57 protein-coding genes and 1 rRNA gene are annotated in these 56,767 nt (G+C 54.9%); 6 read left to right on the top strand and 52 right to left on the bottom strand.

All coding sequences use genetic code 11. The features are described 5' to 3' along the window. Positions 1 to 74: ribosomal RNA gene (locus AC3WQH_RS17440) — 16S ribosomal RNA — on the bottom strand; the annotation flags it as partial. 302 nt (positions 75 to 376) lie between these two features. Here AC3WQH_RS17440 and AC3WQH_RS17445 point away from each other — a divergent pair. Then, positions 377 to 1,036: an endonuclease/exonuclease/phosphatase family protein gene (locus tag AC3WQH_RS17445; RefSeq protein WP_007777617.1), complete on the top strand. Its 660-nt coding sequence runs from the start codon at positions 377 to 379 to the stop codon at positions 1,034 to 1,036. Here the strand turns inward: AC3WQH_RS17445 and AC3WQH_RS17450 are convergent. The 30 genes from AC3WQH_RS17450 to AC3WQH_RS17595 form a co-directional block, all read right to left on the bottom strand. Then, on the bottom strand, positions 1,011 to 2,495 hold the full coding sequence (locus AC3WQH_RS17450; RefSeq protein ID WP_007777614.1) for an alkaline phosphatase family protein: 1,485 nt from the start codon (positions 2,493 to 2,495) through the stop codon (positions 1,011 to 1,013). The genes AC3WQH_RS17445 and AC3WQH_RS17450 overlap by 26 nt on opposite strands. A gap of 254 nt (positions 2,496 to 2,749) precedes the next feature. Then, positions 2,750 to 4,249, bottom strand: a complete 1,500-nt coding sequence (locus tag AC3WQH_RS17455) for a S41 family peptidase (RefSeq protein WP_005833027.1) — start codon at positions 4,247 to 4,249, stop codon at positions 2,750 to 2,752. Continuing rightward, on the bottom strand, positions 4,246 to 6,246 hold the full coding sequence (locus AC3WQH_RS17460) for an S-layer homology domain-containing protein (RefSeq protein WP_005833029.1): 2,001 nt from the start codon (positions 6,244 to 6,246) through the stop codon (positions 4,246 to 4,248). Before AC3WQH_RS17460 ends, AC3WQH_RS17455 begins: the two co-directional genes overlap by 4 nt. Positions 6,247 to 6,304: 58 nt before the next feature. Continuing rightward, the gene (locus tag AC3WQH_RS17465; protein ID WP_005833031.1) at positions 6,305 to 7,420 is read right to left on the bottom strand and encodes a Nif3-like dinuclear metal center hexameric protein; all 1,116 of its coding nucleotides are present in this window, start codon (positions 7,418 to 7,420) and stop codon (positions 6,305 to 6,307) included. Next, positions 7,396 to 8,130, bottom strand: a complete 735-nt coding sequence (locus AC3WQH_RS17470; protein WP_035316720.1) for a tRNA (adenine(22)-N(1))-methyltransferase — start codon at positions 8,128 to 8,130, stop codon at positions 7,396 to 7,398. The genes AC3WQH_RS17465 and AC3WQH_RS17470 overlap by 25 nt, the downstream gene beginning before the upstream one ends. A gap of 141 nt (positions 8,131 to 8,271) precedes the next feature. Further along, on the bottom strand, positions 8,272 to 9,411 hold the full coding sequence (locus tag AC3WQH_RS17475; protein WP_005833035.1) for an acyl-CoA dehydrogenase: 1,140 nt from the start codon (positions 9,409 to 9,411) through the stop codon (positions 8,272 to 8,274). 139 nt (positions 9,412 to 9,550) lie between these two features. Beyond that, positions 9,551 to 9,715, bottom strand: coding sequence for a hypothetical protein (locus tag AC3WQH_RS17480; RefSeq protein ID WP_005833036.1), 165 nt, complete (start codon positions 9,713 to 9,715; stop codon positions 9,551 to 9,553). 68 nt (positions 9,716 to 9,783) lie between these two features. Then, a complete protein-coding gene (locus AC3WQH_RS17485; protein WP_005833038.1) occupies positions 9,784 to 10,716 on the bottom strand; it encodes a hypothetical protein in 933 nt (310 codons plus the stop codon). 91 nt (positions 10,717 to 10,807) lie between these two features. After that, a complete protein-coding gene (gene rpoD, locus AC3WQH_RS17490) occupies positions 10,808 to 11,935 on the bottom strand; it encodes an RNA polymerase sigma factor RpoD (protein ID WP_007777605.1) in 1,128 nt (375 codons plus the stop codon). 34 nt (positions 11,936 to 11,969) lie between these two features. Beyond that, positions 11,970 to 13,832: a DNA primase gene (dnaG, locus tag AC3WQH_RS17495; protein WP_492332179.1), complete on the bottom strand. Its 1,863-nt coding sequence runs from the start codon at positions 13,830 to 13,832 to the stop codon at positions 11,970 to 11,972. Between the two features lie 201 nt (positions 13,833 to 14,033). Further along, positions 14,034 to 14,870: a pyruvate, water dikinase regulatory protein gene (locus tag AC3WQH_RS17500; RefSeq protein ID WP_005833044.1), complete on the bottom strand. Its 837-nt coding sequence runs from the start codon at positions 14,868 to 14,870 to the stop codon at positions 14,034 to 14,036. Positions 14,871 to 14,881: 11 nt separating this feature from the next. Next, positions 14,882 to 15,526, bottom strand: a complete 645-nt coding sequence (gene ccpN, locus AC3WQH_RS17505) for a transcriptional regulator CcpN (protein ID WP_005833046.1) — start codon at positions 15,524 to 15,526, stop codon at positions 14,882 to 14,884. Positions 15,527 to 15,649: 123 nt separating this feature from the next. Next, entirely contained in the window at positions 15,650 to 17,719 is a 2,070-nt protein-coding gene (gene glyS / locus AC3WQH_RS17510; RefSeq protein WP_492332180.1) for a glycine--tRNA ligase subunit beta, read from the bottom strand. After that, on the bottom strand, positions 17,712 to 18,641 hold the full coding sequence (gene glyQ / locus AC3WQH_RS17515; RefSeq protein WP_005833048.1) for a glycine--tRNA ligase subunit alpha: 930 nt from the start codon (positions 18,639 to 18,641) through the stop codon (positions 17,712 to 17,714). Before glyQ ends, glyS begins: the two co-directional genes overlap by 8 nt. Positions 18,642 to 18,929: 288 nt before the next feature. After that, positions 18,930 to 19,703 (bottom strand): DNA repair protein RecO, encoded by a 774-nt coding sequence (gene recO / locus AC3WQH_RS17520; RefSeq protein ID WP_005833050.1) that lies wholly within the window; start codon positions 19,701 to 19,703, stop codon positions 18,930 to 18,932. Then, positions 19,694 to 19,849, bottom strand: coding sequence for a YqzL family protein (locus tag AC3WQH_RS17525; RefSeq protein WP_081414799.1), 156 nt, complete (start codon positions 19,847 to 19,849; stop codon positions 19,694 to 19,696). The genes recO and AC3WQH_RS17525 overlap by 10 nt, the downstream gene beginning before the upstream one ends. A gap of 119 nt (positions 19,850 to 19,968) precedes the next feature. After that, entirely contained in the window at positions 19,969 to 20,886 is a 918-nt protein-coding gene (gene era / locus AC3WQH_RS17530) for a GTPase Era (RefSeq protein ID WP_005833053.1), read from the bottom strand. Next, positions 20,879 to 21,277 (bottom strand): cytidine deaminase, encoded by a 399-nt coding sequence (gene cdd / locus AC3WQH_RS17535; protein ID WP_005833055.1) that lies wholly within the window; start codon positions 21,275 to 21,277, stop codon positions 20,879 to 20,881. The genes era and cdd overlap by 8 nt, the downstream gene beginning before the upstream one ends. Before the next feature lie 177 nt (positions 21,278 to 21,454). Beyond that, positions 21,455 to 21,826, bottom strand: a complete 372-nt coding sequence (locus tag AC3WQH_RS17540; protein WP_007777594.1) for a diacylglycerol kinase family protein — start codon at positions 21,824 to 21,826, stop codon at positions 21,455 to 21,457. Between the two features lie 9 nt (positions 21,827 to 21,835). Then, positions 21,836 to 22,315: an rRNA maturation RNase YbeY gene (ybeY, locus tag AC3WQH_RS17545; protein WP_005833060.1), complete on the bottom strand. Its 480-nt coding sequence runs from the start codon at positions 22,313 to 22,315 to the stop codon at positions 21,836 to 21,838. Between the two features lie 36 nt (positions 22,316 to 22,351). Then, a complete protein-coding gene (locus tag AC3WQH_RS17550; protein WP_309479383.1) occupies positions 22,352 to 23,323 on the bottom strand; it encodes a PhoH family protein in 972 nt (323 codons plus the stop codon). Between the two features lie 41 nt (positions 23,324 to 23,364). Next, a complete protein-coding gene (gene yqfD / locus AC3WQH_RS17555; RefSeq protein ID WP_007777588.1) occupies positions 23,365 to 24,573 on the bottom strand; it encodes a sporulation protein YqfD in 1,209 nt (402 codons plus the stop codon). A gap of 26 nt (positions 24,574 to 24,599) precedes the next feature. Further along, positions 24,600 to 24,896 carry a sporulation protein YqfC gene (gene yqfC / locus AC3WQH_RS17560; RefSeq protein ID WP_007777585.1) on the bottom strand — a complete coding sequence of 99 codons (297 nt, stop codon included), beginning with the start codon at positions 24,894 to 24,896 and terminating at the stop codon, positions 24,600 to 24,602. Between the two features lie 241 nt (positions 24,897 to 25,137). Further along, a complete protein-coding gene (locus AC3WQH_RS17565) occupies positions 25,138 to 25,344 on the bottom strand; it encodes a hypothetical protein (RefSeq protein WP_005833066.1) in 207 nt (68 codons plus the stop codon). Positions 25,345 to 25,574: 230 nt separating this feature from the next. Continuing rightward, positions 25,575 to 26,087 carry a hypothetical protein gene (locus AC3WQH_RS17570; protein ID WP_005833069.1) on the bottom strand — a complete coding sequence of 171 codons (513 nt, stop codon included), beginning with the start codon at positions 26,085 to 26,087 and terminating at the stop codon, positions 25,575 to 25,577. A gap of 11 nt (positions 26,088 to 26,098) precedes the next feature. Further along, positions 26,099 to 27,103, bottom strand: a complete 1,005-nt coding sequence (gene floA, locus AC3WQH_RS17575) for a flotillin-like protein FloA (RefSeq protein WP_005833071.1) — start codon at positions 27,101 to 27,103, stop codon at positions 26,099 to 26,101. A gap of 15 nt (positions 27,104 to 27,118) precedes the next feature. Beyond that, positions 27,119 to 28,453, bottom strand: a complete 1,335-nt coding sequence (locus AC3WQH_RS17580) for an NfeD family protein (RefSeq protein ID WP_007777576.1) — start codon at positions 28,451 to 28,453, stop codon at positions 27,119 to 27,121. 219 nt (positions 28,454 to 28,672) lie between these two features. After that, a complete protein-coding gene (locus AC3WQH_RS17585) occupies positions 28,673 to 29,119 on the bottom strand; it encodes a GatB/YqeY domain-containing protein (RefSeq protein ID WP_005833074.1) in 447 nt (148 codons plus the stop codon). Between the two features lie 17 nt (positions 29,120 to 29,136). Next, entirely contained in the window at positions 29,137 to 29,310 is a 174-nt protein-coding gene (gene rpsU / locus AC3WQH_RS17590; RefSeq protein WP_005833076.1) for a 30S ribosomal protein S21, read from the bottom strand. A 112-nt stretch (positions 29,311 to 29,422) separates the two neighbouring features. Next, on the bottom strand, positions 29,423 to 29,746 hold the full coding sequence (locus AC3WQH_RS17595) for a histidine triad nucleotide-binding protein (RefSeq protein WP_005833078.1): 324 nt from the start codon (positions 29,744 to 29,746) through the stop codon (positions 29,423 to 29,425). Positions 29,747 to 30,001: 255 nt separating this feature from the next. Here AC3WQH_RS17595 and AC3WQH_RS17600 point away from each other — a divergent pair, with 255 nt between their 5' ends. Then, on the top strand, positions 30,002 to 31,384 hold the full coding sequence (locus AC3WQH_RS17600) for a UDP-N-acetylmuramoyl-tripeptide--D-alanyl-D-alanine ligase (RefSeq protein ID WP_007777573.1): 1,383 nt from the start codon (positions 30,002 to 30,004) through the stop codon (positions 31,382 to 31,384). 192 nt (positions 31,385 to 31,576) lie between these two features. Here the strand turns inward: AC3WQH_RS17600 and AC3WQH_RS17605 are convergent, their stop codons facing one another. Further along, positions 31,577 to 32,704, bottom strand: coding sequence for a D-alanine--D-alanine ligase (locus tag AC3WQH_RS17605; protein ID WP_005833082.1), 1,128 nt, complete (start codon positions 32,702 to 32,704; stop codon positions 31,577 to 31,579). 234 nt (positions 32,705 to 32,938) lie between these two features. On the opposite strand from AC3WQH_RS17605, the gene AC3WQH_RS17610 reads away from it, so the two are divergent. Further along, complete coding sequence (locus tag AC3WQH_RS17610) at positions 32,939 to 33,433, top strand: hypothetical protein (protein ID WP_007777570.1); 495 nt, start codon at positions 32,939 to 32,941, stop codon at positions 33,431 to 33,433. Between the two features lie 116 nt (positions 33,434 to 33,549). Here the strand turns inward: AC3WQH_RS17610 and AC3WQH_RS17615 are convergent, their stop codons facing one another. Further along, positions 33,550 to 34,845 (bottom strand): class I SAM-dependent rRNA methyltransferase, encoded by a 1,296-nt coding sequence (locus AC3WQH_RS17615; protein ID WP_005833084.1) that lies wholly within the window; start codon positions 34,843 to 34,845, stop codon positions 33,550 to 33,552. 133 nt (positions 34,846 to 34,978) lie between these two features. On the opposite strand from AC3WQH_RS17615, the gene AC3WQH_RS17620 reads away from it, so the two are divergent. Next, positions 34,979 to 35,953, top strand: a complete 975-nt coding sequence (locus tag AC3WQH_RS17620) for a Na/Pi cotransporter family protein (RefSeq protein ID WP_007777562.1) — start codon at positions 34,979 to 34,981, stop codon at positions 35,951 to 35,953. Here AC3WQH_RS17620 and AC3WQH_RS17625 read toward each other — a convergent pair. The 13 genes from AC3WQH_RS17625 to lepA all read right to left on the bottom strand — a co-directional run bounded on the left by AC3WQH_RS17625 (position 35,934) and on the right by lepA (position 49,426). Continuing rightward, positions 35,934 to 36,599, bottom strand: a complete 666-nt coding sequence (locus AC3WQH_RS17625) for an LrgB family protein (protein WP_005833089.1) — start codon at positions 36,597 to 36,599, stop codon at positions 35,934 to 35,936. The two genes, AC3WQH_RS17620 and AC3WQH_RS17625, sit on opposite strands and share 20 nt — an antisense overlap. Further along, the gene (locus AC3WQH_RS17630; protein ID WP_005833091.1) at positions 36,592 to 36,990 is read right to left on the bottom strand and encodes a CidA/LrgA family protein; all 399 of its coding nucleotides are present in this window, start codon (positions 36,988 to 36,990) and stop codon (positions 36,592 to 36,594) included. The genes AC3WQH_RS17625 and AC3WQH_RS17630 overlap by 8 nt, the downstream gene beginning before the upstream one ends. Positions 36,991 to 37,102: 112 nt before the next feature. Further along, a complete protein-coding gene (gene deoC / locus AC3WQH_RS17635; RefSeq protein WP_005833092.1) occupies positions 37,103 to 37,768 on the bottom strand; it encodes a deoxyribose-phosphate aldolase in 666 nt (221 codons plus the stop codon). A gap of 3 nt (positions 37,769 to 37,771) precedes the next feature. Then, entirely contained in the window at positions 37,772 to 38,200 is a 429-nt protein-coding gene (locus AC3WQH_RS17640) for an NUDIX hydrolase (protein ID WP_005833094.1), read from the bottom strand. Continuing rightward, on the bottom strand, positions 38,197 to 39,555 hold the full coding sequence (gene mtaB, locus AC3WQH_RS17645; protein WP_005833096.1) for a tRNA (N(6)-L-threonylcarbamoyladenosine(37)-C(2))-methylthiotransferase MtaB: 1,359 nt from the start codon (positions 39,553 to 39,555) through the stop codon (positions 38,197 to 38,199). The genes AC3WQH_RS17640 and mtaB overlap by 4 nt, the downstream gene beginning before the upstream one ends. A 24-nt stretch (positions 39,556 to 39,579) precedes the next feature. Further along, the gene (locus AC3WQH_RS17650; RefSeq protein WP_005833098.1) at positions 39,580 to 40,338 is read right to left on the bottom strand and encodes a 16S rRNA (uracil(1498)-N(3))-methyltransferase; all 759 of its coding nucleotides are present in this window, start codon (positions 40,336 to 40,338) and stop codon (positions 39,580 to 39,582) included. An 18-nt stretch (positions 40,339 to 40,356) separates the two neighbouring features. After that, positions 40,357 to 41,298 carry a 50S ribosomal protein L11 methyltransferase gene (prmA, locus tag AC3WQH_RS17655; protein ID WP_005833100.1) on the bottom strand — a complete coding sequence of 314 codons (942 nt, stop codon included), beginning with the start codon at positions 41,296 to 41,298 and terminating at the stop codon, positions 40,357 to 40,359. Positions 41,299 to 41,369: 71 nt separating this feature from the next. Beyond that, positions 41,370 to 42,503: a molecular chaperone DnaJ gene (gene dnaJ, locus AC3WQH_RS17660; protein WP_005833102.1), complete on the bottom strand. Its 1,134-nt coding sequence runs from the start codon at positions 42,501 to 42,503 to the stop codon at positions 41,370 to 41,372. A gap of 155 nt (positions 42,504 to 42,658) precedes the next feature. Then, positions 42,659 to 44,488, bottom strand: a complete 1,830-nt coding sequence (gene dnaK / locus AC3WQH_RS17665; RefSeq protein ID WP_007777552.1) for a molecular chaperone DnaK — start codon at positions 44,486 to 44,488, stop codon at positions 42,659 to 42,661. Between the two features lie 51 nt (positions 44,489 to 44,539). After that, positions 44,540 to 45,082 (bottom strand): nucleotide exchange factor GrpE, encoded by a 543-nt coding sequence (gene grpE / locus AC3WQH_RS17670; RefSeq protein WP_007777550.1) that lies wholly within the window; start codon positions 45,080 to 45,082, stop codon positions 44,540 to 44,542. Between the two features lie 62 nt (positions 45,083 to 45,144). Beyond that, positions 45,145 to 46,170, bottom strand: coding sequence for a heat-inducible transcriptional repressor HrcA (gene hrcA / locus AC3WQH_RS17675; protein WP_005833107.1), 1,026 nt, complete (start codon positions 46,168 to 46,170; stop codon positions 45,145 to 45,147). 194 nt (positions 46,171 to 46,364) lie between these two features. Further along, entirely contained in the window at positions 46,365 to 47,507 is a 1,143-nt protein-coding gene (gene hemW, locus AC3WQH_RS17680; RefSeq protein WP_197186762.1) for a radical SAM family heme chaperone HemW, read from the bottom strand. Positions 47,508 to 47,608: 101 nt separating this feature from the next. Next, positions 47,609 to 49,426, bottom strand: coding sequence for a translation elongation factor 4 (gene lepA, locus AC3WQH_RS17685; protein WP_007777542.1), 1,818 nt, complete (start codon positions 49,424 to 49,426; stop codon positions 47,609 to 47,611). A 188-nt stretch (positions 49,427 to 49,614) separates the two neighbouring features. On the opposite strand from lepA, the gene AC3WQH_RS17690 reads away from it, so the two are divergent. After that, positions 49,615 to 50,091: an HIT family protein gene (locus AC3WQH_RS17690; RefSeq protein WP_026558442.1), complete on the top strand. Its 477-nt coding sequence runs from the start codon at positions 49,615 to 49,617 to the stop codon at positions 50,089 to 50,091. A gap of 6 nt (positions 50,092 to 50,097) precedes the next feature. Next, positions 50,098 to 50,964 (top strand): GNAT family N-acetyltransferase, encoded by an 867-nt coding sequence (locus tag AC3WQH_RS17695; RefSeq protein ID WP_290426311.1) that lies wholly within the window; start codon positions 50,098 to 50,100, stop codon positions 50,962 to 50,964. A 119-nt stretch (positions 50,965 to 51,083) separates the two neighbouring features. Here the strand turns inward: AC3WQH_RS17695 and AC3WQH_RS17700 are convergent, their stop codons facing one another. From AC3WQH_RS17700 to AC3WQH_RS17725, 6 genes are read right to left on the bottom strand one after another with little or no spacing between them, the layout of a single operon-like run. Further along, positions 51,084 to 52,067, bottom strand: coding sequence for a hypothetical protein (locus tag AC3WQH_RS17700; RefSeq protein ID WP_025844880.1), 984 nt, complete (start codon positions 52,065 to 52,067; stop codon positions 51,084 to 51,086). Beyond that, the gene (locus AC3WQH_RS17705) at positions 52,037 to 52,585 is read right to left on the bottom strand and encodes a sigma-70 family RNA polymerase sigma factor (RefSeq protein WP_005833118.1); all 549 of its coding nucleotides are present in this window, start codon (positions 52,583 to 52,585) and stop codon (positions 52,037 to 52,039) included. Before AC3WQH_RS17705 ends, AC3WQH_RS17700 begins: the two co-directional genes overlap by 31 nt. Positions 52,586 to 52,643: 58 nt before the next feature. Then, on the bottom strand, positions 52,644 to 53,654 hold the full coding sequence (locus tag AC3WQH_RS17710) for a methyltransferase domain-containing protein (protein WP_492332181.1): 1,011 nt from the start codon (positions 53,652 to 53,654) through the stop codon (positions 52,644 to 52,646). Beyond that, positions 53,651 to 54,457, bottom strand: coding sequence for an ABC transporter ATP-binding protein (locus tag AC3WQH_RS17715; RefSeq protein ID WP_492332182.1), 807 nt, complete (start codon positions 54,455 to 54,457; stop codon positions 53,651 to 53,653). Before AC3WQH_RS17715 ends, AC3WQH_RS17710 begins: the two co-directional genes overlap by 4 nt. Then, a complete protein-coding gene (locus AC3WQH_RS17720; RefSeq protein WP_005833124.1) occupies positions 54,454 to 55,491 on the bottom strand; it encodes a FecCD family ABC transporter permease in 1,038 nt (345 codons plus the stop codon). Before AC3WQH_RS17720 ends, AC3WQH_RS17715 begins: the two co-directional genes overlap by 4 nt. A 47-nt stretch (positions 55,492 to 55,538) precedes the next feature. Next, positions 55,539 to 56,573 (bottom strand): ABC transporter substrate-binding protein, encoded by a 1,035-nt coding sequence (locus AC3WQH_RS17725; protein ID WP_005833126.1) that lies wholly within the window; start codon positions 56,571 to 56,573, stop codon positions 55,539 to 55,541. Positions 56,574 to 56,767 lie beyond the last annotated feature (194 nt).

Genomic DNA, 56,767 nt, shown 5'->3' on the forward strand with positions numbered 1-56,767 from the left:
GGGACTCGCTCGACTTGCATGTATTAGGCACGCCGCCAGCGTTCGTCCTGAGCCAGGATCAAACTCTCCAATAAAGTAGAAAGTGAATCTGACATCAAGTAAAACACAAGCTTATTTTTCACAGATGATTCTATCCGGTTTTCAAGGTGCATCTTTTTCCATTTTCGCTTCAAGTAGAGGCGACGTTTTTTAATATAGCATAGGCTAAAATCAAATGCAACAGGAAATTATAAATAAGTTGATTAAAAAATGTTTTTCCTCTCTTCTTGAAAAAGGAGGGTTTTTCAATGTACCACAATCCCTCCGACTAGACCACTGGAAAGATCGTCCATACTAGAAAAAGAAAAGCCCAAGTCACACCGAAACGGGAGCCAGCATGCTGCGAGCAGTAAGTTACAACATTCACAGTGGCCGCGATCTCTGGTGGCGCAAACGTCTTGTCCAAATGGCTGACACACTGTCCTACTTGCAACCAGACATCGTAGGCTTGCAGGAAGTCCACCAAAACTCCAAATACGGCTATCAAGCGAGCTTTTTGGCAGAGCAATTGCAGTATCACCTCGCTTTTGCGCCATCAATCCCGCACGGCGACGGACACTACGGAAACGCGCTGCTCTCGAAATATCCGCTCGAAAACATCCAGACCGTCGCACTCCCTGCGAAGCGCGAGCAACGGACGCTGTTGCAGGCTGCTTTCCAGTGGAGCGGAAAAACCATCACCGCCTGGGTAACGCATTGCAGCTTGAATCAAACAAGCCGTACAGCGCAACTACAGTTCCTCTCCGAACTCCTTTCCCGCCATCAGGGCCCTGTTCTGCTCATGGGGGACTTCAACGCTGCCAACGTGTCCTTCGCCCCTGTCCTGCAAGACTGCGCTCTCGTCTGCGGACAGGAGAAGAAGCACACCCTCCCGGCCTTTCGCCGCCGTCTGGATTACGTGTTTGCCTCAAGCCATTGGGACATTCAGCAGTATGCCGTCTCTAACGTCACCTGGTCAGATCACGTGCCGATCATTGTGGATGCGCGCCTGAAATGACGCCCAGCTCGCGTAAAATAAAATCTTTGACGTCCACCAGCCGCGCCGGCAACGGAAACGATTGAGCCGCGCCCGCGATTACCAAAGGAATCAGCGAATCGCGTTTGTGCAAAGAACCGTGGCTTCCCCCTCCGAGATGGGTAGGTGCGCATTCTGACAAAAATTCGTACCCCGGCGCCGCAGTCAAAATGACAGCCGGACCTTGCTGCGCAAACGCCGCTCCGTACAGCCGGGAAAAAGCATCGGGGTACGTGTCAAAGGTCAGCGTCTCGCCATCGTACTGCACATCGAGCACGGACGGATCGCCAGCCATTCCCCACGAGCGTCCATAAGCGTCGGAATACTCCGCACCGCGCCAAAAACTCAGCTCCTGCTTTGAGCCCCCGCGGCGAACAATCATTTTCTCGCCATCCTTCCAGGCGATCAAGTCAATCCGTTTATCAACGCTGACCGCTTCGACAATCGCCGCCTGCTCTGTCCCGTTCACCGGATACAAAAAGGTCATCCGCTCATTGTTGCAAATGACTACCTCGACTTCGCTGGTCACTTCCTTCCCCAGCGCATGAATGGAAAACCCCTTCAGGAGAGCATCCAATGAAATATTGTGCTCTTCGCCTTCCCCGATTACCGTCTGGCCATGGTCCGAGATCAGGATGCAGACGTTTCGCTCCAGCATTTGCTCCCAGGAGGCGAAGCTGTCCAAAAAGCGCACGAGCTGCTTGTCTACATCGGCAAGGTGCTGGATAGCATTTTGCGGCGAAGCGTGGAGCTTGTGATCGTTTTCCGGGAGGTAGACCAAGGTAAAATGAGGTTGTTTGCCACTGCGAATGACTTCGATCAGGACGTCGATGGCGTACGTGTCGTTGATTCCGTAGCCTTCGAATACGGTCTGCGCCATATTCCACGTCACCGGACGGAATATGTCTGGCCGCACCAGCGTGCCTATGCTCATGATCGTCGGGCCGCTTACCGTCTCGCGAAGCTGAAAAGAGGTGATGGCGTCGAGCAGAGGCGGCATGTGCACCTTGTGCTGCTTATGGCCACGGTGGGCAATGACATTGATCGACCCCGACACGAGCTGGTGCTCTTCCAGCACCTCATGGATCGTCTTCACGTCTTTGCTAAGGTGGCGCTCGTTCAAGTCAAACAGCACGTTGGTTGCACATTGGGCAATGCCCAGCTTGCGCACCGGAACCGCGCCGTTAATGTAATTCACTATTTTTTTCTGCTCCGAATCGTACCAAACCAGTCCCGGAACTTTGTGCTGATCCGGGTACACGCCCGTTATCAGAGAGCAGTCGATCGAAGCCGTCATCGTCGGAAACACGGTCACGCAGTCCGGGATGTACTGGCTATGTTCCAGCAAAAAGCGCAAGCCCGGCGCTTTGTTTGCCGCAATGCAACGCTCCAGCACGTCCGGCATCATGGAGTCGATCAAAAAAAGAAGTACCTTTTTCATCGGTCTACCATCCTTCGTTCTTCATTAGTATCACCTGATAGTGTTCGGCTTCCAGCAGTCGACTATACTCCAAGCGAAAGAAAACTTCCCCCCTGGCTTTCCGCAAGCCCCGCTCGTATGCGAAAACGAAAGGCTTCGACCGTGTTTTTGGCGAAGCATCTTTGGAGGATAGCCCATGTCAAACAAAAAAGCCTCTGCCGGCACGTGGAATGGACAAATCCCACGGACAGCAGAGGCCTTCTCTTCTCTTTTCGTTAGGAAGTATAAGTCAGGACATGGAATCCATTTTTGCTTTGCACTTTCAAGGCAGAATGCTTATGCAAATAAGGCGAAAGCTCCACATACTCTTTTTCCCCGATCTCAGGATCTTTCAACAAGTGCGACAGGACAGCCGCCCTGATTTGCAATCCGTTGGTTCCTTGCTTGAAAAGCGGTTCCACGGTAGGAAACGGAATGCCGTTGATAACCGTATCGCCATCCTCATCGCTCAATTCCCACTGGCGAACATTCAGGGAGTGGAGAGCTTCGATCACTTGCGCCCCGTAATCCTCTACCAGTATGTCCGGCGTGAGTCCGATGTGATTGACGATCGTATGCTTGGGCGTGAAATACTCGTTCAGCGTCAGCTTCAACGCATCTCCCGCCGATAGCGGGATGACTTGCTGCGCGCTTCCTTTTCCGTACGTTTTAGTGCCGATCAGCTTGGCAATGCCGTGGTCGCGCAAGGCGCCAGACAAAAGCTCAGAGGCGGAGGCTGTTCCTCCATTCACCAAAATCCGCACCGGAACGTTGATATCCCGTCCGTTTCTCACCCATGTCTCCACTTCCACGCCATTGCGGTTCGTCGTGTACATGAGCAGGCCCTCTTCCATAAACAGGCTCGCGATGTCTCGCGCAGTCGCCAAATAGCCCCCGCCGTTGTCGCGCAAATCGAGCACAAGCCCGGTCAACGGTTTTGGTGAGCGAGCAAATTCCAGCAGCTTGTCGCGCATTTGCAAAGCGCCCTCGGAGCCAAATGTTTCGAGGCTGATGTAGCCAATGGACCCATCGGAAAAAAGCTGTCCTTCGGCTTCCGGAAGGGTCATCATCGCCCGTTTCAGCTTGACCTGAAGCTCGCGTTTTTCAGCGGGACGATAGACGGTCAGGACCGCTTCCGTTCCTTCCGCCCCTTTCAGGTAGGCGTACGACTCCTCGAAGCTTTTGCCCACAAGCGAAACCTCATTGACCTTTTGCAACTGGTCGCCGCGCTTGAGGACTGAGGCCGCAGCCGGGGAGCCGGGAACGATTTCGCGAATAATCAAATGATCGTTTTGCATCCGCAGACGAAAGCCGAACCCGACGAACTGATTCTCCACATCGGACTGGAACAGCCGCAGTTCGTCTGCTGTAAAAAAGACGCTGTGCGGATCATCGAGGGTCGAGAGCATGCCGTCGATCGCCCATACGTTCATCGAAGCCGCATCGAAGCCGCCTTTGCTTTGCCATTCCACAAGCCGCTGCTCCAGCTCGTCCCATGTGTCGTCCTCAGGAGAGACGGCAAGCTGCAGCTTTTTGCGTTCCTTTGCCTGCTCGCTGACCGCTTGCAGCGCGCCTTTTACCAACTGCGCCGCTTGCGGCTTGCTCAGATGACTTTCCATGACGTGATAAAACACTTCTTCTGTTTCCACGTACGGATTTTCTGCTGCCTGGACTGGCGCTTGCCATGCCGATACTGCCAACAGGGCAGCCGCTAGCCATTGACTAAACCGCTTCATGGAGTCACCCCTTTTCGCACTTCATCAGGAATTGATAGTTTCACGTTTGCGGCGTAATCGTACCGATCCGTACCGGAATACGCGACATATTCATCGCTGCTGTAAATCTCTTCATAGCGCCACGTATGCTTGACGACGCGATCGCTCGCCCGGTCAATGTAATACTTGTTCATGAACAGCGGCACGTGTTTGACTTTGCCGCGCTCAAGCATGAGCGAAGCGGATTTTTCTTCGAGAGCGGCACCGGGTATCCACTCCGTAATCACGTCAATCTCCCCGAACGACTGCTTGAAGTAGCGGGCATGCAAAGTTTTGGCACGTTCCGCTACCGGAAGGGCACTGACCCATTCATGCAAAAAGTCGAGCTTGTCCGTCTTGTGCTGCTCCCATTTTTGCGATTCGGAGTCGTAGGAGTATTGGATATGTTTGCGACCGTCTGTATAGGTAGACAGCTTGTCGGACACGAGCTTTTGCGGCGATTGGTAAAATCCGTTGAGCTTGCTGATCTGGCTGCGCTGGTCGATCTCCTGCGTGTACTTGAAGGTGAACCCGCTGAGCACAGCTTCGCCCTTGACCTGATAGGACTCCGTGCTGTCCAGGCGGCGCAGCGAATAGCCGAGGTCGCTCACAATCGCCGTTTGCTCCTGCAAGGAAGCCAGCTCCTGCTGCAAAAGCTTGCCGAGCTGCACCATCCGGGTGTCTGCGGGGTTCGGCTTGACCGTTGCCAGCAGCGCTGCCGCTTCTTCCAGCCGTCCATCCTGATGCAAATAGTAGCAGGCGTTGAGCAGTGCTTCCGGATTGGCGGCGGCAAACTGCTTGTAGCGGCTCAGCGCTTTTTCCGTCTGTCCGCTCCTGATTTCCAGAGCCCCCAGGTAGATGGCAAGCGCCTCCCATTCTTTTGAATCCGGTTTGACTTTTGCTTCATACGTGCTCAAACGGTCCAGCACCTTGGCGAATTGCTGCGGGTCGTTTGCCCCGAGCTGCAGCGCCAGGTCATATACATTGGCGCTCAACAGCCGTAGCGTATCCGGCGCGATGACCTTGTCGGCGAAATAAGCGTCGATAGCACTCATCGCTTCATCGAGGTTGGCGGAAATCTCCGTCTCCGGGTCCCAGCTCAAATAAAAATGCAGCCCGATCCGGTTGTCAAACGAGGTCCCCAACAGCTTGCGCAGCACCTGAAACGTCTGATCCGTGTCTTCGTGGTTGCGAATCGCGTCCACGGCCTCCACGTACGCCTTTTCCTCTGTTGTTGACCAAATCGTATACGTTGCAAAATAAGGGAAAAGCTCCTCAATCTCCGGAACCATCGGAAACTTTTGACCATCGTAGTCCAACAGCGGCAGGATCGTGTCCTGCACCAAATACGTAATCATGCGATCGGCTGCTGCCGCCGCCTCGCCCCGCTTCAGCTTGTCTGAGCGTTCGCCTTCCAGCCAGCCCCAAGCCTTGACTTCTTCCCACGCTTTTGCGCTGTCCGGCGACATCGTGAACATTTGCATGAGCTTTGCCGCTTCTTCGCGGGTGATCGGCTGGTTCGGGTTCATCGCCTCGCCGGGAAATACTTCCTGGATGGCATTCGGGCCGTACAGCCTGTCCAAAATGACTGACACGCGCAACGTCGGGTTGTACATCCACGTCAGCCGATCGACGTCTTTATAAGGAAGGTACGGCTCATCGAACCCTTCTCCTTTTGACCATTCGGCATGTTCGGATAAAAACGTCAGCGGATACAACTGATACTGCCCGCCGTTGTACAAGCGATCCATCAAGGCCACAAATTCGGCGCGGGTCATCTCCCGATTCGGGTAAAACATCGGCGCATCCGCACCCGCTGCAAACAGCCCTGCCTGTACACCGCGAATAATGGATGCTTTCGCCCAATGCGTGCCAATGTCTTTGTAAGGCAGAAAGCCCCCAGCCGCTGAAGCGACGCCGGGGGTGAGCAGAGCAGCGACAAGCAGTCCGCTAGATAGCGTTCGAATTAGTTTTTGCACACAAAATCCTCCTACACTTCAACTGGACGGCAACCGTTCTTTTTTGCCGACATGTTCCTTACACAAATTGAAACGGATCCGTGTGCACAGCAGAGGCGATGACTTCGGTTTCGTAGCCGTTTGCTTTCAACTGCTCCAGCAAGTATTCCGCCAGTTTTTGTTTCATGATCTTTTCGATATTGTGGCCCGCGTCAATGATGGAAAGCCCGTCGGCCTGCGCATCGTGTGCAGTATGGTAGCCGATGTCTCCCGTCAGGAACACATCTGCGCCTTTGAAAATCGCCTTGGAAGCGAACGAGCTGCCATCTCCGCCGACGACCGCTACTTTTTTGACCGTGGCATCCAGATCGCCTACCACGCGAAGCCCTTGCAGCGAAAAGCGCTCCTTGACCAGCTCAGCCATTTCCCGCAGCGTCATGGGAGCAGGCAAGTAGCCAATGCGCCCGATTCCGTAAGCCTGGCCGGACTGTTCCAGGCTGATGATATCGTAGGCAACTTCTTCGTACGGATGAGCCGCGAGCATCGCTTTCAGCACCGCCGTTTGCTTGGAAGCCGGAATCACCATTTCGATGCGAACTTCCTCGACCGTCTCCAGCTTGCCTTGCGAACCGATATGCGGGTTGGTGCCTGCGCCCGGCAAAAAGGTTCCGGTTCCCTCCACCTGGAAGGAGCAGTGACTGTAGTTGCCGACATGCCCGGCACCCGCCTCAGACATGGCCTGGAAAACAGCGTCCTTGTGCGTGGCCGGTACGAAGACGACGAGCTTTTTCCACGCTTCTCGCTGCAGCACATCCAGCACGTCCACATCGACCAGCCCGATCGCTTCTGCCAGCCAGTCGTTCATGCCGCCCACCGCGACATCCAGATTCGTATGTGCCGTATAGACGGCAATGTCGTGCTTTATCAGCTTTTCAAAAACCCGTCCTGCTGCCAGATCGGTCCGCAAATGCTTGAGCGGGCGATAAATGACGGCGTGGTGTGCGACGATCAGGTCGACGCCTTCGGCAATCGCCTCGTCGACCACCGGTTCGAGCACGTCGAGTGCGACCATCACTTTTTTCACTTTCTTTTGCAGCGTCCCGACATGAAGGCCGATTTTGTCGCCTTCCATCGCCAAAGCCTTTGGCGCCAAACGCTCTACGTGCTGGATTACGGTTTGTCCGTGCGCAAGCATGCTATCACCTCATTGATCCATTTCACTTCTCGTTCGATTTCCGCAATTCGCTGGGCAACTTCCGGCTTGTCCGAGCGCTGCAACTGGAGCAGGACCTTTTGCCATTTTTCAGCTTCGCTACTCCATTTTTCCAGGAGAATTTCTGATTTTTCTTCCCAGAGGAACGGACCGATCCTCAGGAGATCTTCTTGCGGACGATCTTTGTTTTCATAAGGAACAGTGGGAACGCCTCGTTCGGCCACCAAAATTTCGTAAATAATGCCGTCTTCCTTCAAAATGGTTTCGGCTACGAGCTGCCAGCCCTGATTCAACAGCCAGCGGCGCACCGCCTCTTCCCCGACATTCGGTTGCAGGATCAGGCGCTGTACGCCTTCCAGCTTGGACAGTCCCGCCTCCAAAATGGAGACGATCAACTGTCCGCCCATTCCGGCGATGCAGACGACGTCGGCTTCGCCCGGTTCCAGCACGGCCAGTCCGTTTCCTTTTCTGACGGACGCGCGGTCTTTCACCTGCAAAGTATGTATTTGCTTTTTCGCTGCCTGAAAAGGTCCTTCGTTCAGCTCGCCGGCAATGACGAAAGAGGCGATTCCTTTCACAAGCAAATAAGAAGCCAACAACGCATGATCCGACCCGATGTCGGCGACGCGGGCTCCTTCTGGACAGTAGCGGGCAATCGTTTGCAGCCGCTTGGAAATCGTTAATGATGTCATCTTTGTTTTCACCTTCCGTTGCCTCTATTCTACCCTATTTGGCAGCAATTGCGAAATGCAAATTACGTGACAACGCCCGCGCAAAGAACGACAAAATCCCCGCTGATCTGGCAGCGAGGATTCCAAATGTTCCAAAATTTGTTAGCAGCCGATTTCCCTGGCGATGACATTGCGCAAAATTTCCGAGGTGCCCTCGCCGATTTCCAAAAGACGCGCATCGCGGAAAAAGCGTTCCACCTGGTATTCGCGCATGTAGCCGTATCCGCCGTGGATTTGAATGGCCTGGTGGGTAGCGGACATGGCGACTTCCGAAGCGTACAGCTTCGCCATCGCGGCTTCTTTCGTAAATTTGCGCCCGTGGTCTTTGAGCCAGGCTGCCTTGTACACCATCGTCCGAGCCAGATCAATCTGCATGGCCATGTCAGCCAGCTTGTGCTGAATCGCCTGGAACTGACTCAAGGAATTGCCGAAAGCCGTGCGCTGCTTGGCGTATTGCAAGGCCTTGTCGTAAGCGGCCTGTGCGATTCCGACCGCCATCGCCCCGATGCCGATGCGCCCGCCATCGAGCGTAATGAGAAACTGCTTGAAGCCTTCGCCGCGTTTTCCGAGCATGTTTTCTTCCGGCACCCGGACATTTTCCAGCACCAGCTCTGTCGTATTGGAGCTGTGCAAGCCGAGCTTTTCGTAATTGGCCAGCACGGTAAAGCCCGGCGCATCGGTCGGGACGATAAAGGCGGAGATCCCTCTCGATCCTTTGTCTTTGTCCGTCACGGCGGTCAGGGCCAGAAACGACGCGTAAGAAGCGTTCGTAATAAAACATTTGGAGCCGTTGATGAGCCACTCCGAATCGGACAAGACGGCTGTCGTCTTCGTCCCGCCTGCATCCGAGCCGGCGTTTGGCTCCGTCAGGCCGAATGCCCCAAAGCTTTCACCGGAACAGATTTTGCTCAAATATTTTCGCTTTTGCTCTTCCGTGCCAAAAAGGTGCAGCGGAGCGCCGCCGAGCGAAATGTGCGCCGAATACGTAATGCCCGTCGAGCCGCAAGCACGGCTAAGCTCCTCGACAACGATGGCGAAGCTCGTGGAGTCAGATCCGCCGCCGCCGTACTCTTCCGGAAACGGCAAGCCCATCAGGTTCAGTTCGCTCATCTGCTTGAATATTTCGACAGGAAATTGCTTGGTGCGGTCACGTTCATCTGCGCCAGGTGCCACGACTTCATCGGCAAACTCCCGCATCATTTTTTTGAGCATTTGCTGCTCTACCGTCAGATCAAAATTCATCTTTTGCTACCCCCTTGAAAACGCTTTAGTAGTGAATGGGCAAGACTTGTACCGTTATGACTGAGCGTTTGTTCAGAATACTCCTTCCATTATACACCATGAAAGGCTTGTTTGTGTGATTTCCGCAAAAAAAACACGCCTAACGTTGGCGTGCTCCCACGAGGATCGCTCCCAAAAAGGCCAGAGCGCCCAGTATGTACCCGATGCTGTATGTTTTGACTCCCATAAGCTGTGCAGCCGTCTCTCCACCCAAAAAGACGACAGCCAGCAAGATTCCGATCAATACTTTCCACTTGCTCTCCATTTCCCTCACCTCTTTTTCTCTCTCCCCTCATTGTAGCAAATCGGACAGGCGAAAAAAATGGGGCTGCCTTACAGTCTGAGCCATGTGTACCAGTAGCCGCGCGTAAAGAAAAACAGCGCCGAGGCTAAAAACACCTTGATGAACAGCAGCAACTGGATCATGTCTCTTTTCGCTTCGGCAATATACAGCGCCTGAATCTCCGCGCCAAAAAAGGAGATGAGCCCGCACACTGCGAAAACCCCTGCCCACTTCGGGTTGCCGTTGTTCATTAAAAAGCCGAGTCCCGTCAAAAGGCAAGCGAGAGGCACCCAGTACAGCTCCGATTTCCACCACGTGTAGTCCTCCCCTACTCGCTGCACAGTCGCAAATCCGTACAGGAGCGCCAGGCCGAGCATCCCGCAATAAAGCAAGTAGGCGTAGCCAAACAGGAAAGCACTTACGCACAATAGCACGCAAATGAAGCCCAAATACAAGAGGACCAGCGGCATGGAACCGTTCAGCTTTTGAATGCAATATATTCCACCCGCAATTAACAGAATAAAGGAAATCATGAGAAACAAATGCGTCAATGGCGGGGCTTGGCGGCGAAAGCCGAGTCCTAGAATATAGAAAATGAGAGCGAAACAGGCAAAGATGGCAATTTGCATTGGGGTCGTAAAACGGTTAAAATGAAAAGCAAGTAAGATCAAACCAGCAATAACAAAGGCGCCAAGGAGCCAGGTCATCACCATTTTTCCCGTAATCGGAGCTACTTGTCTGGTTGCGTAGGCATAAGCGGTGGATGGTGACGAGTTGCCTGTCGCAACCCCTGCTCCCGTTCCCAACGTCGCATCCGTTCTCTTCTTTTCTCCCCTGCCCGCGGATGCCGTAGAACTCGTACTCGGCCGATCCCCTTCTGTGTACAGGTTTAACAGGAAAATGCAGTAATGTTCAGGCAGCAGGTGATTGCGCCGCCAGTTTTCAATTTCGGCTATGATGGTTCGCTTGCGCTGGTCGTCCAACGCGGCCCCTCCTTACTCGTGAAAGAAAATGATGGTGGAAAACGAAAAGCCTACGTCGGCTAAAACGTAGGCCTCATACTCCTTATATCGGCTATTCCAGGAAATCTTTTAAGCGTTTGCTTCGGCTTGGATGACGAAGTTTTCGCAGCGCTTTTGCTTCGATCTGACGAATGCGCTCGCGCGTTACGCCGAACACTTTGCCAACTTCTTCCAACGTGCGCGTGCGACCGTCGTCGAGGCCAAAACGCAGGCGAAGAACGTTTTCTTCCCGATCAGTCAAGGTGTCCAGAACGTCTTCGAGCTGCTCTTTCAACAGCTCATACGCCGCTGCATCCGAAGGCTCCAGCGCGTCCTGGTCCTCGATGAAATCGCCCAAGTGAGAGTCGTCTTCTTCCCCGATTGGCGTCTCCAAAGAAACAGGCTCTTGAGCAATCTTCATGATTTCTCGAACCTTTTCCGGGGTCAAATCCATTTTTTCCGCGATTTCCTCTGGCATCGGCTCGCGTCCTAGCTCCTGGAGAAGCTGCCTGGAAACGCGTATCAGCTTGTTGATCGTTTCCACCATATGCACCGGAATCCGAATGGTCCGCGCCTGGTCCGCAATTGCACGGGTAATGGCCTGGCGAATCCACCATGTCGCGTACGTACTGAACTTGTAGCCTTTGCGGTAGTCAAACTTTTCCACCGCTTTAATCAGACCCATGTTCCCTTCTTGAATCAGGTCGAGGAACAGCATGCCGCGGCCTACATAGCGCTTGGCAATCGAAACAACCAGTCGCAGGTTGGCCTCAGCCAGTCTTCTTTTCGCTTCCTCGTCACCCTGTTCAATGCGCTGCGCCAATTTAATCTCCTCTTCAGCGGAGAGCAGAGGAACACGACCAATTTCTTTCAAGTACATCCGTACAGGGTCATTGATCTTAATTCCAGGCGGAACGGAGAGATCGTCAAAGTCGAATTCTTCGTTGTCCTCGTCCTTCATAATCATTTCGTCGACTTCATCGTCGTCGTCGTTCTCGTTGTTGTTGATCTCGATACCTTGATCGCCCAGGTATTCGAAAAACTCATCCATCTGATCCGAATCCTGCTCGAAACCTGCCAGGCGATCCGTAATTTCCTTGTACGACAAAACGCCGCGTTTCTTGCCTAATTCGACCAACTGCTCCTTCACTTGTTCGATGGACATTGCTTCCATGTCAGAAGTGATATTTTGCTTGTTCATCTACTTTCCCTCCTTCCCCGGGAATGATCTGAAGCTACCCTTCTTTTAAAGCATTTTCCAATTCAAGAATCTTCATCCCTGTTAAGGCAGCTTGAATTTCCAGTTGTTTGCGCGCATCCTCGCTGTCCGCTGCGGCCGCTTGGAGGTGTAAGCTCCGCTGCTCTTCGCGCAATCGTTCCAACTCGGCACGCTTCGGGTAGTTATTCACTTGTTTGATGTAGTCACCGATCTCTAAATCAGATACGTCTTCCTTGCACTCCATCATGGCCAATCCCGAGGCTAATTGCTTTAACAAATCGTCTTGCACGTAATGTATGAACCCTCCAGGGTCTTCCGGGTTTCCCTCTGCGTAGTAGGCGTACAGGTAGGCAGCCAGCGCGTCGTGTTCGTCCACTTGAAAGTGGGCGCTGCATTCCTCCTGGACGCGGGCGGCTATTTCTTGATTCCGCATCATGTAGTACAGCAGCATGCGCTCAGCCGTATGGTAAGCGGGCGGCAGTGTTTTCGCGAGCGTAACTTTGCCATTATTTATACTATTATTCCATGCTAGCGACACTTTATCCCTTTGCCGTTCACTTTTTTGCTGTTTGTAAACGCGCTTGGCCTCCCACTTGAGATCGCTGAGCGTCAGGGAGTATTCATCCGCCAATTGCCGCAAATACATATCCCGTTCGACCGGGCTTTCCAGCTCGTTGATGATTTCAACGGCCTTGGCAATCAAGCGGGCCTTGTCCGTCTCATCATTTATTACGATCTGGCTGCGTAAATGTTTCAAGCGAAAAGCCGTAACCGGCATCGCCTGCAGCAAAACCTGCTGAGAAAAGGCTTCAGCTCCGTACTGGCGGATGTAATCATCGGGGTCGACTCCCTGCGGCAAAGGAGCTACCCGAACGATGAGACCAGCCTGCTGCAGTATGTGGATCGCCTTGCTTGTCGCCTCCTGACCGGCAGCGTCTCCGTCATAGCAAAGCACAACCGAATCGACATTGCGCCGAATCATTCTGGCCTGCTGCTCCGTCAGGGCGGTGCCCAGCGTGGCGATTCCTTGGGGAAAACCCGCCTGCCATGCCGAGATGACATCGACATATCCTTCAAACAACAGTGCCTGCTTCCTCTTTCTAATATATGGACGGGCACGGTGAAGGTTGAACAGGGTAGCGCTTTTGTTAAACAAAAGGCTTTCCGGGCTGTTTAAATACTTGGGTTGAGACTTCGGCTTTGAGCCGTCCAACAGGCGGCCGCCGAATCCGATGACATTTCCCTGGGTGTCGTGGATGGGGAACATGATCCGTCCCCGAAAGCGATCGAATACTTTTCCTCCATCGCTTTTCGCCAAGAGTCCGGCCTCCACCATCAACTCCTGGGAAAACTCCCGCTTTTTTAAAAACTGCGTCACAAAATCCCAGGAATCGGGCGCAAAGCCGATCTGAAACTCGGCAATCGTCTGCATAGACACTCCGCGCCGTTCGAGGTACTTCATCGCCTCCACGCCATATGGCGTCTCCGTCAGCACGTAGTGGTACAGCTTTGACACAAGCTGATGCGCTTCCTGCATGGCTTGCTTGGCGCGTTTTTCAGGAGATTCCTCTACTTGCTGTGTCTTGGGCATCTCGATCCCGGCACGCTCCGCCAATTTGTGCAGTGCCTCTGGGAACGTCAGTTGCTCCAGTTTCATTAAAAAGGAAAAGACATCCCCACCTGCCCCGCAGCCAAAGCAATGGAAAAACTGTCGCTCTGCATTCACATTGAAGGAAGGGCTCTTTTCAGAGTGAAACGGACATAGACCGAGAAAGGCACGACCGCTTTTTCTCAGTTGAACGTACTCTCCTACAACGTCTACGATGTCGACAGCGGCACGCACTTGATTCACAAATTCATCTGAAGTGGGACCTGTCATGTCTTTCCACCTTTTTAGGAGAATCGCACGATGAGATTATTTAGTTCGTCAAAATTCGTCAAATTCCTTCTTTGTCTCGAACTTCTTTTCTTCTTTTCTACTTTTCCACATTTCCGCAAGCAATAAACGCTGTTGCGCTCCATGTATGAAAAGCTTTCGCTACTCGTTTTCTACAAAAGTCGCCAAATTCCTTCTTTTGGCCTATTTCCTTTCGTTGCGGAGGTTGTTTTTGCGAATCATCTCCAAAATGATGTTGGCCGTTTCCTCCACAGCCTTGTTCGACACGTCGATCACCTTACAGCCCAGACGGTCGATAATCCGCTTGGAGTAGGCCAGCTCTTCCGCAATCCGGTCGAGATTGGCGTAGTTGGCTTGCGCCGTCAATCCGAGCGCTTTCAGTCGCTCGGTGCGGATGCCGTTCAACTGCTCCGGATTAATGGTCAACCCGACACACCGTTCTGGCGGGAGCTGGAACAGCTCTTCCGGCGGCTCCACCTCCGGAACGAGGGGAACATTCGCCACTTTCAGGCGCTTGTTCGCCAAGTACATGGAGAGCGGTGTCTTGGAGGTGCGCGATACCCCGATCAAAACGACGTCCGCGCGCAAAAGCCCGCGCGGGTCGCGGCCGTCGTCGTATTTGACGGCGAACTCGATCGCGTCCACCTTGCGGAAGTACTCCTCGTCCAGTCGACGCACAAGCCCTGGCTTGCCTGTCGGCGGCTCCTTGAGCATGCCCTGTAGCGTGTGCATGAGCGGGCCCATCACATCAATCGCAGGAATGCCGTGCAGGGCCGCTTGCTGGGTAATGTACGCGTTCAGCTCCGGGATTACCAGAGTAAAGACGATCATCGCTTTCGATTCCTTGGCGGAAGCGATGATTTCGTCGATGGATTCCTTGTCTTCTATGTAGGGATACTTTTGCACATCAAACAAAAAACGGTCAAATTGGCTGGCTCCAGCGCGAACGACCAGCTCGGCCGTTTCGCCGATGGAGTCTGAGACCACGTAGATGAGCTGTCCTTGTTGGTTACCTTGCATCCATTCTCCTCCTACACTTTCGGCTCGCTGCCCAGTTCTACAAATGCTTTGGCGATCGTCGTCTTCGTAACCCGTCCCATCAACTCCATCTGCTTCGGATCTTCGTCACTGGGTCGCACGACAGGCAAGGAATCGATCTGGAAATCAATCAGCTTTTTCGCTGCCGCGTACAAGGTTTCCTCTGGCCCGCAGGTGATGATGTTCGGCATCCGCGACATGATGATGCTGACTGGCACATCCTCCAGCGTCTTGTTGCCGAGGGAAGCGCGCAAAAGGTCCTTGCGTGAGATGACGCCAGCTAAATACCCTTTTTGGTTGACAACGAACAACGTCCCGACATCCTCCAGAAAGAGGGTCACGATGGCATCGTAAGCGGAGGCGGACTCGGAAACTACGATTGGCACTGCCTTGTAGTCATTGACAATAAGCTTGTGAAGCCGTTCACTAATGACGGAGCTTGCAGGTCGGCCGGCATAAAAATACCCGACCCGAGGTCTGGCTTCTAAATATCCTGACATCGTGAGGATGGAAAGATCAGGGCGCAACGTAGCGCGAGTCAGATTGAGACGCTCCGCGATATGCTCCCCTGTAATCGGTCCGTCATCCTTCACTATCTGTAAGATCTGCTCTTGACGCTTGGTAAGCTCGATGACCAATCACCCCGGTTCTGTCTTTACCTCTTCCTAGTATTACTCTATTCGACCGGATATTCCTTCTTTCGCGCGGAAAAAAGGTGCCCCCGTCTCATTTTAAGACGGAGGCACCAGCCTATTTGTTTTTTACGCAAACACAATTTTTGCAAAGTCGGCGTAGCCGTTCAAAAGACGGGAGATGCGAAGCAGCAAGCCCAGGCGATTGGCGCGAACCGCCTGATCTTCCGCCATGACCATCACCTTGTCGAAAAAGCCTTGAATCGGCTCGCGCAGCGTGGAGAGCGTCGCCAAAATTTTCTCCTGATCGGCGAGTCCCTGCACTTCGCTTTCGACGGACTGGTAAGACTGATACAGGTTGCGCTCGGCTTCTTCGGCAAACAGCGCTTCGTCCACGCTGTCCGCTTCCGCTTTTTGCGCCAGGTTGTTCACCCGGTTAAACTGCTCGACGATCAGCTTGAAGTCTTCGGCCGAGACAGTCGCCATCAATGCCTTCGCTTTTGCCAGCACTTCAGGCACCCGCGTCAAATCTGCGCTCAGCACGGCATCCACCACATCGTAGCGGACTCCGTTTTCCTGCAGGACGTTTTTCAGGCGCAGAGCGAAGAAGTCGACCAAGTCCTTTTTCACTTCTTCCACGGTACGTTTGCTTACGCCCTGTGCCGCATAGCCTTCCAGCGCCGCATCCCACAGTTCGTCCAAAGACAGTTGCCAGTTGCGTTCCAGCAAAATGGCGACGATTCCCGCCGCCATCCGGCGCAGGCCGTACGGGTCTTGGGAGCCTGTCGGCACGATGCCGATGGAGAAGCAGCCGACGATCGTGTCGAGCTTGTCAGCCATGCTCGCGATCGCGCCTTGGGCAGAGGCAGGCATGAGGTCCCCGGCAAAGCGCGGCAAGTAGTGCTCGAACACGCCGCGCGCCACGAGGTCGGACTCGCCTGCCTTGCGGGCGTAATCTTCACCCATGATGCCTTGCAGCTCAGGAAACTCGCCGACCATGTTCGTCACGAGGTCAAACTTGGCGATTTCGGCGATGCGGTCTACTTGCTTGGCTTCTTCGGCAGTGACGCCGAGCTTGCTTGCGATCAGCCCTGCCGTTTTGCGAACGCGGCGCACCTTGTCGCCGATCGTTCCCAGCTCTTCATGGAACACGATCGTCTCCAGGCGCTTCAGGCAGCTTTCGATGGACAGCTTCTGGTCCTCTACATAGAAGAAGCGGGCGTCAGAGAGACGGGCACGCAACACTTTTTCGTTTCCTTTTGCGACGTTCTCCAGCGCGCGGCTGTCGCCGTTGCGCACGGTGACAAAGTGGTTGAGCAGTTGGCCCCGTGCGTTTTCCACCGGGAAGTAGCGCTGATGCTCGCGCATGGAGGTGACCAGTACCTCGCGCGGAATCGTCAAAAACTGTTCTTCAAACGTGCCGTAGAGTACGGTCGGATACTCCACGAGGTGCACGACTTCATCGAGCAGCCCCTCATCCATCGGAATCGTCCAGCCATGCTCCTGCTCCAAACGGCGGATTTGCTCCACGATCAACGCCCGGCGCTCTTCCGGATTGACAATGACGTGCTGCTCGGCCAGCTTGCTCACGTACTCGCCCGGGTTGTTCAACGTCACTTCTGTGCCCAGGAAGCGATGGCCGCGGGAGATGCGACTGCTTTTGACGCCTGCGATTTCCAGGTCAATCAGCTCTTCGCCAAACAGGGCAACGAGCCAGCGAATCGGACGAACGTATTTCAAATCTCTTGCGCCCCAGCGCATGTTTTTCGGGAAGCTCATGCCCGCGATCACATCGGCGAGCTGCGGCAAAATTTCCGTCGTCGCCTTGCCTGCCTCCGCTTTTCTCGCATGTACATACTCCACGCCGTTTACTTCCTTGAAGTACAGGTCGTTCGGGTCGACGTTGTTGCTGCGCGCAAAGCCGAGCGCTGCCTTGGTCCAGTTGCCCGCTTCGTCCTGGGCGATTTTTTTGGCCGGACCTTTCGCTTCATCGTTGCGATCCGGCTGCTTTTCCGCAAGGCCGTGGATCAGCAAGGCAAAGCGGCGCGGCGTTTCCAGCGCCGTAATCTGGTCAAATGGCACGCGTTCTGCCGTCAGCCATTTTTCCACTTTTTCCTTGAATTGCGATGCTGCCAGTGCCACAAACCGCGCTGGCATTTCTTCCAGACCAACTTCTACGAGCAAATCGCGTTTACTCATTTGTATCCTCTCCCTTCACCTGTGCCGTCTGTTCCTCTTGTCCGCCTGCTTTTTTCAGCAGCGGGAAGCCGAGACGCTCGCGCTCCGCGTAGTACGTTTGCGCTACTTCACGCGACAGATTGCGGACGCGGGCGATATAGCCTGTACGCTCGGTCACGCTGATCGCGCCGCGGGCGTCCAACAGATTGAACGTGTGCGAGCATTTCAGCACATAGTCGTACGCCGGGTAGACGAGACGCTCCTTCATCAGTCGTTTTGCCTCTGCTTCGTACGTGTTGTAGAGGGTAAACAGCATGTCTGTGTCAGACAGCTCGAACGTGTATTTGGAGTGTTCGTACTCCGGCTGCAGGAACACGTCTCCATACGTGAAGCCGTTGCACCATTCCAGGTCGAACACGTTTTCTTTTTCCTGAATGTAGGAAGCCAGCCGCTCCAAGCCGTACGTCAGCTCGACCGCTACCGGCTTGCACTCCAGGCCGCCCACTTGCTGGAAGTAGGTGAACTGGGTGATTTCCATGCCGTCCAGCCAAACTTCCCAGCCGAGCCCCCACGCGCCCAGACCCGGGTGCTCCCAGTTGTCCTCCACGAAGCGGATGTCGTGCTCCAGCGGCTCGATGCCGAGCTCACGCAGACTTTCCAGATACAGCTCCTGGATGTTGTCCGGCGACGGCTTCATGATGACCTGGAACTGGTGGTGCTGGTACAGGCGGTTCGGGTTTTCGCCGTAGCGGCCATCCGCCGGGCGACGGGAAGGCTCCACATAAGCGACATTCCACGGCTCAGGGCCGATGGAGCGCAAAAATGTCATCGGGTTGAGTGTCCCCGCCCCTTTTTCCACGTCGTACGGCTGCACGATCAGGCAATTTTGCTTCGCCCAAAAGTTTTGCAGCGTCAAAATGATGTCTTGAAATGTCATTTTCATGCTTTTTCCTCCTCCAAAAATAAAAACCTCCCGCCGCTACACTGTCGAAACACAACAGTGTAGGGACGAGAGGATTCTCGCGGTTCCACCCTACTTGGCGAAAAAGTTCTTCGCCCACCTTGTCAAGATCAAATTGCTCCGGAACGCCCTTCATCAGCATGGTGACCGGGCTTGCACCGTCCCCGGTTCGCTACTGGCACACAGTGGCCGACTACTCTTTTCCTTCATGGCAACATTTCGATATGTAAGTTTGCTACCTATCATAACGAAAAGAAAATCGGATGTCAATCAGTCACTGTCCGGCTGCGCCATCCTTTCCATTCGCTCAAGCTGTTCCAGAAAGGCGCGACTTTTCAGCCGCAGATCGAGGTGCTCATCCATGAAGCTGCGGATGACATGCTTGAGCTGGCTGCGCGTCGCCGGCTTCACCTCGATATCGCCGAGCCGCTCCAAATCAAAGACCTGGAACAGCCGCAAAAGCTTCCAGGTAGAGGGCGTAACCGCCAAAGCATACGGATCAAAAGGCTGACAGGACGGACACAACAGTCCCCCCTGCGACACGCTGATCGCGTACGGCTCCCGCTGCTGTCCGCAGTTCGCGCAAGCTGACAACTGCGGGGAGATTCCGGCCACGCTCAACATCTTCATCTCGAAAATGCGGCAAAGAATTTCCGGGTCCACCCCTTCATCCAAGTAGCGAAACGTCTGAAGGAGCAACTGGAACAAAAAAGGATTCGGCTCCCTCTCGTGTGTCAATCGATCCAAAAGCTCCGCTATGTAAGCGGCATAAGCCGTCGCCGTGAGGCCCTGCCGCATATCCCGAAACGAATCCAGTATGTCCCCCTGTGACAAATCAGGCATTCCTGCTCCGGGTCCTGCTTTGCACAGAAAGTAGCCGTGCGAAAACAACTGGGAGACGGCGGCAAGACGGCTCTTGGTCTTTTTTGCACCGCGCGCCATCACGCCAAGCTTGCCGTTCTCCCGGGTAAACAACGTCACCACTTTGCTGGACTCGCCGTAGTCCACGCTGCGAATGACAATCCCTTCCCACTTTACAAGCATGCCTGCGAGTCACCCAATTCTTCCTGGGCGAGATCAAGCAGCGCGTCTTCCGAGGAGCCGTCTGCCTGATGGTGATCGCGGTAGAGAAGGTAAGCATGGATGTCACCGGTTGAAGCGAAAACTCTCCAAGAAAAGTCACGAAGCATGGAGCATCATCCTTTCCTGTATCGGGTCTCTCCACTTCCTTCTTAGAATCACCTGCGCCCGTTATTCTATGCCTTGGAAAAATTAACACGAATGAAAACGAAGGACACTGACCCGGCTGTTATTCCTCGTCAAAAAAGCCGAAGTTACGCAACATGCGCTCCTGGTTGCGCCAGTCCTTTTTCACCTTGATCCACAGCTCCAAAAACACTTGATCGCCCATCAAACGCTCGATGTCCTTACGCGCCCGTCGGCCGATCTCTTTGAGCATCTGGCCTTTTTGCCCGATCAAAATGCCGCGCTGCGAATCGCGCTCGACGTAGATCGCAGCGTAAATGTACAGCGTTTTCCCGTTTTCGCCGCGCTTCATTTCTTCCACGACGACGGCGATCGAGTGCGGCACTTCCTCGCGTGTCAGGTGCAGCACTTTTTCCCGAATCAGCTCCGCTACGACAAAGCGCTCCGGGTGATCGGTCACCTGGTCGGCCGGGTAGAACATCGGGCCTTCTTCCATTTCGCCCATGATCGCTTCGGTCAACGAACTGGTGTTGTTGCCCTGAAGCGCCGAGATCGGAACGATCTGCTTGAAATCGTACAGCTTGCGGTAGTCGTCGATGATCGGCAGCAAAGCTTCCGGATGCACCTTGTCGATTTTGTTGATGACCAAAAATACCGGGGTCTTGACTTGCTTCAGCCGCTCGATGATGTAGTCGTCACCTGCGCCGCGCTTTTCGGTCGCGTCGACGACAAACAGCACGAGATCGACTTCGTTCAGCGTGTTTTCCGCAACCGAAACCATGTAGTTACCGAGCTTGGATTGCGGCTTGTGAATGCCCGGCGTATCGAGGAAGATGATCTGCCCGTCTTCCGTCGTATGCACGGCGGTAATTTTGTTGCGCGTCGTTTGCGGCTTGTTCGACATGATCGCGATCTTGTGGCCGACGATGTGGTTCAAGAGCGTCGATTTGCCCACGTTCGGTCTGCCGACAATCGAGACGAACCCTGATTTGAATGACTTTTTGGTCTTGCGGTTATCCACGTAAATCCTCCTTGGAAAATGCCCCTGGCAACAGGGCAGATACTGTCGTTTCCTCCACGTCCCCTTTGAGGTTGGTCAAATACACCGGCATGTCCTGCGGGCACAGCTCGGCGATCACCTGACGGCAAGCGCCGCACGGAGACACCGGCCCTGGCGTATCTGCTGCCACCGCCAGCGCCTTGTAGGTGCGATCCCGCTCGGAAAACGCCTTGAACAGGGCGGTACGCTCCGCGCAGTTGCACAGCGAGTACGCCGCATTTTCGATATTGCCGCCGAGGTATACGTTGCCGCTCTCGCACAACAGCGCCGCTCCTACCTGAAACTTGGAGTACGGCACGTACGCCAGCTCCCTTGCTTCGATGGCTTTCGCCAGTAACGCTTGTTTATCCATTCTCATCATTCCTCTTATACGTAGTCTCTACCACGATTTTTCGCGAACCGGAAAAAACGCGCCTGCCCCCTGACGAAGAGACGCCAAGAGACCAGACTTCATGGCCTCCCAAAAAGGCTCGTCCGGTCAGTCGTCTATTCGGGGCCTGTCAAACGTCTGGCTGGGACATGCCGCAGGCTAGCCCGCTATTTTTTGCAGCAAAGGCGGCCCGAAGACAGCCATGCCGATAATGACAGACAAAATCGCCGCCACCAGCACAGCCCCTGCGCACGCGTCTTTGGCGATTTTCGCTTTTTCGTGCCAGTCTGGAGAGGCGAGGTCGACGACTGCCTCTACAGCCGTATTCGCCAGCTCCAGCGAAAAGACAAGGCCGATAGAAAAAAAGACCAGCAAAACATCGCTGCGCGGGATGTGCAGCCACCAGGCCGCCGCCAGTACGATTACAGCAGCGGCTACGTGGATTTGCATGTTTCGCTGTGTCTTTACGGTGTGCCCGATTCCTTGCAAGGCGTAGCCGAAGCTTTTCGCCATTCTCCGGAATTCCTTCAACGTGATCTCCTACCTCGTCAAGCCGATTTGCTCCAATACTTTTTCTTGACGGGAAAACATTTCTTTCTCCTCTTCCGGCGTACCGTGATCGTAGCCGAGCAGATGGAGAAAGCCATGCACAGCGAGAAAGCCCAGCTCTCTTTCGAAGGAGTGGCCGTAATCCTCAGCTTGCTCACGCGCTTTTTGCACGGAGATGATAATGTCTCCAAGCATATTTGGAACTTCGTCCGCTTCGCTCTCGTCGAAGAAGATTTCCATTTCGCCCTCACCCGGTTCGTTCATGGCGAAAGACAAAACGTCTGTCGGACGATCCACACCGCGATAGTCGCGGTTCAGCTCGTGAATCCGCTCGTTGGTGACCAGCGTAACGACTACTTCTCCCTGTACGTCCTCCAGCTTTGCGCATGCTTCGAGACAGTCGGTCAGCAGTTTTTGCAGGCTTTCATCAAGCGGTTCGATTTCTTCATGGAGGATTTCTACAGATAGCACAGATGAACAATCTCCTTTTTTTGCAAACGCGATTTATCAATAGCCGTGATCGGCTTCTTCCTTGGCATAGGCCGCGATAATTTTTTGCACCAGGCTGTGTCGCACGACATCCCCTTCTTGGAAATGGATGAAGGCTACGTCCGGTATCCGTTTCAAAATCCGCTCCGCTTCGCGCAGTCCGGACTTTTTGCCTTTGGGCAGGTCAACCTGTGTCACGTCACCCGTAATCACCATTTTGGACCCGAACCCAAGCCTGGTCAAAAACATTTTCATTTGCTCGGGAGTGGTGTTTTGCGCCTCGTCCAAAATGACGAACGAGTCTTCTAGAGTACGACCGCGCATGTACGCCAGCGGAGCGACTTCAATCAGTCCGCGCTCCATCATCTTGGCCACCTGCTCGGTGCCAAGCATGTCATACAAGGCGTCATAGAGCGGACGCAAATACGGGTCTACCTTTTCCTGCAGATCGCCAGGCAAAAATCCAAGGCTCTCTCCCGCTTCCACAGCCGGTCTGGTAAGAACGATCCGTTTGACACGTCCATTTTTCAACGCGGTCACTGCCGTAACCACCGCCAAATACGTTTTTCCCGTTCCGGCAGGCCCGATTCCGAAGACGATGTCGTGCTTCTTGATCGCCGACAAATAGTGCCGCTGGCCGAGCGTTTTGGCCCGGATCACCTTTCCGCGCTGGGTGCGTGCCACTTCCTCATCATAAACATCCAGCAGTTGCGCTGCTTCTCCCCGGCCGACGAGCATCATCGCATACGAAATGTCGCGCTCGGACAGTGCAATTCCTCTGCGGATTAGCTGCAGCAAAATGCCAATCAGCTCCGTCAGCTTATCCACTTCCGGCTTGTCGCCGCTAATGACCAGTTCGCCTTCGCGGGTCATGATTCGGGCAGGACTTTTTTCCTCGATCAGCTTTAGGTACGCGTCGTGCGGTCCAAACAACAACAAGGCCTCAGATGCGTCTGAAAACGGGATTCTTACCTCATCTTGTACGTGCAACAGGCTTCCATCTCCTTGCAACGGTTATCAGCAATATGACGTCACGGATTGCCATTGTTCACGGGTGCCTGGGGGATGATCGGCTGTTCAACGGCAATTTCTTCAATGACGGAAAAATGAATGCTTACGTAAACTTTACCATTCTCTGCGGTGACGTGCAAAACTTTTTCGTCCTGAATAAACGCATCTTTACCAGCTTTTTGCAAAATGTCTGCTCTGGCGAATTTTTTCGCTATCTCCGTCGCCTCTTCTGCGCTCAATTGCTTCGTAATCGGCTCGATTTGCGTGTACGTGACCGTTTTCCAGCCGATCGGCGACGTGTACCCGGCGTAAGAGGGGACGTACCGTTTTTCTTCGGTCTGGGCGTCGGCAAACCCTTCCTTGTTGAACGGCCACACCTGGATCGCGTACGGCCCCACCAGCAAGTACTGCTGCTCCTGGCGCTCTCCGGTCAAGCGGTAGAGCGTTTGCTTCAGCGGCACCGAGGTGTTGCTGACATACCAGACCTCCCCTTGCACCTTGCCGCGCGCCGAAACAGCCTGCTGGCGCTCTTCGTTGCCGATAATGCCCGAGATAAGCACCTGGCCTTTTTCGACGAGCTGGTTGTTCGTCACCTGGCTTTTGCCCACTTCGGGGAGAATTTTGTGGATGACCGCGCGCTTTTTCGCCACGAGATGGCGCGGCCCCGTCGCTAGCGGCTTGACAGGCGCTTCCTTCTCCACCACTTGCAGCCTGACCTTCGTGCCCTGGATGTCGATGCCGACCCAGGCCGCTTCCGGCAGCAGGCTCAACAGCTCTTTTTGCAAAAGCAGCGGTTCCTTTAGTTTGACCTTCCAGGCCCCTTCTTTAATCCCGATCTGATCGGCGGCTTTAATCACCCGCGCCGGATCAATATGCTTGGTTCCGGTCACCTCGACGCTCCAGACAAACGAGGAGAGCATGTACAATCCGATAAAAAACAAAACCGCGCCAATAGCCAGTCCCGCGCGCCTGCGCACGCGCAAGAGCCAAAAAGGCAGGCCGTCCCTGTTTTCCACATGGCTGCGACAGCCTGTCTCCTTCAACAGCGGCCGCAGGCGAAAATAGTCGCGAATCAGTATATCGCAGCGGCTCACCTCCGAACCGACCCTGCGAATATTCCAGATTCGGATGCCATCCCGTACGGCCATATTCAGCAAACGCTCAAAACGCTTACCCCGTACGGTGATGGTGATGTGTCCATCTACCCATTCCTTGAGTCCGTTTCGCATATGTGCCGTCTCCACCTTTCTTTGTGCTACGAGCCCTGCGGCCCCGTCTCCAAAAATTTGACCCCGCCAATTCTTCCTTCGAGTAGCACTTCTTCCGGCAAAATCGCTCTTATGACAAGCTGTTCGCCTGAGACAATCATCTGCCCGTTTGTCAACAGCAAGCGCAGCTCATGTTCGCTGAAATGCAGAACACCGCGATGATTCTCTATGTACATTTGCAAGTGACCGATCATCGTAATGCGCGGGACTTCCAGGACCACATCTTGCGGCAGATCCAACACACCTCCGGCCAACTGGCGCAGACGGCGGCTCCAACGCTTCATGGATAAGCCCCCCTTCTACTGGCGCACGCGCCTTGTTTTCTACAACGGGTCATGCCAAAATCGCTTCCGGGCATCTGGTGCAATATCATTCTTACCTATGCGTATGCGAGCGAACTGTGCGGCATTCATACGAAAACCTGCGCTTTCGCATTTCCAAAGAGGGGGCAGATTTTTTTGCGAAAAGGGGCGTGGACAACCAAAAAAAGACCTCCGTCACTCGGGAGTCCCAAGTGCCAGAGGCCTATCGCTGCTGTTCTTTCTCAAGGAAGGCGGACAACTGTCGTTCGCTTCGTGTAAGCACCTTCCATTTTTTCAAGACGCGCTTTACTTTTTCCGCGGAGCACCCGCAAGCAATGGCCGTTTCGTAGATGGATTTCTTTTCAAAAATGGCAAGCCGAATCACTTTTTGGCGAAAGCGCCCCATTTGCTCAAAGATTTGCTGATTCATTGCTTGTCCACTACCCCTTATCTTTATTGGAACAAATTTCTATACTTTCAGGATAGTCAACCGCCTTGATGGACACAAGCCCAAGTTTTCGACAAACGCAATTAGAAAACTTGGCTGCGCCAATGGCTTGGCGCAGCCTTAGTTGCCCTTATACTGGATAAGAATCTTAGAAATTTTTATCTGTACAAAAAAACAGGCGAACATGACGTTCACCTGTTTTCGCTTGGCCGCTACTTGGCCGATTTGCGAGAGCGCTCGGCGAAGTATGGCGCTTTGGAGCGCGGCTCGCCGAAAATCAGCGCCCACTTCATGCCTTCACGCGGATCGACGGTGCTGGCAGGCTGCGGCTTCGCTCGCTGTGGAGCCGACTGTGCCGCCGCCGCGGACAGGCGAATCGCGGAGCCTGTCGAAGCGCGTACAGGTTCCGAAAATGCCCATTCCTGCTCCACTCCGACGCCTTCCATCGATTCTGTGTCTCGGTCCATCGGCTCGTATTTGGCGGAGGCTCGCACCGTTTTCCGCTCCTCCGTCACAGCAGGCTCTTGCCTAGCCCATGGCGTCTCGACAGGCGTAAGGGGGCGGTTCGGTCTCCCTTGCGACATCTTCTTCCCTTTGCCATTTCCTTTGCCGCCCAATCCAAGCAGCTTGTAGCCGATGTAGCCCAAAATGATAAACCAGTACTTTCCAATCAGAGGCAGAAGCCAGCCAAACAAGTCAAAGAGGAGATCCAAGAGATCGTCCATGGCGATCGCCCTTACTCTTTCTTGTCAGGCGAGGCAGGGTCCTGTTTGTCTCCTGGATGCCCGAACGATTGACGCATTTGCGTATCGGCTGCAATGTTTTGCAGGTTGTAGTAATCCATGACGCCCATTTTGCCGCTGGTCAGCGCTTCTGCCAAAGCAAGTGGAACCTGTGCCTCTGCCTCTACTACTTTCGCTTTCATTTCCTGTACGCGAGCGATCATTTCCTGCTCTTGGGCAACCGCCATCGCGCGGCGCTCCTCCGCTTTTGCCTGGGCGATGCGCTTGTCGGCTTCGGCCTGGTCGGTTTGCAGTTGCGCCCCGATGTTTTTGCCTACATCGACGTCCGCGATATCAATGGAGAGAATTTCGAATGCCGTTCCTGCATCCAGACCTTTGTTCAGTACGGTTTTGGAGATGAGGTCCGGATTTTCCAATACGTCCTTGTGGCTCGCGGACGAACCGATTGTCGAAACAATCCCTTCCCCGACGCGGGCGATGATCGTTTCTTCCCCCGCACCACCGACCAGACGGTCAATGTTGGCGCGTACCGTTACTTTTGCTTTTGTGCGCAGCTCGATACCGTCTTTGGCCATGGCTGCTACGACTGGCGTTTCGATAACTTTCGGGTTCACGCTCATTTGTACCGCTTCCAAGACGTCGCGCCCTGCCAGGTCAATCGCTGCGGCGCGCTCAAAGCCGAGCGGAATATCTGCGCGCTGCGCGGCTACCAATGCGTCCACGACACGGTCTACGTTACCGCCTGCCAAGTAGTGGCTCTCCAACTGGTTTGTATCCAACTGCAAGCCAGCTTTGCGCGCCTTGATGAGCGGATTTACGATGCGCGACGGAACGACGCGGCGAAGGCGCATGGCGACGAGCGTAATAATCCCGATGTTCACGCCCGAGGCGAGCGCGGAAATCCAGAGCATCACGGGAACAAACGAGAAGAAAATCGAGAGAGCTACGATGGCGACCGCCACCATAAATATGAGAGGTATCAATCCACTTTCCAACATGTGCAGTTCACTCCTTTATTCTTGTTCGGCTACGACGACGCGCGTGCCTTCCACTTGCACGACGACAATCGCCGTTCCGGCGTCGATAAAGCCTCCGGCCGAAACCGCATCGACGCGTTTTCCATCCACTTTCACGACACCAGCCGGACGCAAAGGCGTCAGGGCAACACCTGTTTTCCCTGCGAGGTCACGCTGGTCCTTCGGCGCCACATATCCTTCCTCGTTGCGCTGCGCGTCGCCGAGAACGAATTTGCCAAGCAGACCTTTGACGCCGTACCGTTTGATGAGCAGAAATGCCACCAGAGCCGTGACGATTGCCGCGAGCCCCAGCGAGGCGAGCCCTTGCTGCGTGTCGTAGGCAGCCATCACCAGGCCGGTCACGATGCTGATAAACCCGATCGCTCCGACGATACCGCCTGGCAGGAATATTTCCAAGATCATGAGTAAAATTCCGATGACAAACAGACCGATGTGCAGCCAGTTTGCAAAGCCTGCCACATAATGACCGAAGAAATACAGGCCGAAGGAAACCAAAGAGATCGTACCCGCGACCCCAAAGCCGGGTGCAAACAGCTCAACCACAATTCCTACCAGGCCGATGACCAACAGCAGGCTCATGACGTACGGGCTGGTCACCCAGCGCGCGACCTTTTCCCCGCCTGTCGGCTCGATCACCTGAAGGGAATCGCCCGGAACACCAAGGCTGGCCAGCAGCTCTTCCTTGCCGGAAACGACGCGGTCCGCGTAGCCCAACGTTTTGGCTTGCTGGGCGTCGAGCGAGAGCACCGTTCCTTTCGGCTTCAAGCCGGGAAACTCCGTATCCATTTCGACCATGGCCCGCGCCACATCAGGGTTGCGATTGTTCAAGCTGGCGGCCGCCGACATTTTTTTGCTCCATCCGGAGATGAACTTGATATCGGCTGCGTTGCCTGCCAGGTCAATCGGAGTCGCCGCCCCCATGCTGCTGCCTGGCGTCATAATGATTTCATTGGCATTCAAAGCGATGTAGGTACCCGCTGAAAAAGCTTGATTGTCAATGTAGGCAATGGTATGCATGGGAGATTGGCGGATGAGCTGCCCAATCTGGTCGGCAGCATCCACTTCGCCACCTGGCGTATTAATATGCAAGATGACAAGGTCTGCCTGCTGCTCCTGCGCGTCCGCGAAAGCTCTCTCCAAGAAGCTCTCCAGGCCGCGCTCAATCGTGTTGTCTACCGGAATCCAGACGGCTTTTTGATAAGACTGTGCAAACGTCCCTGGCGCTGCCAAAAACATCGAAAGCCCCATCATCAGGCAGAGAAACGAAAAGAGCAATCGCACACGGCGTAAAGCTGGCCTTGTTGCAGTCATTGCATTTACCTCCTTCCTCGTATCAGCTTCAACTTATGCCCAATAAGGTATACGAAGGAGAGGGAAGATTGTTTCAGATTTTTGTCAATAAGATGACCGCTCAAGCACCTTGACACGCCGCAAGCCGTATGTACCGCAAATTCCTCTGGGGGAAAAGAAAAAACCCAGCCATCATCTGGCTGAGTTTTCTCGTTCGTATCTATATGAGGTGTTGCTTGTCTACGATGGTAGTTCCTCAGATACAATCTTTTGCACGAGGGTTCCGTCTGCTCTGCCTTTCACTTTCGGCATGATTGCCCCCATCACTTTGCCCATCTCTTTTTTGGAGGCGGCATTTGTGGCGGCAATTGCTTCCCGAACGATATCGCGAATTTCGTCTTCGCTGAGCTGAGCGGGCAAGTAAGCGGAGAGCACGTCGATCTCTTCGCGCGATTTTAAGGCAAGTTCCTCACGGCCTGCCTTCTCGAATTCGTGGAGGGATTCACGGCGTTGTTTTAACTCACGAGTCAAGATGGTCAGCACTTCGTCTTCAGACAAAGTTCTGCCTTTGTTAATCTCTTCATTCTTTAAAGCGGCTTTCACCATGCGAATAACAGAGAGTTTTAGAGCAGCTTTGTCTTTCATTGCTTGCTTCATATCTTGATCGAGTCGCTCCATTACACTCATGATGGGCCCTCCGTCCATTAATACTTACGTTTGCGAGCTGCTTCGGATTTCTTTTTGCGCCTAATGCTAGGCTTCTCAAAGTGACGACGTTTACGCAGTTCCGCCATCACCCCGGATTTGGCGCTCTCACGCTTGAAGCGGCGAAGTGCGCTATCCAAAGACTCGTTTTTCTTGACTCGAATTTCTGCCATTTGTCTTCCCTCCCTCCGCTAAAACCGTGGGACGCCTGAATCGTGGTACGAACAGACTGTCACACTTCATTATAGGATAGATGACTAATGAAGGTCAACCTTTAGTTCATTTTTATTCGTGAAATCCTGACAAGAGGTGGTAATGAATGTGGAAAACTTCTTGTCCGCCTTCTTTTCCGCAGTTATTTACCAGGCGAAAACCGGACAGCTCCAGCTTTTTCGCCAACGTCTGCGCCACCCGGTGAATGTGGCCGATCAGCGGCAAATCTTCCTCCGTCACATCCATCAGTGTCGGAATCGGCTTGCGCGGGATAATCAGCAGATGGACGCGCGCCTTTGGTGCGATGTCATGAATGACGATGACCTGTTCGTCTTCGTATTCCACGCGGGCTGGAATTTCGCCCTCCATAATCCGGGTAAAAATGCTCTTCTCCATTTTGGCAACCCCTTTCAGCTATGTATATGGCTTCGACGATTTCAAGGCACAGACAGTATCATGATAGCGGACGGCACGCGGCAAATGCAACGGCCAGTCCCGCACTTTTGTCTTGCGGCCTTCCCGGGCGCGTGGTAGCATGACTTCGAGGATTCACGAGTTCGTGAACAACACGACTTCGCAGCTTCACGTTCGCGTTGTCGGCTTCCCGGTGGAGATAGATCCATGGATCAATAGAAAAAGGAGTTCGTGCACATGAAACCAATTGCACTGGAACAGGCCACAATCAATGCAGAAGGACTCTTGCTGGCAGGCTCCCCGCATCTTGTCTTGTCATCCGTTCACTTTGACACCCGCCAACTGAAAGCGGGTTCTTTATTCGTGGCGCTGACTGGCGGCGTTCGGGACGGCCACGACTTTTTGCTGCAAGCAGCCGAGCAAGGAGCAGTCGCGGCGCTCGTATCCAATCAGGAAAAAATTCCTGCGGGCTTGCCCGATGAGTTCGGGCTGATTCTCGTCAACGACACGTTGCGCGGTTTTCAAAAGCTGGCAGCCGCCTATCGGAAAGACTTTTCGATCCCGCATATCGCGATTACGGGCAGCATCGGGAAAACGACGGTGAAGGACATCGTAGCCCACGTACTCGAAGCGCGCTCCCCTGTCTACAAGACATATAAAAACTTGAACAATCATTTAGGCGTGCCGCTTTCCTTGCTACAAATGGAGCCGGAACATCAGGCCGCCGTCCTGGAGCTGGGGATGAACCACGCCGGGGAAATCGACTTGCTCGCCAGCCTGGTCAAGCCGCAAATCAGCGTGATTACGTACATTGGCGAATCGCATCTGGAGTTTTTCGGCACGCGGGAAAAAATTGCGCTCGCCAAGGCAGAGCTGCTGCCGCATACAGCCCCGGACGGCCTCGTCCTGCTGAACAAGGATTCGGAGTACTTGCCGCGCATTGCCCACCTGTATTCCGGCGAGATCATGTACTACTCGGTCAAGGAGCCTTGTGACCTGTGGGCAGAGCAAATCGAGCCGACCGACAGCGGGACGCAGTTTGACGTCTGCTTCGCTTCTGGGGAGCGCTTTTCCGCCTTCCTCCCGCTGCACGGCAAGCATAGCGTGCTGAACGCCCTGCCAGCTGTCGCCATCGCTAGACGCCTTGGCATGAGCGCCGAGCAGATCGTCGAAGCATTGTCGACTGTCAAGCTGTCCGCCATGCGCTTTGAGCAGGTGCCCTCCAGGCACGGCGCGCTGTACATCAGCGACGCCTACAACGCCAGCCCGTCGTCGATGGAAGCTGCTGCGCGCACGTTTGCCGAGCTGTTTTTCGCCCGCAAAAAAGTGCTCGTGCTCGGCGACATGTACGAGATGGGCCCGCAAAGCGCACAGATGCACGCGGGGGTCGGCCAAGCGCTCACAGACATTGCGGACCGCATCGAGCTGCTCGTCACCGTCGGCGAAGACAGCCGCCACCTGCACGATGCCTACGGCGGCCACAAGCTGCATGTTGCCACGAAGGCCGAGGCGCTTTCCGCTCTTTTGCCGCTGCGCGACGAGCGCCACGCCTTTTTGTTCAAAGCGTCAAAAGGCATGGAGCTGTGGACGCTGCTCTCCGATCTGGAAAATCGCGATTAAAAAACAGCGCCTCTCGTCCTGTACGGGAGGCGCTGTTTCATGTGCGGCAGCGGCTATGGCTCCTGCGGCTCGCAGCGTGCCGGGGGCGTGCTCGGGTCAAGAGCCCGGTGTGCCTGCTGTTCGCTTTTGGCTTTTTGCGGGCGGCGTGGCGAAAAAGAAAAAGGCGCTATTTGCTAGCACCTTTCCTTTTGCCTATTCCAACCCTTCCGCTTCGACGATGTTGCGCTGCTTGTCAGCGTGGCGCTCGAGCGCGAGCTGCACCAGGCGGTCAATCAGCTCGCTGTAGCTGACACCCGCTGCCTGAAACAGCATCGGGTACATGCTGAACGGCGTGAAGCCTGGCATCGTGTTCACTTCGTTGATGTACAGTTTGTCATTTTTCTCGTCCCAGAAAAAGTCGACGCGGGAGAGCCCGGAACCATCCAGCGCCTGGAACGCTTTTTTCGCAATGTCGGCGATCCCGTCTGCGACATGCTCGGGAATGACGGCAGGAATGGACAACTCTGTGCCCGCTCCCTTGTACTTGGCTTCGTAATCGTAAAATTCCTTGGCGGCGATGATCTCGCCCACCACAGACGTCACAAGCTCCTCGTTGCCGAGTACGCCAATTTCCAGCTCCCGCGCCTGGACAAACTCTTCCACGATCAGTCTGCGGTCAAAACGGGCAGCCAGATTGAGCGCTTGCACCAGCTCCGCACGGTTTTTCGCCTTGCTGATCCCGACGCTAGAGCCCATGTTCGCTGGCTTGACAAAGCACGGATAGCCGAGTTTGCGCTCGATGTTTTCCGCGACTTCCTCGGGGTTTTTCTCCCATTGCGAGCGCAAAAGACCGACGTACTTGACCTGCGGCAAACCTACTTGGGCGAAGACGGTTTTCATCATCCATTTGTCCATGCCGACCGCGGAGGCCATGACGCCCGTGCCGACATAAGGCAGGTTGGCAAGCTCGAGCATCCCCTGAATCGTGCCGTCCTCGCCGTTTGGGCCGTGGACGACCGGAAAGATCACATCTACCTGCTGGCCGATGGAAAACAACGATGCCGGCTTGCTCGCCGGGATGAGTTCCTGTCCCGATCCGGTTGCCTGGTTGATCGCCTGGTCGCCTGTCGTCAAGCGCAGCGCGTCGATTTTTTCCGGCAGTTGGCCTGCCAGCGCCTCTCCTTTTACCCAGGAGCCGTCCAATTGCACGTAAATTGGCGTTACCTCGTATTTATTCGCATCCACAGCCTTCATGATCGACAAGGCCGTCCGCAAAGAAACCTCGTGCTCCGAGGATTTTCCCCCATAAATAATTCCCAGACGGATTTTTTCTGTTCCCATCCGTGCCATGCTCCTTTCCTCTGTGGCAGGCAAAGAGTCTACCTTAGTTTCATCTCTCTCCTATGCTATGCACGCGCCCAGCATCTGCACTTTGTACCGTGCAAAAGCTCGTCATTTAGCATACACAAACCGACCGACAAATACAAGAGAAGCAAGTATCACCCACCGCGAAACTTCGTCATATCATGGGAAGTAAAAACCCTGTCATGGAGCTATTTTGCTGGAGGGATGTCCATGAGAGACTACTTGCTTTACTGTACGTATTGCTCCACGTACACGCTGCTGCACAGCTATGACAAAGACAACGGCGCCTTTTTGGGGGAGTACTCGCTCCTTCACAACGACTACACGCGGGACAGCATCGTCCTGAACAAATTTTTGCTCGCTCACCTCGGTCACACCATCCGGCCGATTCCCTCCCAGACGGATGACTATCGGCAAATTATTTGCAACGCCTCCCATTTTCTCGAGGATGACATCGACAAATATGTGGAGGAAAGCCAGCAACGGGCGAAGTTCCGGGAGCGGAACCGCAAGAGCGAGCGCGAAATCGGCCAGGTCCAGCTCTACCTCATCGAGCATTTGCTGACCCACGAGCTGCAAACATTAAGCCAGGCCCGCGCCGCTACCCCCGCCGAAGGACAAGTCTTGCTCGGAAAAGAGCTCGGCTTCAAAAAAGCTCTCGACCTCGTCCGGCAGGTGAAAAACGACAAGCAGTTTGCGCAATAAGCCTGGCAGGCTGGCGAAATCGGCGCGCGGATGTCAGCCAGCTAGCGCGAGCAGCGACCCCATTCCACGTGAACGCAAAAACAGCGCCAGATACGCTTCGGCGCTGTTTTCTTTTTCTACTTGCGATCGCGCACTTCAAAAATGGCGAACTTCAAGTAATGCGCTTCGTCGGCCCCGCTGATTTGCGGGTGGTCTTTCCCGGCTCCGCGCCACTCGATCAGCCGCAAGATTTTTTTCGCATCGACGGCCGCTTCCTGGATCGTTTCCAAAAACAGCTCCGGCGACATATGGTACGAGCAGGAGGCAGTGACCAAAAAACCGCCCGGACGGACGAGCTTCATCCCGTTCAGGTTGATATCCTTGTAACCGCGGCAGGCGCCTTTGACTGCGCCACGCGACTTGGCGAAAGCTGGCGGATCGAGAATGACCACGTCCCAGCTTTTGCCCGCCTCCACGTTTTCCCGCAAATAGTCAAACGCATTGGCTACGACAAACTCGACGCGGTGCAAAAAGCCGTTCAAGGTGATGTTGCGCTTCGCCGTTTCGATGGCGTGCTCGGAGATGTCGAGCGCCGTCACTTTTTTCGCCCCGTGCTTGCAGGCGTTCAGCGTGAACGAGCCTGTATGCGTGAAGCACTCCAGCACCTCTGCCCCGTCCCAGAACGGATTTTTGACTACTTTTCCCCGCTTGTCGACGGGCATGAGCTTTTGCTCGCCATCTGTTTCTACCTGCTGTAGTGTAATGCCGTGCTTTTCGCCCCAACCTTTCATCAATGGCGCGATCGAAGCGCGGTTTTCCCGCTGGTCGTAGAAAAATCCGGTTTTTTGCCCCTCGACGATATCCACATAGTACTTCAGACCGTTTTCCTCGATCAATACTTCACGCGGACATTCTCCGTACAGAACGCCTTTTCCTTCCGCCAGCCCTTCCAGCTTGCGCACAGGCACGTCGTTGCGCAAATAGATGCCCGTCGGCGCAAACACTTCCACGAGCGCATCGGAAATCCAGTCGATCCGCTTTTCCATGCCCAGCGAAAGAACTTGTACGACCAGCGTATCCTCGTAGCGGTCCACGATCAGCCCAGGCAAAAAATCGGCCTCGCCGTAAATGACGCGGCAGGCGCGAGGGTTGTCCACAAATCTGTCGCGAAACTGTGCAGCTTGTCTGATTTTGCGCAAGAAAAACGCATAGTCGATCGCTTCGTTCGGGTCGTAGCTCAAAATGCGCACGATCATTTGCGATGCTGGGTTGATGTAGCCTTTTGCCAAAAAGTGTCCTTTGTGGTTCGTCACTTCGACGATTTCACCCGGCACGACCTCGCCCTGAATTTCCAATACTTCCGACTGAAAAACCCACGGGTGGCCCGCTTCTAGCCGCTTTTTCCGATGCTGATTCAGTAGCACTCTCGCCATGCAGTCAGTCCTCTCCTTGTCATGCTTGCCCCTGTACAGGCATAGCGTTATAGTAACTTCCTTTACGGTTGGCCCCGCGTTTTTAACGGCCAGCCTCGCTTGCTATTGTAATCAAGAAGGAGGAACCCAACTTGTGATGTTCTCCATCCTCGCCCCGTTTACGCTCGGGCTCTGTTTTTTTCTGCTTGGTATGTATGCGATGCGGACCGGATTTCAAAATCTGGCAGGCAAAAAAATGGAAGAATGGATGTCGCGCTTCACCCGCACGCCCTACCATAGCTTCTGGGTCGGACTGATCGCCACGTTTGTCCTGCAAAGCTCCAGCGCCGTAACCGTCCTGACCATCGGCCTGACCAATGCGGGCATCATCCAGTTCGCCCAGACAGTCGGCATCATCCTCGGGACCAATCTGGGCACAACGGTGACGACAGAGCTGGTCGCATTGAAACTGGAGTCGTTTGCCATCCCGATGTTGCTCGTCGGCGTGGCTCTCTGGCTGATGCCCCGCCCGAACGTTCGCTGCACAGGGCTTGTCATTGCGGGCTTCGGCCTGATCTTCCTCGGGATTGATACGTTGAAGCTGATGGCAAAGCCGTTGGAACAGTCCGAGACGTTCCGCTCCCTTTTCCTGGAAAGCAGCCACTCCATCTGGATCGGGCTTGTCACCGGGATCATTTTCACCGCGCTCATCCACAGCGGATCAGCGACGACCGTCATTACGATGGGGCTGCTCACCCATCAGATTTTGTCCATGGAGACAGCGCTTGCCATCGTGCTTGGGGCCAATATCGGCACATGCTTCACCGCTGTCATTGCCGCGATCGGAACGAATACGGCCTCGAAGCAGGTTGCCTGGTGCCATACGCTCTTCAACGTCGCAGGCGCGATTGTCTTTTTGCCTTTTTTATCCCAGCTTGCCCAGGTCAGCGCCTTTTTAACGGCAAGCCCTTCGATGCAAATCGCCCATTCGCAGACGCTCTTCAATCTGATCTGCTCCATGGCCGCCTTGCCGTTTGTGCCCCAGATTGCCCGCTTCATCCAGTGGATCATTCCAGATAAGCGGCAGCCGCCTACACCGACCGTATGGCTTAAAAAGAAAACGGGATGAGGTAGAGCGAGGTGACGACGCCCGCAACGATCATCGCGACGCTCGAAGCCGCTGTCTGGACAGGGGAAATCCGGTTCAAGCTGGCTGTTCCAATCGCATGCGCGCTCGTTCCCACGGCGATCCCGATTGCCCAGTCATCTGTAATCCGGCCCCATTTGAGGACAGGTCGCGCGATCATCACTCCGACCATGCCTGTCAGTGCGGTAAAAAAGGCAGCGAGAGCAGGCACTCCGCCAATCGAGGCAGCCAGCTCCAACGCAATCGGCGTCGTGACCGATTTGCTCAGCATGCTTTTCAGCAGCATATCGTCTGAGCCAAAGCACCAGTGGATCGCATACACAGACGCAATCGCCACGGCACACCCCGCGCAGACTCCGAGCAAAACGCCGCGCCAGATGTGGGCAAACTCTCTGATTTGTCTGGCGAGCGGAACCGCCAACGCGACGGTAGCCGGACCGAGCCAGAACGAAATCCACTGTCCTCCGGCAGAAAAAGCTTCCCAGTCACCGCTTGCGGCCCACCAGATGACCCAGACGAGCACGACCGCCACAATCAGCGGCTGCAAGCGGGGAAAGCGGGCGTTGACCAGCATCGCCCCGCGATAGCCCGCCAGCGTGACCAGGATCGCGAACCATTGGCTAAGCATCCAGCGTCCTCCTTCCTTCCGGCACGGAAGCTTGCGTCTTCTTCTGCTGCTGGCGGCGCAAATAGCTCTGGACGACGCGGCCAGTCACGAGCATGACGAGCATCGGCGCTACAATCATCGACAGCGCAATCGACCATGGAGCCTGGGCAAACAAATTCAAATAGCTGGCCACCCCGACGATAATCGGAACGAAAAACAGCATCATGTGGCGAACGAGAAACGTGCTCGCCCGCTCTACCCACTCCATCCGAACCCAGCCCGTGACAAGCCCCAGCGTCAACAAGAGCATCCCGACCAGGTTGCCAGGCAAAGGGATATGCAGCCACTTGCTCGCAAGCACCCCCACTCCATAAAAAGCAAGAAGAATACCGATCCCCGTGACCATTTTCATCTGCCACACCCCTCTCCCGCTTTCTCCTCTCGTCTTCTTTTGTTTCGGTCGTTTCATGCAAAAAAAGTAGGAAAAAGCCCGGCCTTACTTGGCCAGGCTTTGCTTGTGCATGCTAGTATCCGCTGCCTGTTGCTTTTGCGCCCGTCACAATCGAAATGCCGGAGCTTGTACCGATACGGCTCGCCCCTGCCTCGATCATCGCGAGAGCTGCCTCGCCGTCGCGCACGCCGCCGGATGCTTTTACCCCGATATCAGGGCCGACGGTTTTGCGCATCAAAGCAATGTCTTCTACCGTTGCTCCACCTGGTCCAAAGCCGGTGGACGTTTTCACGTAATCCGCGCCTGCTTCCACGCAGAGCTTGCACGCGATTTCTTTTTCCTGGTCCGTGAGAAGACCTGTCTCCAAAATCACTTTCACAAGCACGTCTCCCGCCGCTTGCTTCACGGCAGCCACATCCTGCTTCACGGTTTCCAGGTCACCGGATTTCAGGGCGCCGACGTTCAGCACCATATCGACTTCTGTTGCGCCGTTGGCAATCGCGTCGCGCGTTTCCGCCACTTTTGCCGCCGTCGTGTTCGCTCCCAGAGGGAAGCCGATCACGGTGCACACTTTCACATCTGTACCCGCCAACAGCTCGGCAGAACGCTTCACCCAGTATGGATTGACGCACACAGACATGAAATCGTGCTCTTTCGCTTCCGCGCAGAGCTTGTCGATCATCTCCTGCGTAGCTTCCGGCTTCAAAAGGGTATGGTCGATAAATTTGTTCAATTGCATAAACTACACCTCAATCCCGAGTTTTTGGAAGGCAAGGCGAAAAATGTCGTCGTTGTTCCGGTATCCGCGCTGCAGTTGCAGCTCCCAGGCCTCTTTGGCAGGATGCCAATGAACATCGTTGATTTCTTCCAGTTGCACTGTAATCTCTGTATTGTAGGCTTCCACCAGATAATAGTGGACTTCCTTGTCGACGGACTCCCCCGTCACCGGATGCGTGTAGACGTAGGTAATCATGTCCAGCTTGGCGTCGAGACGCCCTGCGACTCCTGTCTCCTCCAACACTTCACGCAAAGCGGTTTCTTCAATCGTCTCGCCGATTTCCTGCTTGCCTTTTGCCAGCGTGACTTTGCCATAGCGGTCTTCGATCAAAAGAAGCATGTGCTGTCCGTCTTGCAACTGATAGACTACGCCTCCTGCCGATATCTCCTTCATATGGCTCGCTCCTTCAAATAAGGCAGCAGCTCCGTCTCAACGACGCGGACAAAAGTCCCTTGGCAATATTCAGAGCCTGGTTTGTCCAGTCTGACCTTGCAAATTTTTCCGATCATGCTCTCGTCGCCAGGGAACACGACGTTCAGGTAGTTGTCAGAGTAGCCCATCAACAGGCCGCTGTCCGGCGCATCTTTGAACGGGCGCTCTGGAATCACTTCCAGCACGTCGCCGACGAATTGCTTGGAGTACGCCATGGTCAGCTCCTGGTTCAGCTCAAGCAATTTCGTTACGCGCTCGTGTTTTTCCTCTTCCGGAATCTGATCGGTCATCCGGGCGGCTGGCGTACCTGTCCGCATCGAGTACGGGAATACGTGCAGCTCCGCAAAGCCGATTTTTTTGATGAAGTTGTAGCCGTTCATGAACTGCTCCTCGGTCTCGCCCGGGAAGCCGACAATGACGTCTGTGGTGATCGCCGCACCCGGCAGCGCTTCACGCACTTTCACCATTTTTTCGTAAAACTCAGCCGTTGTGTACTTGCGGCGCATGCGCTTCAACACTTCGTCGTCGCCCGCCTGCAGCGGCACGTGCAGATGGCGTACGACGCGGTCGGAATTGTTGATGACTTCGATGACTTCATCGGTAATCTGGCTCGCCTCGATCGAGCTGATGCGGATGCGCTTGAGCCCATCCACCTGATGCAAGTCGACCAGCAACTTGGCCAGGTTGTAGTCTTCCAGGTCTTCGCCGTATCCGCCTGTATGAATCCCGGTCAGAACGATTTCCAGGTAGCCTGCTTCCACCAGCTTTTTCGCCTGCTCGACAACGCTCTCCGGCTTGCGGGAGCGCATCAGGCCGCGCGCCCACGGAATGATGCAAAACGTGCAAAAGTTGTTGCAGCCTTCCTGAATTTTCAGCGAGGCGCGGGTTCTGTCCGTGAAGTTCGGGACGTCCAGCTCCTCAAACTCGCGAGCTTTCATGATGTTGCCAACCGCGTTGATCGGCTTGCGCTCGGCTTGAATTTGCTTGACGTATTCGGTCAGCTTCTCGCGGCCTTGCGTTCCCACGACGATATCCACGCCCGGGATTTGCGCGATCTCGCTGGGAGATGTTTGCGCATAGCAGCCGGTTACCGCGACAATCGCGTCCGGGTTGCGGCGAATCGCGCGGCGGATGACTTGACGGCTCTTTTTATCACCTGTATTCGTAACGGTACAAGTATTAATCACGTAAACATCGGCGTCGTCCTGTTCAAAGTCGACTCGCTCGTAGCCTTCTGCCTTGAACAGTTGCCAGATCGCCTCTGTCTCATAGCTGTTCACTTTGCAGCCTAATGTATGAAAAGCAACGGTAGACATTGCCATTCCTCCTTTCGCTTGCGCTCATCCTTTGCGATGCGATGAAGCTTTTCGTTCAAACTGGTAGGAAGCGGCGGCGAGCACGTATTGGCTTGCCGTTTCCGTGCGCAAAATGCGGGGGCCAAGCGACACTGTCAAAAATCCTTTGCTCTCCGCCTGGGCTACTTCCTCCGGGGAAAAGCCCCCTTCAGGGCCAATCAGGACGAGCAGGGAATCGCCAGCCGACATCTGCTCCAGCACCTCATGAACGGTTGTACTGCCTTCCTTTTCATAGGCGATGGCCACATGCGTATAGGCTTGCCCTGCCGCAAGCGCCTCGCGAAACGAAACAGGTGCGAGCAGTTCAGGCAAAACGGCCCTGTGCGACTGCTCGGCTGCCTCCTTGACGATTTTGCGCCAGCGCTCCAGCTTTTTCGCTTCTTTTTTGGCGTCCAGTTTGACGATGGTCCGTTCAGAGGAAAACGGAAAAAAGGAGTACGCTCCGAGTTCCGTCCCCTTTTGCAAGATCCACTCCATCTTCTCGCCTTTTGGCATGCCTTGCCCAATGGTAACGCGGATCGGCAGTTCGCGCTCTTCCTGGAGCAGTTCGATCACTTCTGCCTGGACTTCCTTGGCAGACAAACTGACGAGCCTGGCTCGCGCCGATCTGCCCGCTCCGTCCGAGACGAGGATTTCGTCCCCGATCCGCGCTCGCATCACGTTTACGATATGGTGAACATCGTCTCCGATAATCGTTAGCTCATGCTCATGAAAGAGATGTGGCTCGACAAAATATCGTTGCATCTCGCCAACCTCACTATTCTATCGTTTTTTTGCGACAATTGCTACCCAGTCGTCGATGAAAATGGTTTCCACGACTTCAAGCCCGGAAGCGACCAAAGCGGCTTTGACGTCCGCTTCCCGCGCCGCGATAATGCCGGATGCGATGAACGTGCCGCCTGGCTTCAGCACGCGGAATACATCGTCTGTGAAGCGCAAGATGACTTCCGCCAAAATGTTGGCGACGATGACCTCCACCTGCTCCTCGATGCCATCCAGCAAGTTGTTCTGTCTGACGGTGATGTGCTCGCTCACGCCGTTCAGCTCGGTGTTGGCCTGGGCGGAGCGCACCGCCACCTCGTCCAAGTCCATCGCAATCACGTCTTTGGCCCCCAGCTTGATCGCAGCAATGCTCAAAATCGCCGTTCCGGTTCCCACGTCGTACACGCGATCGCCTTTTGTCAAATACTTTTCCAGCGCGCGCAAACAGAGAATCGTCGTCGGATGCGTCCCTGTCCCAAAAGCCATTCCCGGGTCCATCTCGATGATGATTTCTTCCGGGTGGCGCGGCTCATACTCTTCCCAGACAGGCTTGATCGTCATCCGGTCAGAGACGTGCACAGGCTTGTAATACTTTTTCCAGGCGTGGGCCCATTCGTCCTCGTGAACATCGTTTACGGCGATCGACGCCTTGCCGATGTCCAGGCCGTAGTCGGTCAGTTGCGCCAGTTGCTCTTTCAATTCTTCCACGACATCAATCAACTCGCTGCTGTCAACGGGCAAATACGCTTTGACGAATACGCCCTCGGCCGGAAAATCGTCAGGAGAGAGCTGGTAGATTTCGCCAAAGGGGGTATCCCACTCGCGATAGAGCACCTCCGGGTCTTCGATGACGACACCGTTAGCCCCCATTTCATAGAGAAGGCTGGACACCGCCTCCGTAGCCTCCGCTGTTGTATGGATACTGATTTCTGACCATTTCACGAATCTACCACTCCCCACTTTTGCTTTCCTGATGAACTTGTTTAACTGCAAGCGGACAAAACCGCGACCGATTACTCGCCGCGGAATGCCCGTTTCATTTTTTCAAAAAAGCTTTCGTCTTCTCCGCCTGCGCCATGCTGTCCCGGCTTCTCTCCGGACAGTTCAGCCAGCTCGCGCAGAAGCTCCTTTTGCCTGTCGCTGAGCTTTGTCGGCGTGATGACGCGCACTTTGACGTGCTGATCGCCACGGCCGTTGCCGCGCAGGTGCGGCACACCTTTTCCACGCAAGCGGAAGAAGGTTTCTGTCTGTGTTCCCGCCGGGATTTTCAGCTTCACGCGGCCATCCACGGTTGGCACCTCGATCTCGTCGCCGAGCGCCGCCTGTGCGTAAGTGAGCGGCACTTCGCAGTAAATATCGTTGCCTTCGCGCTCGAAAAACTCGTGGCTTTTCACGCGCAGCACGACGTACAAATCACCTGGAGGCCCTCCGTTGGCTCCCGGTTCCCCTTCGCCCGAGACGCGCAATTGCGCTCCGTCATCGACACCTGCCGGGATGTTGAGATGAATTTTGCGGCGTATCTTGACGCGTCCACTGCCTCGGCACGTGGAGCATTTTTCTTTGAAAACTTTTCCTTTGCCTTCGCACGTGGAGCAGACGCGACGGTTGACGATGCGGCCAAACGGCGTGTTCGCTGCCACTTCCTGCTGCCCGGTACCGTGACAAGTTTTGCACGTCTCGACGCCTGTTCCCGGTTTGGCCCCGGAGCCGAGGCACGTATCGCACTCCGCTTCTTTCGGGATTTCCACATCGGTTTCTTTTCCAAAAATCGCGTCGATAAAATCAATGCTCAGGCCGAATTGCAGATCGGCCCCTTTGCGCGGCGCGTTCGGGTTCGCGCGTCTGCCGCCGCCACCGAAGAACATGTCAAAAATGTCTCCGAAGCCGCCCATGCCCGACGTGTCAAACCCTCCGCCGCCAAAGCCCTGATTCGGGTCCTGATGGCCGAAACGATCGTACTGCGCGCGTTTTTGCGGTTCAGACAGGACATCGTAAGCTTCCTTGACTTCCTTGAACTTTTCTTCCGCATCAGCGGCTTTATTTACATCCGGATGGTACTGGCGGGCAAGCTTCCGGTACGCTTTCTTGATTTCTTCCGCGTCCGCGTCCTTGGCTACTCCCAGAACCTCGTAGTAATCGCGTTTCATCTCCTAATATCACTCCCATGACAGTCAACTGTTATCATAGCATGTGACAGACCCGAAAAAAAGTCAAAGTCAGCTTTTGCGTGACTTTGACTTCCATGGGGTCACATCGCGGGGAGCGAGGGGAGAATCGCTCTCCCCTCCCGCTTCCTTCGTGATTACTTTTTCTCGTCTACCACTTCATAGTCAGCATCAACGACATTGTCCTTCTTCGGTTCTTGACCTTCTGCTGCGCCCCCTGCATTTTGCTGCGCTTGTGCAGCCTGCTCATAGAGCTTCACGGAAATTTGTTGGATGATCTCGGACAGTTCGTCTTTTGCAGCTTTGATTTCGTCGATGTTGCCGCCTTCCAGCGCTTTTTTCACTTTGTCCTTGGCAGCGTTCGCGCGGTCGATCTCCGCCTGGTCTACCTTGCCTTCCACTTCTTTCAGCGTCTTCTCGGTAGTGAATACGAGCTGGTCAGCTTCGTTGCGGATTTCGACTTCTTCCTTGCGCTTTCTGTCCGCTTCCGCATTCAGCTCGGCTTCTTTTACCATGCGTTCGATTTCTTCATCAGACAAACCGGAGTTGGACGTGATGGTGATGCGTTGCTCTTTTCCTGTACCCAGGTCTTTTGCACGCACGTTCACGATACCGTTTGCGTCGATATCGAAGGAAACTTCGATTTGCGGAACACCGCGCGGCGCTGGCGGGATATCGGACAGCGTGAAGCGGCCCAGCGATTTGTTGTCGGCAGCCATCTGGCGCTCGCCCTGGAGAACGTGGATTTCTACAGAAGTCTGGTTGTCAGCGGCTGTAGAGAACACTTGGGATTTGCTGGTCGGGATCGTCGTGTTGCGATCGATCAGCTTGGTGAATACGCCACCCAAAGTTTCGATACCGAGGGACAGCGGAGTTACGTCGAGCAGAACGACGTCTTTCACGTCACCAGTCAGTACCCCTGCTTGCACGGCAGCACCCAGCGCTACCACTTCATCCGGGTTCACGCCTTTGTGCGGTTCTTTGCCGATAAACTTCTTGATCGCTTCCTGTACAGCCGGAATGCGTGTAGAACCACCGACAAGGATGACGCGGTCAATATCGCTTGGCGTCAAGCCTGCGTCTTTCAGCGCCTGACGGGTTGGACCCATGGTGCGCTCTACGAGTTCAGCGGACAGTTCTTCGAATTTGGCGCGAGTCAGGTTCATCTCCAAGTGTTTTGGACCTGTCGCATCTGCTGTAATAAACGGCAGCGAGATCGTCGTAGTCAGTACGCCGGACAAGTCTTTTTTCGCTTTTTCCGCCGCGTCTTTCAAACGCTGCATCGCCATGCGGTCTTTGGACAGATCAATGCCGTGTTCTTTTTTGAACTCGCTGACGAGGTAGTTGATAATCACATCGTCGAAGTCGTCTCCACCCAGCTTGTTGTCGCCGGAGGTCGCTTTTACTTCGAAGAAGCCGTCGGACAGTTCCAGAATGGAAACGTCAAACGTACCGCCGCCGAGGTCATATACGAGGACGGTTTGGTCTTCGGTCTTTTCCATACCGTATGCAAGGGCAGCTGCGGTTGGTTCGTTCACGATGCGCAGCACTTCCAGACCGGCGATTTTACCAGCGTCTTTGGTTGCCTGGCGTTGGGCGTCGTTGAAGTACGCAGGCACCGTAATCACCGCCTGCGTCACAGGCTGGCCCAGGTAAGCCTCCGCGTCTGCTTTCAGCTTTTGCAAAATCATCGCAGAGATTTGCTCAGGGGTGTACTGGTTGCCTTCCAATGTTTCCTTGTGGGTAGTACCCATGTGACGCTTGATGGAAATAACGGTGTTGTCAGGGTTGGTGATCGCCTGGCGTTTTGCCGCTTCCCCTACGATGCGCTCGCCGTTTTTGAAAGCGACGACAGAAGGAGTGGTGCGGTTTCCTTCGGCGTTGGCGATGACGACTGGTTCGCCGCCTTCCATTACCGCTACGCAAGAGTTAGTTGTTCCAAGGTCAATACCAATTACGCGACTCATACAATATGTCCTCCTAACACTTTCTCATCGAATGAATGGGTGAAATCAAGCTTACTTGTTCACTTGAACCATCGCCGGACGAACGACGCGGTCCTTGAACATGTATCCTTTTTGCAGTTCGGCCACTACGACGCCCGAATCAAATTCAGGGTTCTGGGTCTGCATGACAGCCTGATGAACGTGCGGGTCAAACGGCTTTCCTTGTGCCTCGATGGCGCTCAAGCCTTCTTTTTCGAAAACTTGCACCATCTGGCGGTACACCATGTTGACTCCTTCCAAAAGCGATTCTACCGTCATGGATTCCTTGTCGGCAGCAAGCGCGCGCTCGAAGTTGTCGAGAACCGGCAGCAGCTCTTCCACGATTTTCAGGGAAGCATACTTGGCCAGATCTTCCTGCTCCTTGCGCACACGGCGTCTCAGGTTATCCATGTCAGCCATGGCGCGCAGCATGCGGTTTTGATGTTCCTCCGCCTGCGCTTTCCACTGGGCTGCTTCCTGCTCCCAGTTCACCTCGGCCGTCTCTTGCTCTCCGGCTGCCTCATTGACTTGCTCTTCTGCGGCAGACGGATCTTGGGTCATTTTTTCTTCGCTCAACGTCGATACCTCCTGGGGGCTCTTTTCCTGATTGGCAAAAAATCAGCGGAGCCGTCCTCCATTTATTTCTCAAACTGCGAAGTCAGCATGCGCGATAAGCCTTCTGCCAAATAATTGAGTACGGAAATGACTTTGCCATATTCCATTCGCGTCGGGCCAAGTATTCCAACCATCCCTGCCGGCTTGCCTCCAAGCGAGTAGGACGTGGTAATAATACTGCATTGCTTGATCGCGTCTAGCTGGTTTTCCTGACCGATACGCACCGTAAGTCCCTCTCCCGGCATCCCGATCAAGTGCAAAAGCTGATCGTTTTGCTCCAGAAGCTCCAGAATGTCCTTGACCTTATCTACGTCGCGGAATTCCGGCTGGTTCATGATCTTGGTCGCACCGCGTAAGTAAACGCGCTCCTCTTCGTGTGTCAGCGACTTGTCGAGAATCTTCAGCATTTCCTCGTACTGCTCCGCATAGCGGCGCATCTCGCCCGATATTTCCTGATAGACGCGCTGTCTCAACTGCCACAGCGGCACATCGGTCAATTTGGCATTCAACAGGTTGACGAGGCGCTCGATTTCGCTTACGCCAATGCCTTCGGGAAGATCGATCAGCTTGTTCTCCACACGCCCGGTATGCGTAACGACAATCGCAACCGCCTGTGTCTCGTTCAGAGGAACGATTTGAATATGTTTTAACCGATGCTCAAAAATCTCCGGCCCCAGGACAATTGCCGTGTAATTGGTCAACTGGGAAAGAATTTGAGCCGTGTACTCTACCACCTGTTCGGAATGGAGAATACGCTCGGCAAACAACTGTTTCAGTTTGCCCAATTCGGCCTCGCTCAAGTCCTGCGGCTGAATCAGATTGTCGACGTAAAAACGGTATCCTTTTGTAGAAGGAACTCGCCCTGCCGACGTGTGGGGCTGCTCCAAGTACCCCAGCTCTTCCAAGTCGGACATCTCGTTGCGAATGGTCGCCGAAGAAAACCCGATGTCCTCCCGTTTGGAAATCGTCCGGGAACCAACCGGTTCGGCAGAATGAATGTAATTATCGACAATCGCGTTCAAAATCAATTGTTGACGGTCAGATAACATGGATGTCGCTCGCCTCCCCGTTGAGCATGAAAAGAAAGATGTTGTCGCTCACTGTTTCGGAGCGTTTGTTAGCACTCATACTTAACGAGTGCTAAATCTATTTACTAAGGTATCAATAGTAGAAGGATTTGTCAACGGACTTGAGCGAGATACACGGTCAAAATCTCACATATTTCGCCAGCAATGCCCTGATTTTAGCGCAAAAAACGCGCGAATACCTCATTTCCGAGTGGAAGTCCCTGTTTGGTCAGCTTCAGACAGCCGTCTTGCTCTTCCAGCATGCCTTTGGCAATCTCTTCTTCTATTATCGTCCCGAAAACGTCATGTGCAGACACGCCAAATCGCGAGGCGAACCCGGCCAGGTCGACCCCTTCCCGCAAGCGCAGCCCCAAAATCATCTGCTCCTCCATCGCATCTTCCTTCGGCACCGCAAACTGCTCGACGCGCGGCAAGCCTTCCTTGCATTTTTGCATGTAGATCGTAAGCGGCCCGGCGTTGACATGTCTTTGCCCGCACACGTAGCCGTGGGCACCCGCCCCCAACCCATAGTATTCACGATTGAGCCAATAGGTTTTATTATGTTTACTCGCAAAGCCCGGCTTCGCGAAATTGCTGATTTCGTACTGCGGATAGCCGTGGCGCTCCATCTCCTCGATCAGCACCATGTACATCGCAAGCTCCGTCTCTTCCGACGGGAGCGGCAACTGGTCTTTTTGATAGAGCGTGTGGAAAAGCGTATTTTCCTCGACCTTCAGGCTGTACGCGGAAAAGTGTGTCGTCCCCAGCTCGAAAGCCTTGTGCAGCGTCTCGCGAAAAATTTCCATCGTCTGGTCCGGCAGGCCGAACATCAAGTCAATGCTCACGTTTGCAAACCCGACTTGCTTCGCGTTCTCGATGCTACGGTACACGTCGTCCCGGTCGTGAATCCGCCCCAGCCGCTTCAACAGGGCATTGTCAAACGACTGCACGCCGAAGCTGAGCCGATTGACGCCAAGCTCGTGCATGATCCGCAGCTTTTCCACGTCGGTCGTCCCCGGATTGGCTTCCATCGTAAATTCGATGTCGTCCGTCCAGTATGCGCCGAGGTGAGTCTGGACGGTCTGCAAAAACTTTCGCATCTGGGCGTGGTCGAGAAACGTAGGCGTGCCTCCGCCGACGAAGATCGTCTTGACCTCCTGGACTGGCTGCTCGCGAAACGTCAGCTCCATCTCCTTGCCCAAGGCGTCCAGGTAGTCCCAGACCAGTTGCGGGTTGTTCGTCACAAACGAGTTGAAATCGCAGTAATAGCATTTATTTGTGCAAAAGGGAATGTGGATGTACACCGATTGCGGCATCATGACGCTTCCCCTCCTTCGTGTTTGAAATACAGGTGAAAAACCCGGTCGCGCCAGGCTGCGCGCTTGTCGACGAATGGAAAAGACCTGACACAAGGTCAGGCCTACTTCTTATCATCCATGCGCAATACAGCCATAAACGCTTCTTGCGGCACCTCGACGGAGCCGACGGACTTCATGCGCTTCTTTCCTTCTTTTTGCTTTTCGAGCAGCTTGCGTTTCCGCGAAATGTCCCCGCCGTAGCACTTGGCGAGAACGTTTTTGCGCAGGGCGCTGATCGTTTCGCGAGCCACGACCTTGTGCCCGATGGCCGCCTGAATCGGCACCTCGAACTGCTGACGCGGAATCAGCTCCTTGAGCTTTTCGCAAATGACTTTTCCGCGGGCATATGCCGTGTCCTTGTGCACGATAAACGACAAGGCGTCGACCATTTCGCCGTTCAGGAGGATATCCATCTTCACCAGCTTGGACGGCTTGTAGCCTGCCAGTTCGTAGTCAAAAGAGGCGTATCCGCGCGTACCCGACTTCAACATGTCGAAGAAGTCGTAGACGATCTCGGAAAGCGGCATGTCGTATTTGAGCTGCACGCGGTTTTCCCCCATGTACTGCATGTCGAGGAACTCCCCGCGCTTGCCCTGGCAAAGCTGCATGACGTCGCCCACGTACTCTTTTGGCACCATGATGGTGGAGAGCACGTACGGCTCCTCGATCATTTCGATCTTTTGCGCTTCCGGCATTTTCGACGGGTTGTCGATCTCGAACACTTCCCCGTTTGTCCGGGTAATGCGGTAAATAACGCTCGGAGCCGTCGTAATCAGGTTGATGTTGAACTCGCGCTCGATGCGCTCCTGGATGATCTCCATGTGCAAAAGTCCCAGGAAGCCGCAACGGAAGCCAAAGCCAAGCGCTTGCGACGTCTCCGGCTCGAATTGCAGCGACGCGTCGTTGAGCTGCAGCTTTTCCAATGCTTCGCGCAGGTCGTTGTACTCGTTCGTCTCGATCGGGTACAGGCCGCAGAATACCATCGGGTTGATCTTGCGGTAGCCTGGCAGCGGCTCGGCAGCAGGACGGGCCGCATCGGTAATCGTATCCCCGACGCGCGTGTCGCCAACGGTTTTGATCGAAGCAGCCACGTAGCCTACGTCGCCGACAGTCAGCTCTTCCACTTGCGTCTGGCGCGGCGTCGAGGTACCGATTTCCGTCACCTCGAACGACTTGCCGGTCGCCATCATTTTGATTTTCATGCCTTTTCTAAGCGTACCGTTGATGACGCGGATCGAAGCGATAACCCCTCTGTACGCGTCAAAATACGAGTCGAAAATCAGTGCCTGCAGCGGCGCGTCCGGATCTCCCTCTGGAGCCGGCACCTTTTGCACGACCGCTTCCAGCACTTCCTTGATCCCGATGCCTGCTTTGGCAGAGGTGAGCACCGCTTCGCTGGCATCCAGCCCGATGACGTCCTCTACCTCTTGCTTCACGCGCTCAGGCTCCGCGCTTGGCAGGTCGATCTTGTTGATGACCGGAATGATCTCCAGATTGCTGTCCAGCGCCAAATAGACGTTGGCAAGCGTCTGGGCTTCGATCCCCTGAGCGGCGTCCACGACGAGAATCGCTCCTTCACAGGCAGCCAGGCTGCGGGAAACCTCGTACGTAAAGTCTACGTGTCCAGGTGTGTCGATCAGGTGGAGAATGTATTCCTCTCCGTCCTCTGCTTTATAGTTCAAACGCACGGCATTCAGCTTGATTGTAATCCCGCGCTCTTTTTCCAGCTCCATCGTATCCAGAAACTGGGCTTCCATCTCACGTGCAGTCAACGCTCCGGTCAGTTCCAAAATCCGGTCTGCCAGCGTCGACTTTCCATGGTCAATGTGGGCGATGATGGAAAAATTTCGAATCCTTTTTTGTCTTTCACGGCGATCCATGTGCTGTTCGTTCCCTCCCACGCGAATCCATTCAAACGTACAGATTGCGCCTCGAAAAAATACACTAACGGTAATTATAACAAACGCTTGATATAAAGAGCAACCAAAGAGAATACGGCGCTTGTCACGTTTTTGCTCGTCACCAAAACTTTCTTTTTATGATAAAGTGATGGAAAAAGGAGATTGGCATGCAAAAGCAACGCGTGTATTCGGAGCAAATCGACTGTCTGGGCTGCCGTTTGGCCCTTTCTCTGGTGCCCGCCCACGTCGTCTATGAAAACGAGTGGGTGACGTGTCTGCTCGATATCGAGCCTTTTTCGGAGGGACACACGCTGATTCTCCCCAAGCAGCACCTCGTCGAATGGACAGATTTGGATGCGCGCACGATGCAAAACGTTACGGAAGCGGCGACTCTCCTCTCCCGTGTCTTGCGCCGTGTGTATAAGCCTGACGGGATTACGCTCTGTCAAAACGGCGGAGCTTTCAACGAGCTGACCCATTTTCACCTGCATGTCATTCCTCGCTTCCACGGCGACGGCTTCGCCTGGAGCGAGCCGCAGCACGAGCACGGAGCCGCGGCTCGCCTGCCGCAGACACGCAAGCTTCTGGCCGATGCGCTACAAGCGAGAAGCGACAAAGAGCAACTACAACGAAACGGAGACTGATCCAACGTGAAAAGCACGACCCACCGCCTGCACAGCTTGTCTGTCGCAGACATTCCCGATCTGATGGCGCTGTCCGACTCAGTGGGCTGGGACTATGACGAAGCGGAAATCCGCACGATTTTGTCTATCGGCAAAGTATTCGGGCACAAGGATGACGGCGACCGGGTCGTCTCGTCTGCGGCGATCATCGCCTATGAAGACAGACTTGCTACGGTCGGCATGGTGATCGTGCATGAATCGTGCCGCGGCCGCGGATACGGGCGCGACCTGATGCAAGCCTGTCTGGCTGCGGTGCCGGGCGATACGACCATCATGCTCATCGCTACAGCCGACGGGGAGCCGCTCTACAAAAGCCTCGGCTTTGCCACCGTCGAGCGCATCCACAAGTTTGTGCGCCCGGGCGGCAAGCTCGCAGCACCGCCGCTCCCTCCAACAGCGACGCATCAGATCGTCCCGATGAGCGAAGCGGACTTCGCAAGCGTCGCCTTGCTGGACCAGCAGGCACTCGGCAGCCGCCGCGAGCATTTTCTGCAAGCACGCATGCGGCAAGCAGCAACCTGTCTGGTAGCGAAAACCGAATCCGGCACGACCGTCGGCTACGGCTTTGCCATCCAAGGGCCAGTCAACCTGATCGCCGGGCCGATTGTCGCGCAGGATGCCGACATGGCGATCCAGTTGCTGGGCAAGCTCACGGAAAACCATCCGGGCCAGGTGCGCATCGACGTACCGGATGGACAGCCTGCCTTCCTTGCTTTTTTGGAGCAAAACGGCTTCCAAAAGGCGTCCCACCCGCCTGTCATGGTCGCGAATGCAGATCGCTTGCCGCCCCGGGCCGGCACGTACTTCGCCATCGGCGCGCAAATATACGGCTGAGTGCTGTGGGCAAGCACATGCCTCGCCAATTGCCTTGCAGCAACGAACAACCGGACCTTTTCCTCGTGACGGGAAAAGTCCGGTTGTTTTTTTGAGAACGCCACGCCGACAGCCGTGCGTCACTCGCGATAGCGAATTTGCTCGAGCACGTTTGGCGGAAACAGCTTTTGCAGGCTGCTATTGTAGCGGCTCCCGTCTTCTGGCATCTGCATGTCTTGCACGCGGTACGTTTGTCCGTCGTAAGCGAGATAAAAGACCATCGGAGCGCTGACGCCGGAGGAATGCGCCGGATTTTTGCTCAATACTTTCACCCAGGCGTACACGACCCTGCGCTCTGCATTCGGGGCCTCCACTCCCAACAGCTCCAGACTGACCTCTCTGTCATTCGGCAGCCAGCCCAGCTTGGTTTCTTCCGTCTCCAAATAGCTGCGGACGATCGGCTCGACCAGTTCGCGGTTCGCGGGGGAAATGCCTTTTTTCACCTCGACGAACACATGTCCGAGCTGCTTGCCTTGGGACAGCACCTGCAGCTTCCAGACACCCGGATCGGGCAATGCGATGCCGGATGGAAAATGCCCGGACGCATCGTGCAGCGGCCCCATCACCTGATAGCTGCCCAGCTCGATGCGCTTGCCCGCACTGCTGTAAGCGACAAGCTCCACCCGAGACAACTCGCTTGCGTTCAACAGCCAGATGAAGCGCTGTGTCTGTCCTTCGTACAGGCCGTCGGGATCGGTCATCGCCCGGACAGGCTTTTCCCCTACATAGGAAAAAGATTGCTGCTCGTACGTAGCCGAAATGAGCGGCATCGGCTTCCACAAATCCGGCGCGAGCAGTTGGCCGCCCGGCAGCAGCTCTGGCACGGGCGGTTGGGGATGGGCGGCATGCTCGGCTGGCTGTGGCAGCGGCAAAGCCGTCCAGATGAGAAAGCCCAGGACGAGGACAGTCGCTGGCATGGCGAGCCTTTTCCAGCCGCTCCTTCTCGCTTCCCGGCTTATCCGCGTTCTTACCTGATCCTTCATCGCTTCGGTAAAGCGGACGTCGCGAAAAGCGGTTTGATCGGCCCTGTCCTTCAAATTTGCGAGCCATCTGTTCTCGTCCATTCCCACTCACTCCCTTCCGCCAGACTCTGCTTCAGCCGTTGTCTCGCCCTGTGCAACCGGGTTCTGACTGTTCCCTCTGACACTGCGAGCACAGAGGCGACCTCGCTGATCGTCAAATCGGCATAGTAGTGCAGGACGATGACCTGGCGATACAGCGGAGGAAGCTGCAGCACTTCCGTCACAAGCTGATCCCGCTCTGCCTGGTCGAGCACGAGATGCTCCGTGGACAGCTCGCCGTCTTGCCTGATCCACGAGCGAGGCAGGATATTCCGAAACGACCAGGAGCGCAAATGGCCTTTGCATTCGTTGACCGCAATCCGGTACAGCCACGTATGAACCGTGCTCTCCCCGCGAAACCGGGGCAGATGCCGATACACTTTGACAAACACTTCTTGAGTTATATCTTCAGCCAGACTGTGATCCTTGACCAGAAAAGTGACCAGCCGAAGGACCCGCGTCCCGTACTCTTGCATGATCTGTTCGAATGCAGCGTCTGCCGTAGGCTGCAACGTATCCAAGGGCGCGACCTCCTTCACGCAAATCCTTTACTGGTTAGATGCAGCCGCGTAGATTTTGTTACAGGGAAGGGGCGGAATTTTTTTTGGCAATGATCGTCCAGCGCGTCGCCGCCCCCGGAGCGCCCGGTAGTTCGGCAAACGGATAGCCGCCGTGCTGCCAGCGATCCAGCTCGTACTCTTCCGTTTGCTCTGGCGGCTGGCTGCGGTGGCAAACGACGTTTTCCCTGCTTTGCACGACGTTGTAGCCCGAAGATTCCAGGAGCAACTCCAGCTCTCCCGGCAACAGCAGCGCCAGCTCGCGCTCCACTCGGTAGCGCGGCTGCTCCACCTGCTCCACAAACGTCTCATAGGTCAGCGTATAGCGGAACTTTTGCTCGGCAATGAGCGTTTCTCCCTCGACTTTTTGGTACACCATCCGGTCCGGGAACACAAACTTGCGCTGCATGAGCGACCATTTGCGGTTCACAGGCGGCAGGAGCAAGTCAATCGCCACTGTTCCGCCTTCTGTCAAATGCCGGGCAACGACCGAAAGCAACTGCCGCTGTTCCTCTCTACAGGTCGCCTGCTGAAAAATGCCTTCGGGCAGCAGCACATGGGTAAAGCGGGAAGCAAGCTGCAACTCCTGTACATTTTGCTCGATCAGCTCAAGCAGTTCCTCGTTGTCCTTGAGCATGCGCCGCTTCTTTTTCGTCGCGATTTCCAGCATGTCAGGGCTATGGTCCACGCCGCAGACGGACAAGCCGCAGCACGCCAGCTCAATGGCAATGCGCCCTGTGCCTACGCCAAGCTCGAGCACGGACACCGGGGCTTGCTCTGCTTCTTGCAGCAGCCAGTCGCGGTAAAAAGCGATGCCCGCTTTTCCGGCAAACTGGTCGTAATAGGTGGCTTCCAATCCCGCGAATTTGGCTTCCGGGAGGCGCACATGCCGCCCTTCCCCTTGCATCCCACAGGTCGTACAGACCGAGCCTGCCAAATGCAAAAAAGGCACCCCTGGTGGGACGCCGTTTTTTGTATCGCCTAGCCATTCGTCGTAGCAGAACTTGCATACTTGGCAACTGTACACACTCATAATGCTTTGACCTCCTGTCGCGATTGCTGGACGCGGACCGCTTCCGAAAAGAAATAAACGTGTTTTTTCCCCGTGATCGGATGGGTGACCACCTCTGTCTCTACCCCGAAAACGTCGCGAATCAACCCGGGTTCAAACACTTCCTCCGACGTGCCGGAAGCAACCAGCTCCCCGTCGCGAATGACGTACAGCCGATCGCAGTACATGGCGGCGATATTCAGATCATGCAGCGAGGAAAACACGGTAATCCCGAGCGTCTTGACCAGATCCATCACCTGTAGCTGGTACCGGACGTCCAGATGGTTGGTCGGCTCGTCCAATACGAGAAACTCGGCTTGCTGGACCAGCGCTCTTGCAATCAATACGCGTTGCTTTTCTCCGCCAGACAAGGAAAAAAAACTGCGCGAGGCGTACGCCTGCATGCCGACCCGCTCCAGCGCCTCTTCACAGATGCGGCTGTCCGCCGGGGTATCGGTTTGAAACAGCCTTTTATGGGGTGAGCGCCCCATCATGACGATTTCCATGACGGTAAAGTCAAACTCGATCGACGACTCCTGGCGCACGACCGCCATGCGCTGCGCATTTTGCCGGGCGGTAAGCTGGTACACGTCAGCCCCGTCCAGGGAAATAAATCCGCTGCGCGGCTCGAGCGCCCGATAAATGCTTTTGAGCAGGGTGGACTTTCCGCTGCCATTCGGCCCGATCAGCCCCACAAATTCACCGGAGCGAACCGTCAGGCTAACATCGCGCAAAATCGTTTTTTTCTCCAGCTCGACCGAAATGTTCTCCACATGCAGATTCATCGCCCGCTACCTCCGAAAGAATATGAGCTGCGCATCATCAACCAAATAAAGAACGGACCGCCGCACAGCGCCGTGATAATCCCGATCGGCAGCTCTTCCGGCGCAAACGCAAGCCGGGCGATCACGTCCGCCCAGATCAGGAAAATGGCCCCGAACAAGGCGCTGACAGGCAGGACGCGACGATGGTCCGAGCCGACGATGACGCGAACGATATGCGGCATCATCAAGCCGACAAAGCCGATAGACCCGCTGATCGAGACGATGACGCCCGTCAAAAGCGCGGTAATGACCAGCAGCAGCTTGCGAAATTGCACCGTATTGACGCCAAGCGTCCCCGCCGCTTCTTCGCCCATCAGCATCGCATTGAGCGAACGGTATTGCGTCAACAGGACAAGCAGACAGATGACGACGATCAGCGTCGGGATGGTCAAATACTCCCACTTCCCTCCGGCCAGACTACCGCTCATCCAGAACAGGACAGAGCGGATGCCGTGCTCGTTGGGCGCGGAAAAAATAATCAGGCTGGTGATCGCAGACAGGATGGCGGAAATCGCGATGCCGGCCATGAGCAGACGCACCGTCGAGTTTTGCCCGCCGATGCGGGACAAGGTAAAAATAAGCAGGATCGAGACGAGCGATCCGGTGAAAGCACCGAAAGAAAGCGCGAATTGTCCGTACATGCTGAATGCTCCGAACAAAATGACCAGCGTCGCTCCGGCCGATGCGCCCGAGGAGACTCCCAATATGTACGGATCTGCGAGGGAGTTGCGAACCAGAGACTGGATCGCCACCCCCACAACAGACAGGCCGGCCCCGACGACAGCCCCCAGCAGGACGCGGGGAAACCGAATGTCCCAGATAATGGTCTGTTCTCCTTTTGACCAATCCACTTCCACCCATTGATTGACCAGCGGGAGATTCGCCAAGGCAATTTTCCATACCGTCGCTGGTTTGATTTCCACCGAGCCGAGTGTCACCGCAAACGTAATCGAGACGACAAGCCCGATTAGCAGGGCAACGATGATGAAGGGCATCTTGATCTTGTGCAGGGCCGTTCCCTCCTTGTCTAAGCAGCCGTTTCTTATTTGAATGTATCCGGGTGCAGACCTTCCGCGAGAATTTTCAGCGCGATCGGTGCGCGTACCCCTTCGGACGCTGCGGACAATGGCAGCACGACCAGACGTTTGTTCTGGATCGCTGGCACGTCAGCCAGTTCCTTTTTGGACAACAGGAAGTTTTGTTTTTGCTCGATCGTCTTGTCGCCGTAGTCGACCACGACGATGACGTCTGGCTTGCGGTTCACGACTTCTTCCCAGCTTACGGTCGCCCAGCCTTTTTGAATGTCGTCGAACACGTTTTTGCCGCCTGCCGCTTTAATCAGAGAAGTCATGTAGTTGTTGGCAGCGGTCAGCGGCTGGTCTTCTCCGCTGTCGTACACGAACACGTTCAGCGGCTTGTCCACCGTGCCGATTTTGCTCACGGTTTGCTCGATTTCCGCTTTCATTTTGCCAATCAGTTCGTTCGCCTTGTCTTCTACGCGGAAAATGCGGCCGATGTTTTGGATATCCGCGAAAACGTCGTCAATGGTCGGGCCTGGCTTGTTCGAAGACTCTTGCAGGTACGATTTGATTCCCGCCTTTTCCAAGTCCTCCATCGAGCCTACGCCTTTGTCGCCAAATGCGCTTTTCCAGCCTGCGTAGACGAAGTCAGGGTTTGCGGCCAAAAGCACTTCTTTGGTCGGATACTTGTCAGACAGGACTGGTACCTTGTCGTAGTCGGCTTTCAGCTCAGGCAAAATGTGATCGTCCAGGTACGCGGTTCCGACCATTTTGTCAGCCAGCCCCAGCGCGAGCATGACTTCGGTTACGTGCTGATTCATTGTCACAGCGCGTTTTGGCGCTTCCGGGTACGTCATCTCGATCCCGTTGGTCACAATCGTGACGGGCTTGTTGTCAGCAGCAGGCTGGGCCGTTTGCTCCGAGCCAGCATTCGCCACCGTGGATTCGGTCGTAGCAGGTGCTGCCGAGCTGCATGCGGACAAAAGCAGCATAATCGCTGCCAGCGCTGCCATCCAGAAACCGTGGAAGGCTTTTTTTCTCTTACGGATTGAACTCATCTGGTAACCCCTCTTCTTTTGTTGTTGGCATGATGAAAATGAAGTGTTATGTAAATCGTAATGATTACGAATTACACCTTTACTATACAGAGAGCCTGTTTGTTTGGCAACACAGGAAATGCATCACCCCTTTCACAGCCTCGACCGCCACGGCGATGTTCATAGAAAAAAGCACCCCCCTGTTTCCAATCGGG

The organism is Brevibacillus sp. FW301-21C12A, assembly GCF_058788915.1.

Excerpts from the sequence above, each read along its gene's own strand:
- AC3WQH_RS17445 (WP_007777617.1), top strand. The coding sequence starts at position 377 with ATGCTGCGAGCAGTAAGTTACAACATTCACAGTGGCCGCGATCTCTGG.
- AC3WQH_RS17450 (WP_007777614.1), bottom strand. The coding sequence starts at position 2,495 with ATGAAAAAGGTACTTCTTTTTTTGATCGACTCCATGATGCCGGACGTG.
- AC3WQH_RS17455 (WP_005833027.1), bottom strand. The coding sequence starts at position 4,249 with ATGAAGCGGTTTAGTCAATGGCTAGCGGCTGCCCTGTTGGCAGTATCG.
- AC3WQH_RS17465 (WP_005833031.1), bottom strand. The coding sequence starts at position 7,420 with ATGCTTGCGCACGGACAAACCGTAATCCAGCACGTAGAGCGTTTGGCG.
- AC3WQH_RS17470 (WP_035316720.1), bottom strand. The coding sequence starts at position 8,130 with ATGACATCATTAACGATTTCCAAGCGGCTGCAAACGATTGCCCGCTAC.
- AC3WQH_RS17475 (WP_005833035.1), bottom strand. The coding sequence starts at position 9,411 with ATGAATTTTGATCTGACGGTAGAGCAGCAAATGCTCAAAAAAATGATG.
- AC3WQH_RS17480 (WP_005833036.1), bottom strand. The coding sequence starts at position 9,715 with ATGGAGAGCAAGTGGAAAGTATTGATCGGAATCTTGCTGGCTGTCGTC.
- rpoD (WP_007777605.1), bottom strand. The coding sequence starts at position 11,935 with ATGAACAAGCAAAATATCACTTCTGACATGGAAGCAATGTCCATCGAA.
- dnaG (WP_492332179.1), bottom strand. The coding sequence starts at position 13,832 with ATGACAGGTCCCACTTCAGATGAATTTGTGAATCAAGTGCGTGCCGCT.
- AC3WQH_RS17500 (WP_005833044.1), bottom strand. The coding sequence starts at position 14,870 with ATGCAAGGTAACCAACAAGGACAGCTCATCTACGTGGTCTCAGACTCC.
- glyS (WP_492332180.1), bottom strand. The coding sequence starts at position 17,719 with ATGAGTAAACGCGATTTGCTCGTAGAAGTTGGTCTGGAAGAAATGCCA.
- glyQ (WP_005833048.1), bottom strand. The coding sequence starts at position 18,641 with ATGAAAATGACATTTCAAGACATCATTTTGACGCTGCAAAACTTTTGG.
- recO (WP_005833050.1), bottom strand. The coding sequence starts at position 19,703 with ATGCTTGTAAAGTGGGAAGGGATTGTCATTCGCAGCGTGGACTACGGC.
- AC3WQH_RS17525 (WP_081414799.1), bottom strand. The coding sequence starts at position 19,849 with ATGCTTCGTGACTTTTCTTGGAGAGTTTTCGCTTCAACCGGTGACATC.
- cdd (WP_005833055.1), bottom strand. The coding sequence starts at position 21,277 with ATGGATAAACAAGCGTTACTGGCGAAAGCCATCGAAGCAAGGGAGCTG.
- yqfD (WP_007777588.1), bottom strand. The coding sequence starts at position 24,573 with ATGCGAAACGGACTCAAGGAATGGGTAGATGGACACATCACCATCACC.
- yqfC (WP_007777585.1), bottom strand. The coding sequence starts at position 24,896 with ATGAAGCGTTGGAGCCGCCGTCTGCGCCAGTTGGCCGGAGGTGTGTTG.
- AC3WQH_RS17565 (WP_005833066.1), bottom strand. The coding sequence starts at position 25,344 with ATGAATCAGCAAATCTTTGAGCAAATGGGGCGCTTTCGCCAAAAAGTG.
- AC3WQH_RS17570 (WP_005833069.1), bottom strand. The coding sequence starts at position 26,087 with ATGGACGATCTCTTGGATCTCCTCTTTGACTTGTTTGGCTGGCTTCTG.
- floA (WP_005833071.1), bottom strand. The coding sequence starts at position 27,103 with ATGTTGGAAAGTGGATTGATACCTCTCATATTTATGGTGGCGGTCGCC.
- AC3WQH_RS17580 (WP_007777576.1), bottom strand. The coding sequence starts at position 28,453 with ATGACTGCAACAAGGCCAGCTTTACGCCGTGTGCGATTGCTCTTTTCG.
- AC3WQH_RS17585 (WP_005833074.1), bottom strand. The coding sequence starts at position 29,119 with ATGAGTGTAATGGAGCGACTCGATCAAGATATGAAGCAAGCAATGAAA.
- rpsU (WP_005833076.1), bottom strand. The coding sequence starts at position 29,310 with ATGGCAGAAATTCGAGTCAAGAAAAACGAGTCTTTGGATAGCGCACTT.
- AC3WQH_RS17595 (WP_005833078.1), bottom strand. The coding sequence starts at position 29,746 with ATGGAGAAGAGCATTTTTACCCGGATTATGGAGGGCGAAATTCCAGCC.
- AC3WQH_RS17600 (WP_007777573.1), top strand. The coding sequence starts at position 30,002 with ATGAAACCAATTGCACTGGAACAGGCCACAATCAATGCAGAAGGACTC.
- AC3WQH_RS17605 (WP_005833082.1), bottom strand. The coding sequence starts at position 32,704 with ATGGGAACAGAAAAAATCCGTCTGGGAATTATTTATGGGGGAAAATCC.
- AC3WQH_RS17610 (WP_007777570.1), top strand. The coding sequence starts at position 32,939 with ATGAGAGACTACTTGCTTTACTGTACGTATTGCTCCACGTACACGCTG.
- AC3WQH_RS17615 (WP_005833084.1), bottom strand. The coding sequence starts at position 34,845 with ATGGCGAGAGTGCTACTGAATCAGCATCGGAAAAAGCGGCTAGAAGCG.
- AC3WQH_RS17625 (WP_005833089.1), bottom strand. The coding sequence starts at position 36,599 with ATGCTTAGCCAATGGTTCGCGATCCTGGTCACGCTGGCGGGCTATCGC.
- AC3WQH_RS17630 (WP_005833091.1), bottom strand. The coding sequence starts at position 36,990 with ATGAAAATGGTCACGGGGATCGGTATTCTTCTTGCTTTTTATGGAGTG.
- deoC (WP_005833092.1), bottom strand. The coding sequence starts at position 37,768 with ATGCAATTGAACAAATTTATCGACCATACCCTTTTGAAGCCGGAAGCT.
- AC3WQH_RS17640 (WP_005833094.1), bottom strand. The coding sequence starts at position 38,200 with ATGAAGGAGATATCGGCAGGAGGCGTAGTCTATCAGTTGCAAGACGGA.
- mtaB (WP_005833096.1), bottom strand. The coding sequence starts at position 39,555 with ATGTCTACCGTTGCTTTTCATACATTAGGCTGCAAAGTGAACAGCTAT.
- AC3WQH_RS17650 (WP_005833098.1), bottom strand. The coding sequence starts at position 40,338 with ATGCAACGATATTTTGTCGAGCCACATCTCTTTCATGAGCATGAGCTA.
- dnaJ (WP_005833102.1), bottom strand. The coding sequence starts at position 42,503 with ATGAAACGCGATTACTACGAGGTTCTGGGAGTAGCCAAGGACGCGGAC.
- dnaK (WP_007777552.1), bottom strand. The coding sequence starts at position 44,488 with ATGAGTCGCGTAATTGGTATTGACCTTGGAACAACTAACTCTTGCGTA.
- hrcA (WP_005833107.1), bottom strand. The coding sequence starts at position 46,170 with ATGTTATCTGACCGTCAACAATTGATTTTGAACGCGATTGTCGATAAT.
- hemW (WP_197186762.1), bottom strand. The coding sequence starts at position 47,507 with ATGATGCCGCAATCGGTGTACATCCACATTCCCTTTTGCACAAATAAA.
- lepA (WP_007777542.1), bottom strand. The coding sequence starts at position 49,426 with ATGGATCGCCGTGAAAGACAAAAAAGGATTCGAAATTTTTCCATCATC.
- AC3WQH_RS17690 (WP_026558442.1), top strand. The coding sequence starts at position 49,615 with ATGCAAAAGCAACGCGTGTATTCGGAGCAAATCGACTGTCTGGGCTGC.
- AC3WQH_RS17700 (WP_025844880.1), bottom strand. The coding sequence starts at position 52,067 with ATGGACGAGAACAGATGGCTCGCAAATTTGAAGGACAGGGCCGATCAA.
- AC3WQH_RS17710 (WP_492332181.1), bottom strand. The coding sequence starts at position 53,654 with ATGAGTGTGTACAGTTGCCAAGTATGCAAGTTCTGCTACGACGAATGG.
- AC3WQH_RS17715 (WP_492332182.1), bottom strand. The coding sequence starts at position 54,457 with ATGAATCTGCATGTGGAGAACATTTCGGTCGAGCTGGAGAAAAAAACG.
- AC3WQH_RS17720 (WP_005833124.1), bottom strand. The coding sequence starts at position 55,491 with ATGCCCTTCATCATCGTTGCCCTGCTAATCGGGCTTGTCGTCTCGATT.
- AC3WQH_RS17725 (WP_005833126.1), bottom strand. The coding sequence starts at position 56,573 with ATGAGTTCAATCCGTAAGAGAAAAAAAGCCTTCCACGGTTTCTGGATG.